This window comes from Achromobacter sp. RT286_PF (assembly GCF_059760425.1).
This window is the reverse complement of sequence record NZ_JCBAMR010000029.1, coordinates 1-56,805: the sequence shown is the minus strand read 5'-3', so window position 1 is coordinate 56,805 and position 56,805 is coordinate 1. Positions and strand designations below refer to the sequence as shown.

The window sequence follows — 56,805 nt, the reverse complement described above, 5'->3', positions numbered from 1 at the left end:
TGCGTCATGGGCCCTGGATAACATCCGCTAACAAAATACTTCCGTGGCTGGCCTGTCGCGCCTGTTGTCTCCATGTTCAAACGCACTTTACGGCAGCACGCGCTGGCCGCCGCGCTGGCCCTGACGGCCGCGGTCGCCGCGGGATGGCTCGCCTGGCATACGCTGGCATTGAAAACGGAACCCGTGCCCGCCGCCGCCCCGGGCATCTACATTCCCAACTTGGGCAACACGCTGCAAGAACAGACGCGCAACCTGTCGCGCCTGAGCCAGGCACTGCGCACCGGCGACCGGGTGGTGATCCTGGGGTCTTCCGAGCTGACCAGCAACGACCTGCGCTTTGTCCCCTACCGCTATCTGGCCGACGAGTTACAGATGCCGGTGCTGGCCTACGGCCATTCGGGCTTCCAGTCCCTGGGGATGCAGCTGGTGCTGGCTGCATTGGCCGATGACCTGTCGCCCACCTCGCGCGTGGTGGTGATGTTGTCGCCCGGATGGTTCGACGGCGATGGCGGGCTGGGCGCCGACGAATTCAAGGAACACGCCAACCCGTTGCTGCCCCGGCTGCTCAAGCAACCCGAAGGCCGCGCCGAACTGGCACGCTGGCTGCGCGACAAAGGTGATGCGGGCGTGGCTTGGTCGATGATGACCGAGCAGGCCTATGTTTTCAGGCAACGGCTGGTCGACCTGTGGACACCTGCCCATGCCGCCCCCGCCCCCGAGCGGGAACGCGAGGGCCCCGCTGCTGCTGCCCGCGTGGTGGATTGGGACGCACTGGCCGAAGAGGCGCAACGCGCCGAGCAGGACTTGATGACCGGCAACCGCTACGCGGTGCGGGACGACTTCTTCAACAAATACCTGCGGACCCTTCCCGAGGGCGGCAAAACCGCGTACCTGCCGCAACCCCTGACAGGCCGCGACGAACTGCGCGAATTGACCGCCCTGATGGCGCTGCTGCACCAGCATGGCGTGAATGCGCTGTTTGTCATGCAGCCGCTGCACCCGATGGTCTTCAAGGACCTGAACCGTTTCCAGCCCGTGCAAGAGGAAGTGGGCGCCCTGTGCCGGCGCTATGCGATGACGTGCATGGATATGTACGACGCCCCCTTTGAAGTGGGCATGCTGCGCGACGTGCAGCACCTGGGTGAACTTGGCTGGCTGCGGGTGAACCAGAAGATTGCCCAGGTGTTCCGGCCATGACCCCTGCCCGCCCCGCCCCTGGCCAGACCTTTCCCGCTGGAGGGATGCCGCAATGAAAAGAACGCTGTGGCTGTGCCTGCTTTACCTCGGCGTGTTCGCCGTGCTGCTGATCCAGGCGGACACCTCCGCCAATCTGGGCAAGCCGATGGAGATCGAGTTCCAGTATTCGAAATTCTGACGGCGCGCCCCCCAAGGGCGGGGAAAATTGGTTTTCCAACGCAACCAGGGCCAGGTCACAAATCTGCAATAATCGGCTCCTCACGCCGGAACCTCGCCCCCCGCCTCCATGTTCGACCTCTTCCACGGCCTTGATCTCTGGGTCGGCCTCAGTCTTGTGCTGGCCCTGACATTCGTCCTGGCCTTCGAATTCATCAATGGTTTCCATGACACGGCGAACGCCGTGGCCACGGTCATCTACACCAAGGCCATGCCGCCGCATCTTGCGGTCGTGCTGTCCGGTATCTTCAATTTCCTTGGCGTGTTGCTGGGCGGGGTGGGCGTTGCCTACGCCATCGTGCACCTGCTGCCGGTGGAATTGCTGATCAACGTGGACACCGGCCGCGGGCTGGCCATGGTGTTCGCCATGCTGGCCGCCGCCATCGCCTGGAACCTGGGCACCTGGTACTTCGGTATCCCCGCGTCCAGTTCGCACACGCTGATCGGCTCGATTCTTGGCGTGGGCCTGGCCAATGCACTGATCACCGACCTGCCGCTGGGCGAGGGGGTCAACTGGGGCAAGGCCGTGGACATCGGCATGTCGCTGGTGGCCTCGCCAATAGCCGGCTTCATCGTCGCGGGCGGCTTGCTGTTGCTGCTCAAGCGCTGGCTGCCCACGTCCAAGATGCACAAGACGCCCGAACAGCGCCGCGCCATCGACAACAAGAAGCACCCGCCGTTCTGGAACCGGCTGGTGCTGGTGCTGTCAGCCATGGGCGTGAGCTTTGTGCACGGGTCCAACGACGGGCAGAAGGGCATCGGCCTGATCATGCTGGTGCTGATCGGCATCGTGCCGGCCAACTTCGTGCTGGATACGACCAGCACCACCTACCAGATCGAACGCACCCGCGACGCCGCGAACCACCTGAACGTGTTCTACCAGCGCAACGAAGCCATGCTGGGCGACTTCCTGGCGCTGAAGCGGGCGCCGGCTGCGTCCGACCTGCCGCGCAACTTTCGCTGCGACCCCGAATTGACCGTGCCCACCATCGCCGCGCTGCAAACGGACCTGGCCGGTGTCGCCAACTACGCCGATCTGTCGGCCGACAAGCGCATTGACGTGCGCCGCTACCTGCTGTGCCTGGACGACACCGCCAAGAAGGTCGCGCGCATCGAAGGGCTGCCCGCCCGCGAACGCGCCGACCTGCAACGCCTGCGCGCCGACCTGACCGCCACCACCGAATACGCCCCCTTCTGGGTGATCGTGGCAGTGGCCCTGGCGCTGGGCGCCGGCACCATGGTGGGCTGGCGCCGCGTAGTGCTGACGGTGGGCGAAAAGATCGGCAAGCAGGGCATGACCTACGCGCAAGGCATGTCGGCGCAGGTGACGGCCGTGGCAGCCATCGGGCTGGCCAACGTGTTCAGCCTGCCGGTATCGACCACCCACGTGCTGTCCTCGGGCGTGGCCGGCACCATGATCGCCAACAAGAGCGGCCTGCAAGGCAATACGGTGCGCAACATCCTGCTGGCCTGGGTGTTGACGCTGCCCGCCTCGATGGCGTTGGCGGCCGCGCTGTTCTGGATCGGCGTGCAGTTCACCGGCTGACCGGCTGACCGGCTGACGTCTTTGCCGGCCGTGCGGGCAATCTGCACGGCCGATGCAACACTCTGGCGATCACGTCAGGCTTTTTCCGCCCGCAGCCCGCGTCTACCATCACGCCATGGCTACCCAAACCCCCACCCTGCATTACATCTTCGACCCGCTTTGCGGCTGGTGCTACGGCGCCGCGCCGCTGGTGGACGCCGCCCGCGATATCGCCGGCCTGCACGTGGCGCCGCACGGCGGCGGCATGATGACCGGGGGCAACCGCCAGCCCGTCACCGACGCGCTACGCCGCTATGTCATGCCGCACGACGAACGCATCGCCGGCCTGACCGGCCAGGTCTTCGGCAAGGACTATTTCGACGGCCTGCTGCGCGACAGCGGCGCGGTGTTTGACTCCGAGCCCCCCACCACCGCCATCCTCGCCGCCGAGCAGCTTGACGGGCGCGGGCTGGACCTGCTCAAGCGCTTGCAGCACGCCCACTACGTAGAGGGCCGCCGCATTGCGGACCCGGCCGTGCTGGGCGTCCTGGCGCGCGACATCGGACTGGACGGCGCAGCGTTCGACGCCGCCTATGGCGCGGCGCAAGGAGCCGACACGGCAGCGCACATCGCGGCCAGCCGGCAGCTGCTAGCCAGGGTAGGCGGCAGCGGTTTCCCCACGTTTGCGCTGGAGCTCGGTGGCGTTTACACGCTGCTGGAACCGGCTCGCTACCTGGGCCGCCCCGCCCAATGGCAGGCCGACCTGCGGCAACGGATCCAAGCGGCGGCTTAGGCGGTCAGGACTCTTCGATGTCGCCGTCGCGTTGCAGAGCCCGGTGCATGGCCGGGCGCGCGGCCAGGCGTTCGATGTAGCCGTTGAACACGTCCGATTCGGCAATCACGTTCACCTGCATCATGTATTGCAGCGAACCGCCCAGCACGATGTCCACCGCTGAAAACGCGTCGCCCAGGAAAAAGGGCCGGGCTTGCAGCACGCGGGTCAGGACCTGTTCGACTTCGTCGGCCGACCCCCACCCCGGGGCGCCGGCATGATGCGGCTGCTTGAAGGCGCGTTCGACCATGGCCGGCTCGAACACCCCGGTGGAATACGCCAACCAGGTCAGATACGGGCCACGATTGGGGTCGCCGATGCGCGGACCCAAGCCTTTCTCGGGGAACAGGTCCGTCAGGTACAGCGCGATGGCAGGGGTTTCAAAGATGGGCACACCGTCGTGTACCAGGGCCGGCACCTTGCGGTGCGGATGAATGTCGATGTAATCGGCGGGCATGTGCCCGGCGCTGTCGGTGCCCCGGATGGACACCATTTCGGTGTCGTACGGCACACCCAGTTCTTCAAGCAGCCACAGAACCCGGAACGAGCGCGAACGCGGCGCATGGTAGAGCGTAAGCATGGTCGGCCTCCTTTGGACACCGACCATTTTGCCTGGGCTTGCGCACGGGCGAAAGACGCCAGATTGCGGATTATTCCGCCGCGCCCAAGGCCCGCAATTGCGCTTTCAGCCGCCGCACTTCCTGGCTCAGGTCCAGGATCAGCGCCACGGCATCCAGGCTGGCGCCGAAATCGTGCTCAAGCTTGCGCGCATGCAGCGCGCGCTGCAAGTCCATGCTGTAGAAGCACCATTGCTCGGGTTGGCGGCCGTCGGCGTTGACGATGCCGACCTCGACCAATTGGGCTACCCATTCCACTTCCGCGTTGCAGGCGCGGGCCAGGTCATGGGCGCTGAGCGGCTGGGATTTGCCCACGACGGTGGCGCTGGTGATGACAACTTTGTTCATGGTCAAACCCCCATGTGGCGTCGCGGGTTGAACGGCGCATCCTGTTGCAGCTTGCGGTAGGCCGCCTTGGCCGCCTCGCTATCGGCGGGCGGCAACACCAGGTCCAGCACCAGATACAGGTCGCCCGGGGGATCACCGGGAATGCCGCGGCCGCGCAGGCGCAGCTTACGGCCGTTGCCTGACCCCGCCGGAACTGAGACTTCGACCGTGCCGCCGGGCGTGGGCGCGTTCACTTTCGCGCCCAGCGCGGCTTCCCAGGGCGCCACCGGCAGGGTCATGTAAAGATCACGGCCATCGGCCCGGTAGCGCGAATTCGGCTTGAAGCGCACCTCCAGATACAGGTCGCCGTTTTCGCCGCCGCCGTAGCCGGGCATGCCTTGCCCCGACAGCCGGATGTACTGGCCTTCGCGTACGCCCGGGGGGATGCGCACGCTCAGGGTGCGCGTTTTCATCTGTGGGCGTCCCTGCTCGTCCATTTCCATGGACCGCAGGCTGATGTCGCGCGTGGCGCCCTTGAGCGCGTCTTCCAGGTCCACTTCGATGGCGGCGTGATGGTCGTCCCCGCGCGCACGAAACTCCTGCTGGCGCGCGCCGCCGCGTTGCCCGCGGCCGCCGAACAACGACGAAAAAAAGTCGCTGAACTGCGCCTCGTCGCCGGGCGCCGCGCCTCGGTGGAATTCGAAACCTTCGTCCCATCCGGGCGGGGGCTGAAAGCCGCCGTCGGGCGACACGCCGGCGGCCAGGTTGTCATAGGCCAGCCGCTTTTCCTGGTCGCGCAAGACGTCATAGGCTTCGTTGACGTCGCGCATGCGGGTCTCGGCGTCGCTTTCCTTGCTGACGTCGGGATGGTATTTGCGGGCGAGTTTGCGGTATGCGCGCCGGATCTCGTCTTCCGACGCGCCGCGCTCCACCCCGAGAATGCTGTAGTAGTCCTTGAACTCCATATGCCAGCTCACCTTAAGGGTTTCGGCCGCCGCGGGCTGTGCCGTATCCGGCCTGGGATATCAAGAAGATAGGGGTTGCGGACCGATTTATCAATGCGCAATATCAGACCAAGTCGCGGATGCGGCCTGTCACCCGAGTGGCGTAGTATCTGTTTTTACCGGTGCTGTTACCGGCGTTTTACCGGTGGCCCCGCCACCGCCCTCCCCCCACGCAGGATCCACGATGAAGATGAGCAACATCCCCTTCGGCACCACGGATTGGTCCGAAGTCGAACGCACCGAACACGCCGGCGACACGGGCATGGCCTACTGGCGCACCCGCCAGTTTGGCGATGTGCGCGTGCGCATGGTCGAATACACGGCGGGCTACCTGGCCGACCACTGGTGCACCAAGGGACACATCCTCTTCTGTCTGGAAGGCGAGCTTCACACTGAACTGGAAGACGGCCGCCAGTTCGTGCTGACCCCCGGCATGAGCTACCAGGTGGCCGACCAGGCCGAGCCGCACCGTTCGTCCACCCCCACGGGCGCCAAGCTCTTCATCGTGGATTGATCCCGCCGGCGCAACGAGCGCAACGAGCGCAACGATGCAATGCCACGGGGACGCACTGACGCGGCCACGCGACACGCAAAATTGCAGTTGCGTTACGCTTTGAAAATCATGCGGCACACCGCCGCGTGTCGATGCATTGCCACCTGCCAGACCCCTCGCCTGACCGGAGACTAGATTTGGGCGCCCCGATTACGCTTTACGTTGATTCCCAGTTCCTTAGCCCCTACGCCATGTCGGTGTACGTGGCGCTGACCGAAAAGCAATTGCCTTTCGAAGTGCGCCCCATCGACCTGAACGCCGGTGAGCAACGGATGCAGCCCTACCAATGTCGGGCGCTGACTGCCCGGGTCCCCGCGCTGACGCATGACGATTTCAACCTGACGGAATCCAGCGTCATCGCCGAATACCTGGAAGAGGTTTTTCCCGCGCCCAAGCACGCCGCGCTGTATCCGTCGGGGGTGCGCGAACGCGCCCGCGCCCGCCAGTTGCAGGCGTGGCTGCGCAGCGACCTGGCCCCCTTGCGCCAGGAGCGCCCCACCGAAACCGTGTTCTACGGCACCCCGGGGCAGCCCTTGTCGGACGCCGCGCATGCTGCCTCGGCCAAGCTGACACAGGTGGCCAGCTATCTGATCGGCGTGGGCCAGACCACGCTGTTCGACGATTGGTGTATTGCTGACCTGGACCTGGCCGTGATGCTCAAGCGCCTGGCGCTGGATGATTTGCCCGACCCGTTGCGCGCCTACGTCGACGCGCAGTGGCAACGCCCGTCTGTCCAGAAATGGCTGGAGCACAACGCCGCCGCGCGCGACTAAACGCCTGTTCACGCCACGGCGCCGTGGCAGCAGCCACTGCACGACCGTCTTGCAAGCGACGCCGCCGCCCACCGGGGTCCGGCAGCGTTGTCGGACACATCTGAAAAGCAGGGACGCTTAACGCTTTTTTGCAGGCCCCCCTCCGACTTATGTTGCGGCGCAGCATTCGTTGCGGTGTAATGGGGAGGTCAACTTGGCCGGTTCCACTCGGGGCCGGCCCGGCGGCACGTCGCCGCCGGAAGCAACTTACAGGAGATCGCCATGGCCGATTCCGGCAACGATCGCGTCCCCGCCCCGCCCATGAACCCCTGGACGGCCGCCTACGAATACGCCTTGGACGCCTGGCAACGCGGCGTGCTCTACGCCGACGTGCTGCGCCAGCGCGGCAACCAGTACCACGACCACATGGCCAAGCGCGCGCCCAACGTGCTGAGCATGGAGTCCGAGTTTGTGCTGGACGGCCGCGAACTGCCCCGCCTCGTCAACTACGGGCTGCTGCGCATCAAGCCGCCCGAAGGCGTGGAAACCGACCCGATCAAGCGCCCTTTCCTGGTGGTTGACCCGCGCGCCGGCCACGGCCCGGGCATCGGCGGCTTCAAGCCCGAAAGCGAAATCGGCGTAGCTATTCGTGCCGGCCACCCCTGCTACTTCGCCACCTTCCTGCCCCAGCCCATGCCGGAGCAGACCGTCGAAGACGTGATGATGGCCGAAGCGCGCTTCCTGGAAGAAATCATCGCGCTGCATCCGGATGCGGAAGGCAAGCCCGTGGTGGTGGCCAACTGCCAGGCCGGCTGGCAGATCATGATGACCGCCGCCATACGCCCCGAACTGTTCGGCCCGATCATCGTGGCCGGCGCCCCGCTGTCGTACTGGGCGGGCTGGCGCGGGATGAATCCCATGCGCTATTCCGGCGGCTTGCTCGGGGGCAGCTGGCTGACGGCAATGACCAGCGACCTGGGTAACGGCAAGTTCGACGGCGCCTGGCTGGTGCAGAACTTCGAAAACCTGAATCCCGCCAATACGCTCTGGTCCAAGCAGTACAACCTGTATTCCAAGGTGGACACCGAGGCCCAGCGCTACCTGAGCTTTGAAAAATGGTGGGGCGGCCACGTCTTCTTGAACGGCCCCGAAATCCAGTACATCGTGGACAACCTGTTCGTGGGCAACCGCCTGGCCACGGCCGGCCTGGTCACCTCGGACGGCATCCGCATCGACCTGCGCAATATCCGTTCGCCCATCGTGGTGTTCTGCTCGAAGGGCGACAACATCACGCCCCCGCCGCAAGCACTGGGCTGGATTCCCGACCTGTACCAGAACGAAGCCGAAGTGCTGGCTCATGGCCAGACCATCGTCTATGCCGTCCACGAAAGCATCGGCCACCTGGGCATCTTCGTGTCGGGCAGCGTGGCCCGCAAGGAACACCAGGAGTTCACGTCGAACATCGACATGATTGACGTCCTGCCGCCGGGCATCTACGAGGCCGAAATCGCCGACAAGACGCCCGACACGCCCAACGCCGACCTGGCATTCGGCAACTACGTGCTGTCGTTCGAGCAGCGCACGCTGGATGATGTGCGCACCATTGTCGACCGCAAGGAAGAGGACGATCGGCGCTTTGCCGCCGTGGCCCGCATTTCGGACATCAACCTGGGCATGTACCGCAGCTTCGTGCAACCGTGGCTGCGCGCCATGGTCACGCCGCAGTCGGCGGAATGGGCGCAACGACTGCATCCGCTGCGCCTGCCCTACGAGCTGATTTCGGACCGCAACCCGGCCATCGCGCCCATTGCGAAGGTGGCGGAACAGGTTCGCGCGCACCGCCAGCCGGTGTCCGAGTCGAACCCGTTCCTGATGGCGCAGGAAATGTTCTCGAACTGGGTCGAAACCAGCCTGAACATCTGGCAGGAAATGCGCGACTCGGCGGACGAACGCACGTTCATGGGCGTGTACGGATCGCCGCTGGTGCAGGACCTGGCCGGGCTGGGCGCACGGTCCGGCCCCCCGCGCAAGCACCCGGGCGTGTCGCCCGAGCATCGCCGCTTCATGGAAGAACGCACGGCGGACCTGCGTTCGCTGCTCCAGGAAGGCGGCCTGCGCGTGGCCGCGATCCGCATGCTGCTGTACGTGTCCGGCGCGGAAGGCGGTCTGGACGAACGCAGCTTTGCACTGATCCGCAAAGTGCGCGCCGAGTCCGACAACGCCATGACGCTACAGGAGTTCAAGGACACCATACGCGACCAGGCCCTGATCCTGACGCTGGATTCCGACGCCGCCATTCAGGCCATGCCGCGCCTGCTGGACAAGTCATCGCCGGCCGCGATTCGCGACGCGCTGAACACCATGAAGCACGTGCTGGAAGCTGCCGAACCGCTGAGCCCGGCCGCGCGCGAAAGCCTGACGGAAATGGAGCGCATCTTCGAAGCCGCCGAACGCCGTGCACAGAAGCGCGAGCAGACCCACGCGCCCGCGCAGCTGACGTTGGCCCCGGCGCCGACCGCGCCTTCGTTGAGCTTGATCGACGCAGCCGCCCAGGTACCGACCAAAACCGCCAAGCCGCACCCGGCAGCCGCCAAATCGGCGGAAGACTCGGTGGCGAAGTCGGCACCGAAGTCGGCACCGAAGTCCGCTGGAAAGCCCGCCGCAAAGTCGGCCTCAAAGTCGGCCTCAAAGTCCGCTGCAAAGTCTGCCGCAAAGTCCGCAACCCAGGCCACCGCAAGGTCCGATGCCAAGCCTGCCGCGAACAGCACCGGCAAGACAGCCGGGAAGCCGGCTGACACGGCCGGGGCCAAACCCGCCGCAAAGACCGCGGCCAAGCGCGCGGCAAAGCCCGCCGCCAAGTCCGCCGGCACCGCCGGCGCCGGTCAACCCGCCAAGGCCAAGCGCGCATGACACCGCCCACCTCGACGCATTACGACACGCTGATCGCGCGCGCCCAGACGCTGGAGCCCGCTTTCTGCGCCATCGCCCACCCTTGCGACGAACCGTCTTTGTCGGCCGCCCTGGAGGCGCGTGACCTCGGCTTGCTGCACCCCATCCTGGTGGGGCCGGAACAGAAGATCCGCGATACCGCCGCGCAGTTCAAGCTGAACCTGGGCGATGCCCGTATCGTGGATGCGCCGCACAGCCACGCTGCCGCCGAAACCGCCGTGGCGCTGGTGCGCAACGGCGAGGCCACGCTGCTGATGAAGGGCAGCCTGCACACCGACGAACTCATGCATGAAGTCGTCGCGCGCACAACGGGGCTGCGCAGCGGCCGGCGCATCAGCCATGTATTCATCATGGAGGTGCCCACCTATGCCGGCCCGCTGTTCATCACGGACGCGGCCATCAACATTTTTCCGGACCTGGAAACCAAGGCCGACATCATCCGCAACGTGATCGACCTGCATCACGGGCTGGGGCTGGGCGAGCCCCGCGTGGCGATTCTGTCGGCGGTGGAACAGGTCACGCCCAATATTCCCAGCACCATCGAAGCGGCGGCCTTGTGCAAGATGGCCGATCGGGGGCAGATCGCGGGCGGCCTGCTGGACGGCCCCCTGGCGCTGGACAACGCCATCAGCCCCGAGGCGGCGCGCATCAAAGGCATTCGCTCGCCCGTGGCGGGCGTGGCGCAGGTATTGGTCGTGCCCGATCTTGAAGCGGGCAACATGCTGGCCAAGAACCTGACGTTCCTGGCCAACGCCGAAGCAGCGGGCATCGTGCTGGGCGCACGCGTGCCCATCATCCTGACCAGCCGCGCCGACAGCCCGCGTTCGCGGCTGGCCTCGTGCGCGGTGGCGGCCATCTACGCGCACCACCTGAGCCAGTTGGCGGCCCGCCCGCTGATCTGACGCGCGCCTATTGCCGCAAGTATTGCCGCCCCTATTGCTGCACGCATTGCCGCACCTCTCGCCGCTCCCCCACCACCACCGGAACCCAGAGCCATGAGTGACACCCGCGACACCATCCTCGTCATCAATGCCGGCAGTTCCAGCATCAAGTTCTACCTGTACGACGTCGACGGCAACGAGCAACTTGCGCCGCGCCTGGGCGGGCAGCTTGAGGGCATCGGCACGTCGCACCCCAAGCTGCGCGTGCGTGACGCGGCGGGCCAGACACTGGTGGAACGCGACATCGCGCCCGGCCATGCGCCCGACGTGCCCAACGCGCAGGAAGTCGTGGGCACGTGGCTTAGCGGCCATCTGGGCGGCACGCCGCTGGCGGTGGGCCATCGGGTGGTGCATGGCGGGCCTGATCTGTCCGAACCCGTGCTGATCGACGACGGTGTGCTGGCCAAGCTGGACACGTTCACGCCGCTGGCTCCGCTGCATCAGCCCAACAACCTGGCGCCCATCCGCGTCATCCGCGAGCGTCGGCCATGGATACCGCAAGTGGCGTGCTTCGATACCGCGTTTCATCGCAGCCATTCCGACGTGGCCGACCGCTACGCGCTGCCCGAATCGCTGTACCAGGAAGGCGTGCGCCGTTATGGCTTTCACGGCCTGTCCTATGAATACATCGCGCAGCGCTTGAAGCAGGCACTGCCCGAACTGGCCATGGGCAAGATCATTGCCGCGCACCTGGGTTCCGGCGTGTCCGCCTGCGCCATGCATGAAGGCAAAAGCGTGGACAGCACGATGGGCTTCACGGCGTTGGAAGGCCTGCCCATGGGCACGCGCCCGGGCCGGCTGGATGCGGGCGTGGTGCTGTGGATGATGGAACGCGGCATGGACCACGACCAGATCGAACACCTGCTGTATCACGACTGCGGCATGAAGGGCCTGTCCGGCATCAGCAACGACATGCGGGAACTGCTGGCCAGCGACGCGCCGTCGGCCCAGCTGGCGCTGAAATATTTCGCGTGGCGCGTGGCCGAAGGCATCATCGGCATGGGCTGCGCCATGAACGGCATCGACGGCATCGTCTTTACCGCCGGCGTGGGCGAGAACTCGCCCCAGATCCGGCAGATGATCGTGGACCACTGGGGCTGGCTGGGCATCAAGCTGGACCCCGAGCGCAACGCCCATCAAGGCCCGCGCATTTCCAGCGACGACAGCCGCATCGGCGTCTACGTGGTGCGCACGAACGAAGAGCTGATCATCGCGCAGCACACGCTGGCTTTGGTGCGCCAACGATGAGCAAGCCAACAATGAGCAAGCCGACGATGAACTCCCCCGCCCCCGCCCCCTCCTCTAGCGCGGCGCTGCCGCTGGCTGGCAAGCGCGGCCTGGTCACCGGCATCGCCAACGCCGATTCCATTGCCTGGGGCTGCGCCAAGGCGTTTCGCGCCATGGGCGCCGAACTGGCCGTGACCTATCTGAATGACAAGGCGCTGCCCCACGTCGAGCCGCTTGCGCGCCAGGTGGATGCGCCCTTGCTGATGCCGCTTAACCTGCTGAACGACGGCGAACTCGAAGCCGTGTTCGACCGCATCACGGCCGAATGGGGACAGCTCGATTTCGTGCTGCATTCCATTGCGTTCGCCCCGCGCGCCGACCTGCACGGCCGCGTTACCGACTGCTCGCGCGAAGGCTTCCTGCAAGCCATGGACGTGTCGTGCTGGTCTTTCATCCGCATGGCGAAACTGGCCGAACCGTTGATGAAAAAAGGCGGCGCGCTGTTCTGCATGAGCTACTACGGCTCGCAGATGGTCGTCGAGCACTACAACATGATGGGTCCGGTCAAGGCCGCGCTGGAATCCGCCACGCGCTACCTCGCCGCCGAGCTTGGGCCGCAGGGCATCCGGGTGCACGCGATTTCGCCCGGGCCATTGAAAACGCGCGCCGCATCGGGCATTGCCGAATTCGATGCCCTGCTGGACCGCGCCCAATCCAAGGCGCCCGCGCGCAGCCTGGTGTCCATCGACGACGTGGGCGAAGCCACCGCCTGGCTGGCCACCGACGCCGCGCGTCTGATGACGGGCCAGACGCTGTATATCGACGGCGGCTATCACATCATCGATTAGGCTCAGGCCAAGGTGGCCGGCGGCGCCTGGCGCCAGCGCTCGATCGCATCGACCGCCTGTTCCGGGGTGCCGAAGATCTTGTCGCGGCCGATCTTCTTTACCAGCCCCGAACGCTCCAGCGCCATGCGGAACTGGCCGTGCCCGCCCGCCAGCAACAAGGTGATGTTGCGGGCGTCCAGTTCGCGCTTCAGTTCATAAAGCGCTTCCACCGCATCGGCATCCGCCTGCGTCATGGCCTCGGCATCCAGCACGAACCACTGGGTGTCGGCCGCCGCCTGCTCGATAACGTCGCGCGCGCGGCGCCGAAACGCATCGGCGTTGAAAAACCAGATCGACGATTCAAACAACCAGATCACCGTGCCGGGCACGGGATGCGCATCTGGATTCAGGTGCAGCTTGCCCAATACGGACTCGCCGGGCAGCCGGCCCAGCAGCGCATCGCGCGGGTTGCCCGACACATACATCGCGTACAGCAAGGTCGCCCCCACCGACACCGCCACGCCCCGCAGCACGCCAAAGCCCACCACGCCCACGGCAGCCAGAATGCCAAACGCCAGTTCGATGCGGGAAATTCGCGCCAGGCGCAGGAAGGCCTTGACGTCGAACAGGCTGGCGGCGGCCAGCAACAAGATGGCCGACAGCACCGCCTGTGGCAGCCAGAACAAGGGCGCGCTCAACAGGCCCACCACGATGGCCAACGCCAAGGCGGCGCTGACGCTGACCAGCGGCGACGAGCCGCCCGCCACCAAGCCCACCGCCGTCCGCGAATCCGCGCCCGTCACCACAAAACCCTGGAACAGACCGGCCGCCACATTGGCCGCGCCGAAGCCCACCAGCTCGCGGTTGGGGTCCACGTGTTCGCCCGTACGCGCCGCAAAGCTGCGCGCGGTGACGATGCCGCTGGAAAAGCTGACCACCAGCACGCCCGCCGCGCCCAGCAGAATGCTGTCGACGCCCTCAAGCCGAACCGGCAGGCTGATGCCCGGCAAGCCGGCGGGCACCTCGCCCACCACCGCGATGCCCAGGCTGGGAAAATCGAATAGCCATGACAACAGGCAGCCGCCCACCACCAGCAAGATGGGTCCCGGCCAGGTCGGGCGCCAGCGCTTGAAGGCCACCAGCAACAGGCAGGACGCCAGCCCCAGGCACAGTGTGGGAATCTGGATCTCCTGGATACGGCGCGATAGCTCAAGGAAGGGGTGCACCAGCCCGCTGTTGCGCAGCCCCACCCCCGTCAGCCCGCTCAGTTGCGACAGCCCCAGCGTGATCGCCACGCCCGCCATGTAGCCGATCAGCACGGGGCGCGACAGCAGGTTGGCCAGAACGCCCAGCCGCAGCACGCGCGCAATCAGGCAGCCGACGCCCACGGTCAATGCAATGCCGGTGGCGGCCACCAACCGGTCTTCCGGGGAGGTCAGCGCCATGCCGGTCAAGGTGGCGGCGATAAGGGTGCAGGTGGCCGTGTCCGGCCCCACGATCAGCGTGCGCGACGAGCCGAACAAGGCATAGCCCAACATTCCCGCAATGGCGGCCCACAGCCCGGCCACGGGCGGCACGCCCATCATCGCCGCGTAGGCCAGGCCCACCGGCAGGCCGACGGCGGCCACGCTCAGGCCCGCCATGATGTCGCGTCGTGCCGATTCCCGCGTCATGCCGCGGAAATTATTCAGGCCGGGAAAAAAACGTAGGTTCATGATGCTGCAAGCGACCTGATCGAAGAGACTGCGCGACAACACGCATAGACGGTCAAGGCTACACCAAGGCCAAGCCACGGCAACGGCTTCAGATCAAGTCGCCACGAAATCAGGCGGGCTTTTTTGCCACCTTCAGAAAAACACGCCGGGCTTGGACGACCCAAAATATTCCCAAAAGGAATGAAGATCGTTGCGTTTTTATCTCTTTTATCGAAAAGCCGGATTGCGTAGAGTCCTTCGGCATAAGAAAAGCGGCGCCACGCCGCACCATCGCACACCGACACGGCCTACCGCCCTTGCCACCCGGCGCGGACCCAAGGCCGGCATTTCAGGAGACTCCATGTCCTTGCCCATTCTGCGGCGCGTCAGCCGCGCCCTGGTTCTGACCGCGCTTGCTGCCGGCATCGCCCCCGCTGTCCACGCCCAGACTTACCCCGAGCGCCCCATCAAGCTCGTGGTGCCCTGGCCCCCGGGCGGCGCCACCGATTCCCTGGCGCGCCTGCTGGCGCAACGCCTGACCGACCGCTTGGGCCAGACGGTGATCGTGGACAACAAGGCGGGCGCGGGCGGCAATATCGGCACGGCGTCGTTCGTGCGCGAAAAGGCCGACGGCTACACGTTGCTGATGGCCACCAGTTCGACCAACGCGGCAAACCCGCATCTGTATTCCCGCTTGGGCTTCGATGCGTCCAAGGACTTCGCGCCTGTGGCTTTCGTGGCCGAGATCCCCAACATTCTGGAAGTGCCCAAGCAATCGCCTTTCAAATCGGTGGCCGACCTGATCGCCGGCGCCAAGGCCGAGCCCGGCAAGTTGAACTACGGTTCGGGCGGCGTAGGGTCTTCGCAGCATCTGGCGGGCGCGATGTTCAAGCATCTGACGGGCGCCGACGTGCTGCACATTCCGTACAAGGGCAGTGGCCCCGCCGTGTCGGATCTGCTGGCCGGGCAAGTCGACATGATGCTGGACACCGGCTCGCTGGCGCAGGTTCAGGCGGGCGCGTTGCGCGCGCTGGCCGTGGCGTCGCACCAGCGTCTGCCGGCACTGCCGGACGTGCCCACCTTCGAGGAAGCGGGGGTGCCCAAGATGATCGCGTCGGCCTGGTACGGCATCGTTGCCCCCGCCGGCACGCCGCCCGCCGTGGTGCAGCGCCTGAATAAGGAAGTGAACGCCGTGGTGGCCGAGCCCGAGGTCAAGCAGCGCATGGAAAGCATGGGCGCGCTGGTACCGGCGGGGCAAACCGCCGAGCAATTCGGCGCCTTCATCCAATCGGAAATCGCGCGCTACGCGGACATCGTGAAAATTTCGGGCGCCAAGTTGGAATAACGCCGCCCTTGCACCCCGCACGGATGAAAAAAAACGCCCCGAACCAAGGGGCGTTTTTCATGGAGAACGGCGCGCGGCAAGCGCCACGACTTGGGCGCTGCCGCCCTGCCTTACTCGGCCGCGCGCGCTTCCAGCACGGCCACGGCAGGCAGGGTCTTGCCTTCCAGGAATTCCAGGAACGCGCCGCCACCGGTCGAGATGTAGCCGACCTGTTCGCCGATGCCGTACTTGGCGATGGCAGCCAGCGTGTCGCCGCCGCCGGCGATCGAAAAGCCGTCCGATTCCGCGATTGCGCGCGCCACCACTTCGGTGCCGTTGGCGAACTGGTCGAATTCAAACACGCCCACCGGACCGTTCCACACGATGGTGCCGGCCTTCTTCAGGATCTCGGCCAACTGCGCCGCGGTCTGCGGGCCGATGTCCAGAATCATGTCGTCCTCGGCCACGTCGGTGGCCGCCTTGACAGTGGCTTCGGCGTCCGCGCCGAATGCCTTGGCGCACACCACGTCCACCGGAATCGGCACGGCCGCGCCGCGCTGCTTCATCATGTCGATCACGGCGCGCGCCTGCTCAACCTGGTCGGGTTCCGCCAGCGACTTGCCGATGGGCAGGCCGGCAGCCAGCAGGAAGGTGTTGGCGATACCGCCGCCCACGACCAACTGATCAACCTTGTCGGCCAGCGATTGCAGGATCGACAGCTTGGTCGACACCTTCGAGCCGCCCACGATGGCGACCAGCGGGCGCTTGGGTTCGTGCAGCGCACGGCCCAGGGCATCAAGCTCGGCTTCCAGCAAGGGGCCGGCGCAGGCCACGGGCGCAAAGCGCGCGATGCCGTGGGTGGTGGCTTCGGCGCGGTGGGCGGTGCCGAAGGCGTCGTTGACGTACACGTCGCACAACGCGGCCATCTTCTTGGCCAGCGCTTCGTCATCTTTCTTTTCGCCGACGTTCACGCGGCAGTTTTCCAGCAGCACGACCTGGCCGTGATCGACCTGAACGCCGTCGACCCAATCGCGCACCAGCTGCACGGGCATGCCCAGCATTTCGGACAGGCGCTGGCCGACCTTGGCGAGCGAATCGGCGTCGGTCAGCACGCCTTCTTTCGGGCGGCCCAGGTGGGACGTAACCATCACGGCGGCGCCGGCGTCCAGCGCCAGGCGGATGCCAGGCACGGATGCACGGATGCGCGTGTCTTCGGAAATGCGGCCGGCGTCATCGAACGGCACGTTCAAGTCGGCGCGGATGAACACACGCTTGCCGGACAGGGCGCCGGACTTGGCCAGCGCGGACAGGGTATTGACCTTGGACATATTTGCTTTCCTACGATAGGCGAACAAAGGGGACGAACCCATTTTCCGCATTGGCGGAAAACAAATCCGTCCCCTATGGACTGACCGTGTTGCTTACTTGGCCGACATCAGCGCGACGGTGGTGTCGAGCATGCGGTTCGAGAAGCCCCACTCGTTGTCGTACCAGGACGAGACCTTGACCAGGCGGCCCGAGACCTTGGTCAGCGACGCGTCAACGGTGCTGGAGGCCGGGTTGTGGTTGTAGTCCACCGAAACCAGGGGCTCGGTGTTGTAGTCCAGGATGCCCTTGAGCTCGCCTTCCGACGCGGCCTTCAGGATGCTGTTCACTTCTTCGGCGGTCGTGTCGCGGCTGGCCACGAACGACAGGTCGACCAGCGACACGTTGATGGTCGGGACGCGGATGGCGTAGCCGTCCAGCTTGCCGTTCAGTTCCGGCAGCACCAGGCCCACGGCGGCGGCAGCGCCGGTCTTCGTGGGGATCATGCTCATCGTGGCCGAACGCGCGCGGCGCAGGTCTTCGTGGTAGACGTCGGTCAGGACCTGGTCGTTGGTGTAGGCGTGAACGGTCGTCATCAGGCCGTTTTCCAGGCCCAGCTTGTCGTTCAGCGGCTTGACCAGCGGGGCCAGGCAGTTGGTGGTGCACGATGCGTTCGAGATGACCGTGTCGGTCGACTTGAGCACGCCGTGGTTCACACCGAACACGATGGTGGCGTCCACATCCTTGCCGCCCGGGGCCGAGATGATGACTTTCTTGGCGCCGCCCTTGATGTGCGCGCCGGCCTTTTCCTTGGTCGTGAAGAAGCCCGTGCATTCCAGCACGACGTCAACCTTCAGGTCGCCCCAGGGCAGTTCAGCCGGGTTGCGGTTGGCCAGCACGCGGATCTTGTCGCCGTTGACGACCATGAAGTCGCCGTCGACTTCGACGGTGCCCGGGAACTTGCCGTGGGCGGTGTCGTAGCGCGTCAGGTGCGCGTTCGTCTTGGGATCACCCAGGTCGTTGATGGCGACGATTTCGATATCGTGCTTCTTGCCACCTTCGTAGTGGGCACGCAGGATGTTGCGGCCGATGCGACCGTAACCGTTGATGGCGACGCGAATAGTCATACTAAGCTCCTTTTTTACAAAACCTGTTTGACGGTCTCGGCCACCTTGTCGGCGGTCAGCCCGAAGAACTTGAACAATGCGCCGGCCGGGGCGGATTCACCGTAGCGGTCGATGCCGACCACGGCGCCTTCCAGGCCCACGTACTTGTGCCAGAACGCGGTCACGCCGGCTTCGACAGCCACGCGCGGCAGGCCCTTGGGCAGCACGGATTGCTTCCAGGCGGCGTCCTGCTTGTCGAACACGTCGGTGCTGGGCATGGAAACCACGCGCACGGCGATGCCTTCCTTGGCCAGCTGCGCCTGCGCGTCCAGCGCAATGGCCACTTCGGAGCCGGTGGCGATGATGACGGCGCGGGCGCCTTCGGCATCGCGCAACACGTAGCCGCCGCGGGCGATAGCGTCCACGGTGGCGGCATCACGAGGCACGAACGGCAGGTTCTGGCGCGACAGCAGCAGCGCGGTCGGGCCGCCGTCGTGCACGTCCATGCCGATGCTGGTCGGGCGCGTCACGGCGGCGTTCCAGGCCACAGCGGTTTCAGCCGTATCGCAAGGGCGCCACAACGACAGGTTGGGGATCAGGCGCAGGCTGGCAGCGTGTTCGATGGATTGGTGGGTCGGGCCGTCTTCGCCCAGGCCGATCGAATCGTGCGTGAACACGTGCACCACGCGCTGCTTCATCAGCGCGGCCATGCGGATGGCGTTGCGCGAGTAGTCCGAGAACGTCAGGAACGTGCCGCCGAAGGGCAGGTAGCCGCCGTGCAGCGCCACGCCGTTCATGATGGCGGCCATGCCGAATTCACGCACGCCGTAGTTGATGTGACGGCCGAACTGAATGCCCTTGTCGCCGGCGCGAACGGCGCCCACGCCCTTCCAGTCGGTGAAGTTGGAACCGGTCAGGTCGGCGGAACCGCCCAGCATTTCGGGCAGCAACGGCGCCAGCGCGGCGATCGCGAATTGCGAAGCCTTGCGGGTGGCGACGGTTTCGGCCTTTTCCAGCGTTAAGGCCAGGAAAGCCTTGAACTGGTCGGCGTAACCCTCAGGCATTTCGCCCTTCATGCGGCGCGTGAACTCAGCGGCTTCGGCGGGGAACGCGGCGCTGTAGGCGTCAAACGCGGTCTGCCATTCGGCTTGGGCCGCGGCGCCCGACTTGCGGCCATCCCAGCCGTCATACACGTCTTGCGGAATCTGGAACGGTTCCGACGACCAGCCCAGCGCGGCGCGCGTGGCGGCGATTTCGTCCTTGCCCAGCGGCGCGCCGTGCACGTTGTGCGTGCCGGCCATGTTGGGCGAACCCTTGCCGATGACGGTGCGGCAGATCACCAGCGTGGGCTTTTCCGACTGCGAACGCGCGGCCTTGATGGCGGCGTCCACGGCGGCGACGTCGTGGCCGTCAACGCCCCGGATCACGTTCCAGCCGTAGCCTTCGAAGCGCTTGGCGGTGTCGTCGGCAAACCAGTGTTCAACGTGGCCGTCGATCGAGATGCCGTTATCGTCATACAGCACGACCAGCTTGGACAGCTTGAGCGTGCCAGCCAGCGAGCACACCTCGTGCGAGATGCCTTCCATCAGGCAGCCGTCGCCGGTGAAGGCGTAGGTGTGGTGGTCGACGATGGTGTGGCCGGGCTTGTTGAATTCAGCGGCCAGCAGCGCTTCGGCCAGCGCCATGCCCACGGCATTGCCCAGGCCCTGGCCCAACGGGCCCGTGGTCGTTTCCACGCCCGGGGTGATGCCCACTTCGGGGTGACCCGGCGTCTTGGAATGCAGCTGGCGGAAATTCTTGAGCTCGTCGATCGACAGGTCGTAACCCGTCAGATGCAACAGCGCGTAGATCAGCATCGAGCCGTGGCCGTTGGACAGCACAAAGCGGTCGCGGTTGGCCCAGGCGGGATCCTTCGGGTTGTGGCGCAGGTTGCCCGTCCATAAGGCCTGGGCGATTTCCGCCATGCCCATGGGAGCACCCGGATGCCCGGAGTTCGCTTGTTGCACTGCATCCATCGCTAGGGCGCGGATGGCATCCGCCAAGGCAAGTTTAGGGGCGGTCGGATTGCTCATTCGGAAGGCTCTTTGAAGCTGGCGCGCCTACGGGAAATATAGGGGCCAGTTGAGTGGGTTGCGAAGCAGACGATTTTAGCATCAGGGGATTTCCCTCACGCCATCGCCCTTAAGCCCGATGTAAACAAGCGTGTCCTCGGGAATCAAAGTGGTAGGCTACGCGCTCGAATAATCCGATTGCCCGCGCCCTCGTAGCCGCCCTCTTCGCCCGAACCTCATGTCCGCCCCCCGCTTCTTCTGCGACATCGCCCTTTCCGCCGGTACCCGTATCGCCTTGCCCGACGCCCTGGCGCACCACGCGCTGCGCGTGCTGCGCTTGAAAGCGGGCGAAACCGTTGTGCTGTTCAATGGCCAGGGCGGCGAATACCCGGCCGTGCTTGAAGTGGACGGCAAGGCGGGCTACGCCACGCTGGGCGACTTCAACCCGCGCGAAGCCGAGCTTGCCGGGCGCATCACGCTTGTGCAGGGTCTGCCGTCCGGCGACAAGATGGATTGGGTGGTGGAAAAAGCGGTTGAGCTGGGCGCCGCCCGCGTCAGCCCCATTGCCGCGCAACGCAGCGTGTTGCAGTTATCGGGCCCTCGGCTGGACAAGCGCGTGGCGCATTGGCAGCGCATTGCGCAATCGGCCGGCGAACAATGCGGCCGCAACCGCTTGATGGCGGTGGATGCGCCGCAAACGCTTGCCGATTGGCTGGCCCAGCCGGCGGACGGCCTGCGGCTGCTGTGTCACCCGGAAGCCGGCGACGATCTGGCCGGCAAGCTGCGCGCCACGCCGGACTTGCAGGCGTTGACCTTGCTGGTCGGCCCCGAAGGCGGCTGGTCAGACAAAGAACTGGAACTGGCCCGCCAGGCCGGCGTCCAGGCGGTTCGCTTCGGCCCGCGCGTGCTGCGCACCGAAACGGCCGGGCTGGCGCTGCTGGCGGCAGTCGGCGCGTTGATGGGCTGGTAGCGGAAGGATGCGCGGTTAATCATCCGCGCCCGCAGAGAATCGTTTTCGCCCGCGGTTAATCGTTTTCGCCCGCAGTTAATCGTTTTCGCCATAGGGCGCTGCGGCGATGCCGGGTTCCGGGTCCGGGTGGCGGCCCGCGTGTTCGATCACAAATGCAAAGATGCGGCCGTTTTCACGCGCAAAGTCGGCAGCGTCCGAACACACGGTTTCAATTTTTGCGGCGTCTTCTTCCAGCACCGGGTCGCCGGAATGCAGGCGGTACAGCCACAACACCACGCCCGTCTTGTGGTCCAGGACCGTGTCGCACAGGCAGTCGTACAGCGCATCCAGGTTGCCGCCGAAGTACTCGGGGAAATCCACCGCCTTGACGATGGCGCGAAGCACCGCTGAACGACTGCGGGCGGGGTCACAGTTGGCAACGAACAAGGACAGGCCAAGCTCGTGCGAGGCGTCCACGACGGCCTTCTTGTCCAGCCCCTCATGAGGCAGCGCTCCCCCGCGCAGAAGCTGCTTCTGCAACGTAGATTGGCCATTGCGCGTCATGCCTGAGCCTCCTTGAAAAAGGCGATCACTTCTTCGTTACGCTGCATCGTATCGGCATAACCCAGTTCGATCAATCGCTTGGTGTAGCTGGATTCGAATAGCAGATACGACATCAGCGCACCGCCGCCAGGACGGCCTGGGTCGGACGATACACCGAGTACGCGGAAAAGAGCACGGGCTTGCGCGGGCATGTCCTGCAAGTGCTCAAGCGCCATCGTGTCCAGCGACTGGCTGGGGGTGATGGTCAGCACCTGGATGCGGCGCACGTTGATCTGCGCGCCCTCCGGCGTCGCGTGGTCCATCAGGTAGTTGATGCGTTCCAGGCGCTCGACGTCCACCGACAGGCCGTCCAGGAAAATGCTGGACAGCGCATGCCCGCCCACCTGGGCCAGCGACGGATAAGGCGGAGAATCTTCCCGGTTCTCGGGATGGGTGTCATCCCGAAACCCCGTGCCGATCACCAGCACGCGATGGGCGCCCAGGTGTATGGCGGGGCTGATCGGCGCCAGTTGCCGCATGGACCCGTCGCCACACCATTCGCCCTTGCCGTGCACCGGCACCTGGCGCGCGGGAAACACGAACGGGATGGACGACGAGGCCATCAGATGGTCGATGCCGATAGGCGTGGGTATGGCCAGCCGCAAGTAGCGATGCCAGGGCTCAATGGGCGTATGCGCCTGGTAGAACGTAAGGTGCTCGCCGCTGGTATAGCCCGACGCCGTGATCGCCAGCGCCGACAGCGACCCGCGCTCGAGGTTGCCGCGCAGGTGGTCGAAGTTCAGCACGCGGCCCAGCAGCGCCTCCATGGGGCTGTTGTCCAGCAGCGACTGCGGCCGCTTGCGCGTCAGGCCTGAATACATCCAGCCCAGCGCCAGCAACCCCAGCCAACGCACGCCCGTGCGAATCAGGCCGGGCGCGTCGGCGCGGTAAATCATGTCGGTGTTCAGTGACGACCACAAGCGGCGGATACGGCGCACACCCAGGTGCGGGCGGTCGGCGCGGCACGCCAGCGCGGCGGCGTTGATGGCCCCCGCCGAGGTGCCGCAGATGATGTCGAAGGGATTCTGAAAGCGCGAATGCCAGTCGGGGTCCAGCAAGTCCATGATGGCGCTTAGCACGCCCACCTGGTACGCGGCCCGCGCGCCCCCACCCGTCAGGACCAGACCGGTCGGCGTGCGTGGGCACGCCGGACCGGCGGGACTGACTTCAACGTGGCGTGTTGACATCGACCACAGTCATCGCGGTCATGTTCACAATGCGGCGCACGGTCGAGCTTGAGGTCAGGATGTGCACCGGCGCGTTGCAGCCCAGCAGGAACGGGCCAACCGCCACGTTGCCGCCCGCGGCCGTCTTGAGCAGGTTGTAGGCGATGTTGCCGGAATCCACGTTCGGGCACACCAGCAGGTTGGCCTCGCCTTTGAGCGTGGACGACGGCAGGATGCGCATGCGCAGCGCTTCGTCCAGCGCGCAATCGCCGTGCATTTCGCCGTCGATTTCAAGCTCGGGCTCTTTTTCGCGCACGATTTCAAGCGCGCGACGCATCTTGGCGCCCGACGCGGAACTGCCCGATCCGAAATTCGATCGCGACAGCAGCGCCACCTTGGGCGCCAGGTACATACGGCGCATTTCGTTGGCGGCCGCGATAGTGAATTCGGCGATCTGCTCGGCGGTAGGTTCGTCGTTGACGTGCGTGTCCACCAACACCACCGTGCGCTCGTTGAGCAGCAGGATGTTCATCGCGGCATACACGTTATGGCCCGGGCGCCGGCCGATCACTTCGTCCACGAACCGCAGGTGATCGTGGTAGGCGCCCACCGAGCCGCAGACCATGCCGTCGGCATCGCCCAGGTGCACCATCATCGCGCCGATCAAGGTCATGCGGCGGCGCATTTCCACTCGCGCCATTTCCTTGGTGATGCCGCGCCGGCACATGCGTTCCCAGTACGTCGTCCAGTATTGATGGAAGCGTTCGTCGTATTCCGGGTTGGTCACTTCAACGTCTTCACCCAGGCGCAGGCGCAGGCCCAGCTTTTCGATACGGGTCAGCAGTACCGATGGGCGGCCCACCAGGATGGGGCGCGCCAGGCCTTCGTCAACCACGACCTGCACCGCGCGCAGCACGCGTTCGTCTTCGCCTTCCGCGAACACGATGCGCGCCGGGCCGCCTTCGCGCACGATGCGCTTGGCGGCCGAGAACAACGGCTTCATGAACGCGCCCGAGTGGTACACGAACTGCTGCAACTGTTCTTCGTAGGCTTCCAGGTCGGCCAGCGGGCGCGTGGCCACACCGCCTTCCATGGCGGCCTTGGCCACGGCCGGCGCGATGCGCACGATCAACCGCGGGTCGAACGGCTTGGGGATCAGGTATTCCGGGCCGAACGAGATGTCGAACGTGCCGTAGGCCGCGGCCACGACTTCGTTCTGTTCTTCCTGGGCCAGCTGGGCAATGGCGTAGACCGCCGCCTTTTCCATTTCACGCGTGATGGTGGTGGCGCCCACGTCCAGCGCGCCCCGGAAAATGTACGGGAAGCACAGAACGTTGTTGACCTGGTTCGGGTAGTCGGAACGGCCCGTGGCCATGACCACGTCGTCACGCACGCCATGCGCCACTTCCGGCAGGATTTCCGGCGTGGGATTGGCCAGCGCCAGGATCAGCGGGCGCGTGCCCATGGCCGCAACCATTTCGGGCTTGAGCACGCCGCCGGCGGACAGGCCCAGGAACACGTCGGCGTCCTGAATCACTTCAGCCAGCTTGCGGGCATCGGTCTTTTGCGCGAAACGCGCCTTGTCCGGGTCCATGAGTTCGACACGGCCTTCGTAGACCACGCCTTCAATGTCGGTGACCCAGATGTTCTCCAGCGGCAGGCCCAGGTCCACCATCAAATCCAGGCACGCCAGGGCAGCAGCGCCCGCGCCCGAGGTCACGACCTTGACCTTCTTGATGTCCTTGCCCACGACCTTCAAGCCGTTGATGAACGCGGCCGATACCGTAATGGCGGTGCCGTGCTGGTCGTCGTGGAACACGGGAATCTTCATGCGCTCGCGCAGCTTGCGCTCGACGGTGAAGCATTCCGGCGCCTTGATGTCTTCCAGGTTGATGCCGCCGAAGGTGGCCTCCAGCCCGGCAATGATCTCGACCAGCTTGTCCGGATCGGTTTCATTGATTTCGATGTCGAACACATCCAGGCCGGCAAACTTCTTGAACAGCACCGCCTTGCCTTCCATGACGGGCTTGGAGGCCAGCGCGCCGATGTTGCCCAGGCCCAGCACGGCCGTGCCGTTCGTGATCACGCCCACCAGGTTGCCGCGTGCGGTGTAGCGAAACACATTGGCCGGATCCGCCACGATTTCTTCACAGGCCGCCGCCACGCCGGGCGAATACGCCAACGCCAGATCGCGTTGGTTGGTCAGCTGCTTGGTCGGGGTGACCGAGATTTTTCCGGGGCGACCGTGCTCGTGATATTCAAGGGCGGCTTTGCGAAGGTTGGCATCCATAGGGGCGGCTACTGGCTATAAGTGAAACAGAGGGAGGAATTCTATTCCCATGGCGCGCGCCGCGATACGTCTGCGAAAGCGCTGGTGAAAGCTCGCCCACCGGACAGGGCAGGCGCCGAAATCTTACAGCAACCTGAACGTATTTCAGGTTTCATTGGGCAGGAATAAGGGAAATCGACCCGCGGGATCGAACAGCGTCTTGACGCGGGCGTCCAGCCGAAACGTCGCCAAGCCGGGGGTCGCCGGGGACGGCACATGGGCGCCCGGCTGCGGCTCGGGCTGGGGCTCGGGCTGGGGCTTGCTAGAGGGCGGCACATCAATCAGCGTGACGCCTTGCACCCAGGCCAGCGTACCGCCATGCCCCAACAGCAAATGCGCCAGGTTCACCGTGGCCGGCGCCTGCGGCTTCAGGGCGTCCAGCCGATAGCGGCCCAGCCAGTGATAGCCGTCGTTCGTTGCGAACGCGTCGCCGCCCGAGGCCAGCTGGAACAGCGCCGGCACCAGGGCCTGCACGGTGGCTGATCGCAGGGGCTGCACGTCGGCCTCGCCAAACGGCCCCAAGGTTTCCTCAACGCCGTCGGCCAGCATCACGTCCACCCCGAGCACGCCCGAGGCCGCGCAGCAACCCGCGGGCCACGGCGCCGGTGCGGCCAGCCATTCGGCCAAGGTCATGGCGTCAGGAAAACCGGCGAACTGCCGCAGCCCGGCCTGGGCCAGCGCGGCCATCGGCACGCCGGGCTGCGCGCGCCAGCGCGGGGTGTCGCCGGCCAGGCGCGCCAAGCCCGCCAACCGCGACGGGTCGATACGCAAACGCGGTGCGCTGCTCGCCGCGTAAGGCCCCGTTGCGCCCTCCAGCGCCATCACGACGCGATATTCGGCGCACAGCGCGCGGGCGTGCGCCACGTCGCCGTCACGCGCGGGCGTCAGAATGGCTTGCGCGCCACCCGGGCCGTTCTCGCCCAGATCAACAACCTGGCCTTGGCAAAGCAGCGTCAGCCGCTGCATGAAAGCGGCCCATGGCGTTTGCGCGGGCCGCCTGCCAAGCAGGAAAGCGCGCCGGGATGGCTGCATGACTACAATTCCTTTTTGCTTCAAAGACGCTTTTCGAGAATCCAATGCCCCGCCTTGCCGCTCGCACTCAAGACTTTCTGACATTCCAGGTAGTGGAACTATTCAAGCAGGCGCAGGCGCTACAGGCGGCGGGCCACGACATTATCAGCCTGGGCATCGGCGAACCGGACTTTACCGCGCCGCCCCAGGTGGTGGAAGCGCTGGAACGCGCCGCCCGCGCCGGGCTTAGCGGCTACGGCCCACCCGCCGGGCTGATGCCGCTACGCGAGGCCATTGCGCAGTTCTACCACGACAAGTTCGGCGCCAAGATCAATCCGGCGCGCGTTATTGTCACGGCCGGCGCATCCGGTGCACTGACGCTGGCGTGCGCGGCGCTGGTCAACCACGGCGGCGAAGTCCTGATGCCTGACCCGTCCTACCCGGCCAACAGCAACTTCGTGCTGGCGGCGGGCGGCGTGCCGCGCTTGATTCCCAGTTCCGCCGCCAAACGCTTCCAGCTGTCGGCCGACGACGTGGCCCGGCATTGGACGCCCGCGACGCAGGGCGTGCTGGTGGCGTCACCCAGCAACCCCACCGGCACATCCATCGCACACGCAGAACTGGCGCAACTGCTGGCGCAGGTTCGTGCGCGCGACGGCTTTGCCATCGTCGATGAAATCTACCTGGGATTGTCGTATGAAAACGCGCCGCGATCCGCGCTGACGCTGGACGATGACATCATCGTCATCAACAGTTTCTCGAAATTCTTCCACATGACCGGCTGGCGCCTGGGCTGGATGATCGTGCCGGAAGACATGGTGGCGCCCGTGGAAAAAATCGCCGCCAGCCTGGCGATCTGCGCGCCCACGCTGGCCCAGCACGCCGCGCTGGCATGCTTTACCGAACAGGCGATGAAAACCTTCGAGCACCGGCGTGAAGCGTTCAAGCAGCGGCGCGACTACCTGTTGCCCGAATTCGAACGCCTGGGCATCCACGTACCCGTCAAGCCAGACGGCGCGTTCTATATCTATGCCGACATCAGCAACCTGGGCATGGACAGCGCCACGTTTTCGCAGCAGCTGCTGCTGCAAGCCGGCGTGGCTGCCGTGCCGGGACTGGATTTCGGGCCGGCCCACGGCAAGCACACCATGCGCTTTTCCTACGCGACGGGGCTGGACCGCCTGGAGGAAGCCGTGGCCCGCATCGGCAAGCTGCTGCAACGCTGATCCGCCACTTGCCGCCGCAGCCGGCGGTCGTTGCGATACCGTCCCAATGAAAAAGCGCGCTCTGTAAAGAGCGCGCTTTGTCGTCCGGCAGGCTGGCCGGTATCGGGCGTACCGGGTGTCCGGTATCAGTCCCGCGCCAGGGCAATGCCCGATGCCAGGGCCAGGCGCCGGCGTTCCGCCTGGACCTTGGCGCCGTAGCCGTTGTCATCCGGCCCCGTGGAACCCACGTAGCAGGCCAGCCCGGCGTCGACCGAACCGCGGCGGTTGATACAGTCGCGCAGAATCGTCGCCCCGACGCCGATGTTGGCGGCCGGGTCCAGGGCGGTCTTGCCCACGGCGTCGAATTTGTCCTGGTGCACGCTGGTCATCACCTGCATCAGGCCTTGCGCGCCCACATGGCTTTCGGCCAGCGGGTTATAGCGCGACTCGATGGCGATGACCGCCAGCACCAGCAAGGGGTCCAGCTGCTTTTCGCGGCTGACCTTGTAGACGGTGTTCAACAGCGGGCCGGTAGCGTCATACGCCACCTTGTATTTGCGCGAGATATAGTTGCGCAACGCTTCCGCCTGCGGGCCGGTCGCCGACAAGGCGGGCTTCTTGGGCACTGGTGGCGCGACGCGCGCCGGCCCCAGCATGCCGGTGGCATTGCTGGCAGGAGCGGTTGGTACGGCCATGGCAATTGCCGACGCCGTGTCGGAACCCAGCTCGGAGCCGGTGTCGGGTTCGACGCCGGTTTGCATGGATGAAGGCGCTAGGGCGGTCAACAAGGCTTTGTGCACTTGCAATGCCTGGTCGCGCAAACCTGGCAGGGCAAATCCCATGCTTACCGTCACAATCACTGCAATGCCCAGATAGACTGAGCAAATACGCAAGGACTCGGCAAGATATTCGTGCACTCCTTGGGCCATATTCCTGAACAGGCTGGCCACTGACGCATCGGGCATGAAAACCTCCTGCGTGGAAAAAGAGGGAGTCAATGTTAACCTCTCTTTCGACCTCAAATGTAACCAAATCGCTGGGATCTGTAGTGAAATACCGCGACCTTAGAGACTTCCTCGCCCAACTTGAACGCATGGGCGACCTCAAACGCATTGCCGCGCCGGTGTCCACCCGGCTGGAAATGACCGAGATTTCCGACCGCGTGCTGCGCGCCGAAGGCCCGGCCCTGCTGTTTGAAAAAGCGCTGCACGACGGCCAACCGGCGCAGATGCCGGTGCTGACCAATCTGTTCGGCACGCCGTCCCGGGTGGCGCGCGGCATGGGCGCCGACAACGTCAGCGCACTGCGCGATATCGGCGAACTGCTGGCGTCGCTGCGCGAGCCCGAAGCCCCCAAGGGCCTGCGCGATGCGCTGGCCAAGGTGTCGATGCTGAAAGCGGCGCTGTGGGACATGAGCCCGAAAAACGTCAAGAGCCCGGCCTGCCAGGAAATTGTCTGGGAAGGCAAGGATGTGGACCTGACCCGCTTGCCGATCCAGACCTGCTGGCCCGGCGATGTGGCGCCCCTTCTGACCTGGGGCCTGGTCATCACGCGCGGCCCGAACGCCAAGCGGCAGAACCTGGGCATCTATCGCCAGCAGCTGCTGGGCCCGAACAAGCTCATCATGCGCTGGCTGTCGCATCGCGGCGGCGCGCTGGATTTCCGCGATCACGCGCTGGCCAACCCTGGCACGCCGTTCCCCATCGCCGTCGCACTGGGCGCCGACCCGGCCACCACGCTGGGCGCGGTCACCCCGGTGCCCGACAGCCTGTCCGAATACCAATTTGCCGGCCTGCTGCGCGGTTCGCGCACCGAAGTTGCCCAGGCGCTGGGCAGCAACCTGTCGGTGCCGGCGTGGGCCGAGATCGTGCTGGAAGGCCATCTGCTGCCCTCTTCCGACCCGCGCGCCGTCAAGCCCGTGGTGCCGGACGGCGTCAACCCGCCGCCCAACAGCGACTACGAGATGGCGCTGGAAGGGCCGTACGGCGACCACACCGGTTACTACAACGAGCAGGACTGGTTTCCGGTGTTCACCGTCGAACGCATCACGATGCGGCGCAACCCCATTTACCATTCCACCTACACCGGCAAGCCGCCCGACGAGCCCGCCGTGCTGGGCGTGGCGCTTAACGAAGTGTTCGTGCCGCTGCTGCGCCGCCAGTTGCCGGAAATCGTCGACTTCTATCTTCCGCCGGAAGGGTGCAGCTATCGGCTGGCGGTGGTGTCGATCCGCAAGCAATACGCGGGGCACGCCAAGCGCGTCATGTTCGGGCTGTGGAGCATTCTGCGCCAGTTCATGTACACCAAGTTCATCGTGGTGGTGGACGAAGACATCAACCCGCGCGACTGGAAGGAAGTAGTCTGGGCGATGACGACGCGCATGGACCCCGTGCGCGATACGCTGCTGGTCGAAAACACCCCCATCGACTATCTGGACTTCGCCTCGCCGGTCTCGGGGCTGGGCGGCAAGATGGGCTTGGACGCCACCAACAAATGGCCCGGCGAAACCCAACGCGAATGGGGCACGCCCATCACGATGGATGCCGACGTCAAGAAACGTGTGGACGATATCTGGAGTCAGCTGGGCCTGTAGTTGTGGCTGTGGCGTGCAGCCCGTGGCCGCACGGTCAGGCTTTGGTACTGACCAAAAAAAACCCCGCAATGCAGAGGCATCGCGGGGTTTTTTGTGGCGCTTTTTTATGGCGCAAGCCGCAGCAAGGTTGAACGCGTTATTCGTCGTCCTGGCGCGAGCTTTGCCACATCTTGAACAGCTGCCAGCCGACCAATGCGCCGCCCGCGATCTTGAGCAGCTTGAAGCGCTTGCCGCCGCGCATCAGCAAGGTCGACACGGACGAGGTGACGACCGGATAACGACGCGCCAGCGTGATGGCCTGCAAGGCCCAGCGCGACGCCCCGCCCGCAGCCAGCCGGGGCAAAAGCCCCCGGATGATCGCGGCGGGTTCCAGCCGATGGCCGGTCGTCACGATGTCATGCACCAGCGATTCGCGTTCGATGGCGGCGCGGGCGCGCAGCAATTCGATGCGCACGGCGCGGTCCACGGTGGGAGACCTTTTCGACATGGTTCAGTCCTCCTCGCGTCGGCGCGCCGGGGGCTCGTCGTCTTGCGCGTCGCGGACCCGTTCAAGCAGTTCCGCGTCGCGGCTCAGCTCGTCAAGGGTGGCCGCAAAGGGCACCGCGCCATAGACCAGGCCATGGCGCACGACCAGCAACAACGCAATGCCCACAATGCCGTAGAACGCCGCCAGCAGGCCCAAGGCCATGTAGCGGTCTTCGGTGGGCCAGAACAGCACCGCCACCGTTACCGTGAACACCAGCACCGCAAGCGTCAAAAAGAGCAACGCCGCGAAGGCCATGCCCAGCAGCTTGAGCAGGCGCGCCTTTTCGTCGGCGGCTTCCAGCGCAAGCAGCTCCAGGCGGGTGCGCAACAGCCCGACCAGGCTGGACGCGACGCCGAAAACAGATTTTCGTAGACCCATGTTGTCAGGAACGGCGGCCGGGCAGCGCCGGCATGCCGACGTTGCCCGCCCGATCGTTCAAACCAATCAGCGGCGGCTGATCAGCAAGCCGAGCAGCAGGCCGGTCACGCCTGCGATGCCGATGGCTTGCCAGGGGTTGTCATGCACGTAGTCGTCGGTGGCGCGAGCGGCTTTGCGGCCACGTTCGAGCACGGCGTCTTGCGCTTCATAAAGGGCTTCGCGGGTGCGCTTGAGCGAGGTCATGGCGCGGTCGCGCAATTCGTTGGCCTTTTCGCCCGTGGTGCCGGCCGCTTCGCGCAGCAGGTTTTCGGCGTCATTCAGGCTGGTCTTGACACTGTCGATCAGTTTTTCTTTTGCGACTTCTTCGGATTTTCTCGTGGCCATTTTTTTGAGCTCCTGTTGTGTGTCTATGACAAAAATATAATACCAGCCGCCCTGCCCGCAGCAAGACGTGCTTGATACCGTGTGCTACTTGATCTGCGTAATTTCAACCGCTGATTTCACGCCTGATTGATCTATGTCTTGCTTCATCACCAGGTTCACCGCCGGGCAATACCAATCGGTGACCGTCGTGTTCATGCCGGGTATCGGAATGGTCAGGCCCTGGAACGTGGCCATGGTGGGGTCGGAGTTGCGCGTGTAAGTGACCGGGTGGCAGGACTGGTTGCCCAACGCCGTGTTCAACGACGTTTTCTGGCCCACGCTTTTCTCGCCGATGCGCACCGTGGTGCTGGGCTGGCCCCCGACCGGCGCTTCTTTGCCGATCTTCAAGCGGAACGACGAGCCGGGCAGCTTTTGCCCGGCGTTCAGTTTGCCGTCGTAGGCGAACAAGCCCAGCATGCGCAGGTCGAACTGGCCCTCGGAAGGCTTGGGGGCTTCGCCCGCCGAGGCATAGCGCAGGAAGGTGGCCTGCCCGCCCTTGACCGTCATCAGGTAATCCAGCTTGGACTTGCCCGGCGGCAGGCCCGCGTAGCCAAACGTGGCCACGCCTTGCACGCGCGCCCGGCAGTTATCGCCATTGCTTTTGGTAACTTCGGTGAAGGTCAGGTCCGCGCCCAGGGACAGGTTGCCCGAGCCGGTCAACTGCACCGCGCCACCGTCATGCATGAACTGGGCGTCGCAAACGCCCGCCTGCACCGACGCCGAGGCGCCCACCGCGCCCATGCACAACACCAAGGATGCGATTTTTTGCATCGTCAATTACCACTCCAGAATTCGGGACTTGCCACCCACGGCTGGCGGCGGCTGGCTTGATACTACACCGGTTGCCGTGCCCGACATATGTCCACTCGTGTCGGCTAATCGCTGCCCGCCAAATAAATTCTGGATATATGAATTCAAGAAATCAAAAGTTGTGGGGATGAAGGCCCGTCCCTATGATCGGGGGATATTTTGCCGGGTACGCCCGAGGCGGGCACACGATGAAGCTTTTCCCGATTTTTGCTGACCTGAAGGGTCGGCGGGTGCTGGTGGTGGGTGGCGGCGCGGTAGCCGAACGCAAAACGCTGGCACTGCTGGAAGCCTCCGCCCAAGTGGTGGTGGGCGCGCCGGAACTGACGCAGGCATTGACCGAACTGGTGGCCCAGGGCCGCGTTGAGCATTTGCCGGGCCGCTTTGACGCCGCCTGGCTGGAGGACATCTGGCTGGTAGTGGCCGCCACTGACGACCGCGCCGCCAACGCCGCCGTGTCCGAGGCGGCCGGCGCGCGCCGCATCTTTACGAATGTGGTGGACGACCCGGAGCTGTCCTCGTTCCAGGTGCCGTCCATCGTTGACCGCTCGCCCGTCATCGTCGCCATTTCGTCGTCTGGCGTCGCGCCCGTGCTGGCGCGCCGCGTGCGCGAGCGCATTGAATCCCTGTTTGACCACACGTTGGGCCAGCTGGCCGCGTTGGCCGCAACCTATCGCAAGCGTATCCGCGCCAGCCATCCCGACCTGGGCGCGCGCCGCCGCTTCTATGACTGGCTGCTGGACGGCCCCGTGGCCGGCCTGCTGCGCCAGCAACAACCGGCCCAGGCCGAAGCCGCGCTAAGCCAGGCGCTGGACAAACCGCTTGCGCCCGCTGAAGGCAGCGTCGTGCTGGTGGGTGCCGGCCCCGGCGACCCCGGGCTGCTGACATTGAAAGCGCTACGCGCGCTGAACGAAGCCGACGTCATCCTCTACGACCGCTTGGTCAGCAACGACGTCATGTCGCTGGCCCGCCGCGACGCCGACCGCATTTGCGTGGGCAAGCTGCCCGGCGAAAACCATCACGCTACCCAGGCTCGCATTCACGCCCTGCTGGTCGAGCACGCGCAAGCAGGCAAGCGCGTGGTGCGGCTGAAAGGGGGCGACGCCTTTATTTTTGGCCGGGGCGGCGAAGAACTGGAACATCTGCGCGCGCATGGCGTGCGCTTTGAAGTGGTGCCCGGCATTACGGCGGCGCTGGCCTGTGCGGCCTATGCCGGCATTCCGCTGACGCATCGTGAGCACGCGCAATCGGTGCGGCTGATCACGGCGCATTGCCGCGAAGACGAAGACAACCTGGACTGGCCCGCGCTGGCGCGTGAAAAGCAGACCTTGGCTTTCTATATGGGCGTGGGGCAGCTGGAACTCTTGACCCGGCGCCTGCTGGGCCATGGCCGCGCAGCCGACACGCCGTTCGCGTTGATCGAAAACGGCAGCCGGCCGGAACAGCGGGTGCTGTCGGGCAAGCTGCAAGCGCTGCCCGAACTCGCGGCCGAACATGGCATCCGGTCCCCCGCCCTGTTGATCGTGGGCGAGGTGGCCGGGCTGGCACCAAAGCTGCGGTGGTTCGGCCAACACATCGACGGGGAAGCGGTCCGCGCACCTGGCGCGTGAGCTGCGTCGCGCAGGCCCCGGCTGCCGGATCGGCAGCCGTCCGAGGCGCTAGCTAGCCGGATCACTAGCTAGCCGGTTCACTAGCTAGCCGGTTCACTAGCTAGCCGGATCCCCAGACGGCCCGGCCGACAGACAGTCGCCCGCCGGGCTCCCCCCGTCAGACCGTCTTCTGGGTCGTACCGAAGATGCGGTCGCCCGCGTCACCCAGGCCGGGCATGATGTAGCCGTGTTCGTTCAGGCCGTCATCGATGGACGCCGTATAGATATGCACGTCGGGGTGCTTGGACAGCACGGCGTCGATGCCCACGGGCGCGGCCACCAGCACCAAGGCGCGGATTTCCTTGCAGCCGGCGCGCTTGAGCAAATCAATAGCGGCGACCATCGAACCGCCAGTTGCCAGCATCGGGTCGACAATCAGCGCCAGGCGCTGGTCCAGCTCGCCGACCAGGCGTTCCAGGTAGGTATGGGCTTCCAACGTCTCTTCGTTACGGGCCACGCCCACCACGCTGACCTTGGCGCCGGGAATCAGGCTGAGCACGCCGTCCAGCATGCCGATGCCGGCGCGCAGGATCGGCACCACGGTGACCTTCTTGCCGGCGATCTTCTCAACCTGGACCTGTCCACACCAGCCCTCGACGGTGGCGGGCGCCAGCGGCAGGTCCTTGGACGCTTCGTACGTCAGCAGCGCGCCCACTTCCTGCGACAACTCTCGAAAGCTCTTGGTGCTGAGGTCGGCGCGACGCATGATCCCGAGCTTATGGCGGATCAGCGGGTGGCGGATTTCGTGCACGGGCATGTGCGTAATTCTCCAGAATATTGAAATACAGGGTTTGTCGCCTCAGGCGGCCGTTCGCATGCCGCAACTGAGGATCGTAATCGGTTTAAAGCCCTTGGGGGGCAGCAAGCGCACATCGTGCGCGCCGCGTGGGGGCCACCTTCATTGATCGGCCAGCCATGCGATCAGGGCGTCGTCGAAAGCCCGGACGGCACCCGCCTGTTCGTGGTTCACGATGCTGACAACCACGTAGCGCTTGCCACTGGCTCCCAGCACGTAGCCGGCAATGGACCGCACGTCGCGCAGCGAGCCGGTCTTCAGGTGCGCCATGCCCTGCGTGCCATCGCCCTTCAGGCGGCGGCGCACCGTGCCATCCACCCCGGCAATGGCAAAGGACGAAATGTACTCGGGCATGACCGGCGAATTCCACGCCACGGTCAACATCGAGGCCAGGCTGTCGGCCGACACCCGGGCCTCGCGCGACAGGCCCGCACCGTTGTCGATGACCAGTTCGGGCATGTCCAGGCCCTGCTTGACCAGGGCGCCCTTGGCCGCCGCCTCGCTGCTGGTCACCGTGGCCGGCCGCCGGCCGCGCTCGGCGCCCAGCGTCAGCAGCAGCGTGCGCGCCATGACGTTGTTGCTGCGCTTGTTGATCTGGCGGATGACCTCGGACAAGGTCGGAGATTCATGCGAGGCCAGCACCACGGCGTCCGCCGGCACCATGCCCGATTTGACCTGCCCCTTGAACGTGCCGCCCAGCTCTTTCCACAACATGCGGAAGATTTCGGTGGCGTAATCCGGCTGCGACAGCGCCAGCCGATACAGGCTGAATTCGCCGCAAGACCCGGCCACCTTGCCGCCCACGCGGATCGTCACGCCCTGCTGGGTAATGAGGGGTTCCGTCGTCACGACCGGGGGGCCGGGACAGCGGATGTCGCTCCATTGCACGCTGCCTTCAATCTTCAGACCGGGCAAGGGCGGGTCGATCAGCGGCACCCATTTCTGAGCCACGGGGTCGGGCGTGAACAACAGGCGCAGCGCGCCAAAACCCACCATCAGCGCATCGGGGCTGGCGTTGTAGGCGCGGTCCGGGGCGCCGTCGAAAGCGCCCGGGTCCGTGGCGACCTGGCCGAAAATGCTGCGGTCGATGACCAGGTCATTGATCTGCTTGACGCCGCGCAGACGCAGTTCGCGCAGCAGCGCCCACAGGTCCTGCATCAGAAACTGAGGGTCGCCGCCGGCCCGCAGGTACAGGGGGCCGGCCAGGACGCCGCGGGCGTCGGGCCGGGCGCCGGGCGCCGTCATGAATTCGGTGCGCCAGACGTAATTCGGGCCCAGCTCGGACAACGCGGCCCACGTCGTGACCAGTTTCATCACCGACGCCGGGTTGCGCGGTTCTTTCGCGTTCAGCGCGATCAGCCGCTGCCCGCCCAGCTCTTGCACCACCAGCGACAGCGAACTGTCGGGCAACTTGCTGGCCTTCCAGGCATTCACGACGTTGGGCGGCAGGCCCTGGACCTGCGCGCAGGCGCTGCCGGCCGACAGGGCCACCAGCGCGCCGGCCAGCCACCGCTTCAGCCCGCCCCACCGCTTCATCGCTTGTCCCGTCATGCCTTGTCCACCGGTTGCTATTGCTCTCAAGACCGAGAGCATACAAAACCTGGGACGGTTGCGGGCGGCGGGCAGATCCGACCCTGATAACCTTCGCCTTTACAATAGCCGGTTGCCCCGAGCTTGCCCGGCCGCCGCTATCAGCGTTTACCGGGCCGCCCCTCCTGACAGACAGATACCCGCAGATACCCGCGTGACCCAGTCCCTGACCGTTTCCGACTTCAATTACGAGCTGCCGCCAGAACTTATCGCGCAGACGCCCGCCGCCCAGCGCACGGGCAGCCGCCTGCTGCATCTGGACGCAGCCAGCCAGCTGCACGACCGTCAGTTCGCCGACCTGGTCAACCTGTTGCGGCCGAACGACCTGCTGGTGTTCAACGACACTCGCGTCATCAAGGCGCGGCTGGCTGGCCACAAGATCACCGGCGGCAAGATCGAAGTGCTGGTCGAACGCATCACCGAGTCCGACCGCGTGCTGGCCCATGTGCGCGCCAGCAAATCGCCGGGGCCGGGCATGGTGCTGCGCCTGGCCGATGCCTTCGACGCCACCGTGCTGGGCCGCGAAGGCGAGCTTTTCGACATCCGCTTTCCCGGCCCGGTCCTGGACCTGCTGGACGCGCACGGCGCCACGCCGCTGCCGCCCTACATCACGCACGCGGCCGACGCGGGCGACGACGATCGCTACCAGACCGTCTACGCCCGCGAGCCCGGCGCGGTGGCCGCCCCCACGGCCGGCCTGCACTTTGACCAGCCCACGCTGGACCGACTGGCCGACCTGGGCATCGCGCGCGCTTTTGTCACGCTGCACGTGGGCGCGGGCACCTTCCAGCCGGTGCGGGTCGACAACCTGGCCGACCACATCATGCACGCCGAATGGTTCACGGTGCCGCAAGCCACGGTGGACGCCATCGCCGCCACCCGCGCCAAGGGCGGCCGCGTGATCGCCGTGGGCACCACCAGCGTGCGCGCGCTGGAATCGGCGGCAGCGCAAACCGAAGGGCGCACGGCCCCCGGCCTGCCGCTGGCCGCCGCCCAGGGCGACACCCGCCTTTTCATCACCCCCGGCTACCGGTACCGCGTCGTGGACGCCCTGGTCACCAACTTTCACCTTCCCCAGTCGACCCTGCTGATGCTGGTGTCGGCGCTGGCCGGCGTCGAGCCGATCCGCCGCGCCTACGCCCATGCGGTGGCCCAGCGCTACCGCTTCTTCAGCTATGGCGACGCCATGTTTATCGAGTCCCCCGCCCCATGACCGGTCTGAACTTTGAACTGCTAGCCACCGACGGCGGCGCCCGCCGCGGCCGGATCACGCTGAACCATGGCGTGGTCGAGACGCCCATCTTCATGCCCGTGGGCACCTATGGCAGCGTCAAGGCCATGATGCCGCACGAGCTTAAAGAGATCGGCTCGCAGATCGTGCTGGGCAACACGTTTCACCTGTGGCTGCGTCCGGGCACGGACATCATGGAAAAGCACGGCGGCCTGCACGGCTTCATGCAATGGGACAAGCCCATCCTGACCGACTCGGGCGGCTTCCAGGTGTTCAGCCTGCAAGGCATGCGCAAGATCACCGAGGAAGGCGTGAAGTTTGCGTCGCCCATCGACGGCGCGCGGCTGTTCCTGACGCCCGAAGAATCGATGCGTATCCAGCGTTCGCTCAATTCCGACATCGTGATGGTGTTCGACGAATGCACGCCGTACGAAATCGACGGCCGCCCCGCCACGGTCGAGGAAGCCGCCCGGTCCATGCGCATGTCGCTGCGCTGGGCGCGCCGCTCGCGTGACGAATTCGACCGCCTGGGCAACCCCAACGCGCTGTTCGGCATCGTGCAGGGCGGCATGTACGAATCGCTGCGCGACGAATCGCTGGCCGGCCTGCAAGACATCGGTTTTCACGGTTACGCCATCGGCGGCCTGTCGGTGGGCGAGCCCAAAGAAGACATGATGCGCATCCTGGCGCACGTCACCCCCAAGCTGCCGGCCCAGGCGCCGCGCTACCTGATGGGCGTGGGCACGCCGGAAGACCTGGTCGAAGGCGTCAGCCGCGGCGTGGACATGTTCGATTGCGTCATGCCCACCCGCAACGCGCGCAACGGCTGGCTGTTCACGCGCTTTGGCGACGTCAAGATCCGCAACGCCAAGTACCGCGACGACACCCGCCCGCTGGACCCCAGCTGCGGCTGCCACACCTGCGGCAACTTCTCGCGCGCCTACCTGCACCACCTGCAACGGGCCAACGAGATCACCGGCGCGCGCCTGAACACGCTGCACAACCTGCATTTCTACCTGACGATCATGCAGGAAATGCGCGAAGCCATCGGGCAAGGACGCTTTGACGCCTGGCGCGCGCAGTTCGCCGCCGACCGGGCGCGCGGCATCGAATAACCGGGCCTTTTTCCAGGGGGGGTCTTTTTTATCGGGATTCCGTCCCCATAGATTGGGATCCATCCCTAGTGAAAGGCCGGCAATAACATAGATACAATAGTCGGCTTGCCCTATCCATGGCTCGCGCGGGGATGGGCGCATAACAACACAGCTAAGGGGTTTGGCAATGACCCACGGTTACATAGAGAACCCGGGCATGGCTGGCCGTAGCAACAAACAACCCACACAGACTTAAACGCAGGAGAATTCAATGTCCGTTATCGATACCGCAAGCCTCGTCGTGGCACAAGCCGCCGCCCCTGAAGGTAATGCGTTGATGGGCATGTTGCCCATCGTCCTGATGTTCGTGATCCTCTACTTCCTGATGATCCGCCCGCAGATGAAGCGTCAGAAGGAACACCGCAACCTGATCGCCGCCCTGGCCAAGGGCGACGAAGTGGTCACGGCCGGCGGCATGCTGGGCAAGGTCACCAAGGTCAACGACAGCTACGTGACCGTTGAAGTGTCCGAACTGGCCGACAAGCCCGTTGAAGTCATCATGCAGAAGTCGTCGGTTTCGACGGTGCTTCCTAAAGGAACCATCAAGGCCCTTTAAGCGTCTAATAGGAGCCCCGTCGGGCTCTTATTACGTTTGACGGGACCCACCGCCGCCCGCCGCGTTCATCGCCCGGGCGGCCCTTTTATCACCCTGACATGAAGTAGCCGGCAATGAACCGCTATCCCCTCTGGAAGTACATTACGGTCCTGATCGCGGTCATCATTGGCCTCTTGTACACGCTTCCGAATTTCTACGGCGAGTCGCCCGCGGTCCAGGTTTCCAGCGCCAAGGCCACCATCAAGGTGGACGCGGCGATGTTGAACCGGGTCGATCAAATCCTGACCGACGCCAAGATTCCGAACGAAGGCGTCTTCTACGAACAAAACGGCACGCTCGGCACCGTGCGCGCCCGTTTCCCCTCGACCGACCTGCAATTGCAGGCGCGCGACCTGCTCGACAAAACCCTGAACACCGTTGCCGGCGACCCGCACTACACCGTGGCGCTGAACCTGCTGCCCGCCTCGCCCGCCTGGATGCGCGCGATGGGCTGGTTCGCCCCCAAGCCCATGTACCTGGGCCTGGACTTGCGCGGTGGCGTGCACTTCCTGCTGCAAGTGGACATGCAAGGCGCGCTGACCGCCCGCTACGACTCCCTGGCCGCCGATGTGCGTTCCGTGCTGCGTGACCAAAAGGTCAACGTGGCCGGCGTCGAGCGCTCGGGCATGGGCGTTGCCGCCACGTTCGCCAACACCGACGACCGTGACCGCGCCATCGCCACCCTGCGCACCCGCCTGCCCGACCTGGAATTCACGGAACGCGAAGAAGGCGGCAAGCAAGTGCTGCTGGGCGCCCTGAACCCGGCCGCCGTCCAGCGCGTGCAGGATTCCGCGCTAAAGCAGAACATCAACACCCTGCACAACCGCATCAACGAACTGGGCGTGGCCGAACCGGTCATCCAGCAACAAGGCGCGGACCGCATCGTGGTGCAACTGCCTGGCGTGCAGGACGTGGCCAAGGCCAAGGAACTGCTGGGCCGCACCGCCACGCTGGAAATCCGCATGGTCGACGACACCCCCACCGCGCAAGCCGCGCTGCTGGGTGGCACCGTTCCCTTTGGCCTGGAACGCTACAACGACCGCGACGGCCGTCCGATCCTGGTTCGCCGCCAGGTCGTGCTGACGGGTGAAAACCTGCAAGACGCGCAGCCGGGCCGTGATTCGCAAACCCAGCAAGCCGCCGTCCACCTGACGCTGGATTCCAAGGGCGCGCGCATCTTCCGCGACGTCACGCGCGACAACATCGGCAAGCGCATGGCCATCCTGCTGTTTGAAAACGGCAAGGGCGAAGTGGTCACGGCGCCGGTCATCCGCAGCGAAATCGCGGGCGGCCAGGTGCAGATCTCGGGCAGCATGAGCTCCGAAGAAGCCGCCGACACCGCCCTGCTGCTGCGCGCCGGCGCGCTGGCCGCACCGATGTCGATCATCGAAGAACGCACCATCGGCCCGAGCCTGGGCGCCGACAACATCTCGAAGGGCTTCCATTCGACGCTGTACGGTTTCCTGGCCATCGCCGTCTTCATCATCCTGTACTACCACCTGTTCGGTGTGTTCTCCACGGTGGGCCTGACGCTGAACGTGCTGCTGCTTCTGGCGCTGCTGTCCATGCTGCAAGCCACGCTGACCTTGCCGGGTATTGCCGCTATTGCGCTGACGCTGGGCATGGCCATTGACTCGAACGTGCTGATCAACGAGCGGATACGGGAAGAACTGCGCGCCGGGGCAACCCCGCAGCAGGCCATCCACCAAGGTTTCGAACGCGCCTGGGGCACGATTCTTGACTCGAACCTCACGACGCTCATCGTCGGCCTGGCGCTGCTGGCCTTCGGTTCGGGCCCGATCCGGGGCTTCGCGGTGGTGCACTGCCTGGGCATCCTGACGTCGATGTTCTCGTCGGTGGTGGGCGTGCGCGCCCTGGCCAATCTGTACTACGGCCGCAAGAAGAAGCTCTCTTCGATCTCCATCGGCGAGATCTGGAAACCGAAGGCAAACTGACAATAAGGCGGACGGCCCACAGCCGTCCGCCATAAAAAGAACCGAAGGCGAAAAATGGAATTTTTCCGTATTCACCGCACCATCCCGTTCATGCGCCATGCATTGGTGCTGAACATCATCAGCCTCGTCACGTTCGCGCTGGCGATCTTCTTCATCGTCACGCGCGGCTTTCACCTGTCGATCGAGTTCACCGGCGGCACGGTCATGGAAGTCAACTACGCCCAGACGGCGCAGTTGGAAAACGTGCGCGGCGTGGTGTCCAAGCTGGGCTATTCCGACTTCCAGGTGCAGAACTTCGGCACCTCGCGCGACGTCATGATCCGCCTGCCGCTGCAGGAAGGCCAAACGTCGGCCACGCAAAGCGGAAGCGTGCTGGCCGCGCTGAAGACGGCCGATTCCAGCGTTGAACTGCGCCGCGTGGAATTCGTCGGGCCGCAGGTGGGCCAGGAACTGCTGCACAACGGCTTGATGGCCCTGCTTGTCGTGGTCATCGGCATCATGGTGTACCTGGGCTTTCGCTTCGAATGGAAATTCGCCGTCGCCGGCGTGATCGCCAACCTGCACGACGTGGTGATCATCCTGGGCTTCTTCGCGTTCTTCCAATGGGAGTTCTCGCTGGCGGTGCTGGCGGGGGTGCTGGCCGTGCTGGGTTACTCCGTGAACGAATCGGTCGTCATCATGGACCGTATCCGCGAGAACTTCCGCAAGTACCGCAAGGCAGACGTCACCGAAGTCATCAACAGCGCCATCACCCAGACCATTTCGCGAACCATCATCACCCACGGTTCGACGCAGATGATGGTGCTGGCCATGCTGTTCTTCGGCGGCCCCAGCCTGCACTACTTCGCCATGGCGCTGACCATCGGCATCTGGTTCGGCATCTATTCGTCGGTGTTCGTCGCCGCCGCGCTGGCCATGTGGATGGGCGTCAAGCGCGAAGACCTGATCAAGCCGGTCAAGAAGGAAGGCGAAGAAGGCGAAGTCGCCTGATTCCTGCCCGCTGACCCCCCATCCCGATCCCGGTCCCGATCCCGGTCGGGCTGCAAACAAAAACCCGTCGCATGCGCGACGGGTTTTTGCTTTTGGGGCGGCGTGCAAGGCACGTCGACCATCCGCGGTCGCTACGACTAGCCGCGTTGGCCCCAAGTGCTTGCCTTCGCCGTTCTCGCCGCGGGGCGTATTGACGGTTATATCCGAACAGATATATTCATGCGGGTACGAATCCGCCGGCATTCGCTACCATAGGTCCCCATGAAACTCACCATTGATCATCTCGTCATCGCCGCGGCGGACCTTGCCAGCGGTACGGAATATGTCGCCGGGCTGCTGGGCAGCGCGCCACAAGGCGGCGGCGCGCATCCGCGCATGGGCACCCACAACCGCGTGCTGGGCATGGCGGGCGGCATGTATCTGGAGGTCATCGCCATTGACCCGGACGCGCCCGCACCCGAGCGGCCGCGCTGGTTCGGGCTGGACCAGGGCGACATGCGCGCGCGCTTGCAACAGGGCCCTTTCCTGGCGCATTGGGCCGCGCGCGTTCAAGCGCCGCTGGACCTGACGCGCATGCAGGCCGAACACCCCGAACGTATCGCCCCCGTCATCCCCATGACGCGCGGCGATCTGCGCTGGCGCTTGACGGTGCCGGACGACGGCAGCCTGCCGGCGTGGCGCGAAGCGGGGCACGCGGCCGGCGACGGCTTGCTGCCTACGCTGATCCAATGGGATGTGGACGCCTACCCTGGCGTCAGCCTGCCGCCGCAGCCGTTGACGCTGGTGCGCCTGACGGGATGCCACCCGCAGGCCGGCCTGCTGCGCCAGGGGCTGACCTGGATGGGTGCGGACACCCTGATCGACCTGGAACAAACCGACGGGCAGCCGCGCCTGACCGCGCTGATCGACACGCCGCAAGGGCAGAAGACCCTGGCTTAACCGCCCGCACATCGCATTCAAACCGGAGACCCCGCATGACAGCCACAGCCACAGCCACAGCCACAGCCACAGCCACAGCCACAGCCACAGCCACCCGCAAACGTTTCGACGACGAACCCTATCTGGACCAATGCCAGGCCACCATCACAGCCGTCAGCCCCGAAGGCGTCGAGCTGGACGAGACCGTTTGCTATGCGCGTAGCGGCGGGCAGGCGGGGGACAGCGGCACGCTGACGCTGACGGACGGACGCGTGCTGACGTTGGCGGACACGGTCTACGCGGACGACCGCCAGCGCATCCTGCACGTGCTAAGCCTGGCCGACGGCGACACGCCCCCGCAAGTGGGCGACCGCGTCACCGTGGCCATCGACTGGCCGCGCCGCCATCGCCTGATGCGGCTGCACACCTGTCTGCACCTGCTGGGCGCGCTGGTGCCCGCCCCCGTGACCGGATGCAGCATCTCGGCCGACTCCGCCCGCATCGATTTCGACCTGCCCGAATCCACCCTGGAAAAGGCCGAGCTGACCGAGCGCCTGAATGCGCTGATCAACCGTGGCCTGGACGTCACCGTCACCGGCATCACCCCGGAAGAACTGGCCGCGCAGCCCGACCTGGTGCGCACGGTGGGCGCGGCGCCCCCGACGGGCACGGCCAAGATCCGCATTGTGGATATCCCCGGGGTGGATCGCCAGCCCTGTGGCGGCACCCACGTGCGCAACACCGGCGAGATCGGCGCGGTGGCCATCGCCAAGATCGAAAAGAAAAGCCGCACGAATCGACGCGTGGTCGTCAACTTTGCATAAGCAACGCGCGATAAAAAAAGGGCCGCGATGTTATCGCGGCCCTTGTTTGACGAACGCCAGGGTTCAAGCTTTCTTCCACCAACGCCAAGGCGCGCGCAGCGGCCATTGATACTGGCTGCCCAACACGCGGGGCGCCAGCAGATGTCCTACCAGCACCGCGATGCCGGCCGCAGTCATCACGTCGGAAAGGTAGTGGTCCAGGTTGACCAGCCGGCTCATCGCCACCAACGCGGCCAGCAGCAGAAACACCACGCGCCAGCGCGGCGCCAGGATGCTCAGCACCACGGCCACGGCAAAAGCCGCATAGGTGTGGCTGGACGGAAACGAATTGAACTGCTGCGCGCGTGAAAACGATTCGCCCAGCCCGTAGATGCCCTTTTCGAAGAACAACTCGGGACGCGCGCGCGCCACCGACCGCTTGAGCAACAACACGACCACCCCGCCCACGGCCATGGTCGACAGCATCAGCAAGCTGCCGCGCGCCATGCTGGAATAGCTCATGCGCAGCGGGTTGCGCCAGCCACGCGCCAGGCCGATCAAGCCGACCACGTAGAAAGCCAGCGCCACGCCGATATACGGGCCGCTTTCGCCCAATTCGCCCACCCATTCAAAAGATTCGTTCACGCCGGCGGACACCGACTGCTTGATCCAGATGGCCAGGGGCAGGTCCACCCAGCGCGCACTCGCGCCGGCCAGCAACGCCAGGGCCGCGGCCAGCAACAGCCAGGTCGTCCAGGAAAATGGGTTGCGGATCTGGTTTTGCACGGAGGGGCCGGGCGCGGCAGGGGGCACGGAGGCGGCGGCCTGGGGCGTCAGGGGGTTCGGTGTCATCGGTGCCGCTTACGGGAAAAGAGGAACGCTTAAGGGGAAACGGGAATATTACTTGCGGCGGGAATCGAGCCGGCTCGCTATCGTAACGGCGACGTACCCGCGGGGCCAAGAAACAATTTTCCGGCAAAGGTTAAAATTCCGCCTTTCCACCCCTTTCAGCCCCCGGGATCTACACCCGTCACGGCGACACTCATGCAAGCTACCTCCCTCAAGCGCGCCAACGCGCCCAGCGCCGGCGATTCCGCCGCCGCCGCCCTTCCGGACACTGCCGCCGCCGACGCGGGCACCGGTTCCCCCCGCAAGCTGTACATCCGCACCTTTGGCTGCCAGATGAACGAGTACGACTCGGACAAGATGGCCGACGTGCTGCGCGGCGACCAGGGCCTGGAACTGACCGACAACCCGGAAGAAGCCGACGTCATCCTGTTCAACACCTGTTCGGTGCGCGAAAAGGCGCAGGAAAAAGTGTTCTCGGACCTGGGCCGGGTGCAGCACCTGAAAAAGACCAATCCCAACCTGGTGATCGGCGTGGGCGGTTGCGTGGCCAGCCAGGAAGGCGCGGCCATCGTCAAGCGCGCGCCCTATGTCGACGTGGTGTTCGGCCCGCAGACGCTGCACCGCCTGCCCGACCTGATCGCGCGCCGCCGCGCCGAGGGCCGGTCGCAGGTGGACATCAGCTTTCCGGAAATCGAAAAGTTCGACAACATGCCGCCCCCGCGCGTGGACGGCGCCACGGCGTTCGTGTCCATCATGGAAGGCTGTAGCAAATACTGTAGCTTCTGCGTCGTGCCGTACACGCGCGGCGAGGAAGTGTCGCGCCCCTTCGAGGACGTGCTGATCGAAGTGGCCGACCTGGCCGATCAGGGCGTGAAGGAAGTGACCCTGCTGGGCCAGAACGTGAACGCGTACCGCGGCAAGATGGAAGGCTCGGACGAGATCGCCGACTTTGCCATGCTGCTGGAATACGTGCACGAAATCCCGGGCATCGAACGCATCCGCTACACCACGTCGCACCCCAAGGAAATGACCCAGCGCATGGTGGACGCCTACGCCCGCCTGCCCAAGCTGGTGTCGTTCCTGCACCTGCCCGTGCAAGCCGGCAGCGACCGCGTGCTGGCCGGCATGAAGCGCGGCTACACCACGCTGGAATTCAAGTCGGTGGTGCGGCGCCTGCGCGCGGCCCGCCCCGACCTGACGCTGTCGTCCGACTTCATCGTGGGCTTTCCCGGCGAAACGGAAGAAGACTTCGAAAAAACCATGAAGCTGATCGAAGACGTCGGCTTCGACACCTCGTTCTCGTTCGTGTATTCGCGCCGGCCGGGCACGCCCGCCGCCGACCTCACGGACGACACGCCGCAAGACGTCAAGCTGCGCCGCTTGCAGCGCCTGCAAGCGCTGATCAACGAGCAGGCGGCCACCATCGCCCGCAACATGGTCGGCACCCGCCAGCGGCTGCTGGTGGAAGGCCCCTCGCGCCGCGACCCCAACGAACTGATGGGCCGCACCGAGAACAACCGCATTGTGAACTTCGCCGCGCCCGCGCGGCTCATCGGACAAATGGTCGACGTCATCATCACCGAAGCGCACACCAATTCGTTGCGCGCCCGGGTGGCCGATGTAGACCGCGTTCCCCAAGAGGCCGAATGACCACTCCCCGTTCCCGCGCCCGTCGCAGCATGCCCGCCGTCGTCAACCTGGACGGCGACAACACCCACCTGGCCAATCTGTGCGGCCCCCTGGACGAGAACCTGCGCCAGCTGGCCGACGGCATGGGCGTGAACCTGTCGCGTCGCGGCAGCCGCGTCACCATCGAAGGCGAACGCGCCGAATTGGCCGGTCGGGTCTTGCGACGCTTTCACGAACAAGCCGTGCACCGCGCCCTGTCGATCGATGACATCCAGCTGGGCCTGGTGGAAATCGGCGTTGGCCGCCAGGAAGACAAGCCGCAGGAAGCCCAGGTGCGCGAGGCCGATGCCTTGCCGGCCCTGGACGACGACAGCGACAGCATCGCGCTGCGCACCAAGCGCAGTGACCTGCGCCCGCGCACGCCGCGCCAGCGCGACTACCTGAACAACATCCTGAAGCACGACATCACGTTCGGCGTCGGGCCCGCCGGCACGGGCAAGACCTGGCTGGCGGTGGCTTGCGCCATCGACGCCATGGAACGCGATACGGTGCAGCGGCTGGTGCTGACGCGCCCGGCCGTCGAAGCCGGCGAGCGCCTGGGCTTTCTGCCCGGTGATCTGGCCCAGAAAGTAGACCCGTATCTGCGCCCGCTGTACGACGCGCTGTACGACCTGATGGGCTTTGAAAAAGTGCAGCGCCTGTTCGAAAAGCAGACCATCGAAATCGCGCCGCTGGCCTATATGCGCGGCCGCACGTTGAACCACGCGTTCGTCATCCTGGACGAAGCGCAGAACACCACGCCGGAACAGATGAAGATGTTCCTGACGCGGATCGGTTTCGGCAGCAAGGCCGTCATCACCGGCGACCCGTCGCAGGTGGACCTGCCGCGCGGTCAGGACAGCGGCCTGGCCCATGCGGTCAAAGTGCTGGAAGACGTCCAGGGCATCGCCACCACCCGCTTCACCAGCCGCGATGTCGTGCGCCACCCGCTGGTGGCCCGCATCGTCGACGCCTACGATCGCGCCTCTGAAAATGAAGCCTGATCTGTCCCTGTCCGTGCAGTACGGGGTCGAGGAAGCCCGCCTGCCCCGCTGGCGCCTGCGCCGGTGGGCCGAGCGTGCGCTGGCGGCGGCGGCCGAAGACGGGCTGGTGGATTTTTCGGCTGCGGAACTCAGCCTGCGCCTGGTCGGCGCGGCCGAGGGCCGGCGCCTGAACCGCGATTTCCGCGAACGCGACTACGCCACCAACGTGCTCACCTTCGAGTACGGCGTGGACCCGTTGGGTGTGGCGCGCGGCGATATCGTGATGTGTGTGCCGGTGCTGGTGCGCGAGGCGCGCGAACAGCGCAAACCGCTGCTGGAGCACGCCGCGCACCTGACGATTCACGGCGTGCTGCATGCGCTGGGCTACGACCACATCAAGGCGCGCGACGCCAAACGCATGGAAGCCCTGGAAACGGCCACGCTGGCGCAGATGGGCATTGCCGACCCGTACGTGGCGGCCGACTAGGCAGGCCCGGCAGGCCGTGACCACCCGTGTGTCCAACGCCGCCGTGCGTTCGGGCATGCCGCTTGCGGCCACTCGGGTCAACCCCTAGCTTCTGGCGAAAAATGGCGTCAAGCAACGCGCAGATGTCGTCGTTTGCCCGCATTTTCAGGGCCGTCGTTACAAAACCCACGCCAGTTTCGGTTATGCTGGCCCCTCCATAACTTGTCCTCCCGGACGATGTCTGACCCTTACCCTGCTCCTGAAGCGACCTCTGCTCGCTCATCCAAACCCGCCACCAAATCCCTTCTAGACCGCCTGCTTTCCCTTGTGCGCCGAGAGCCCGAGGACCGCGAAGGCATCAAGGCCATTCTGGAAGCTGCCCACGACCGCAACCTGCTGGATGCGGAGTCCTACAAGATGATCAAGGGCGCGCTGGCCGTGTCCGAAGGCACCGTCGGCGACATCATGGTTCCACGCTCGCGCATGGACCTGCTGGACGTCACGCAGCCCATCCCGTACCTGGTGGCCTCCGTCATTGAAACCGCGCATTCGCGGTTCCCGGTGTACGAGGGTGATCGCGACAACATCATCGGCATCCTGCTGGCCAAGGACTTGCTGCGCTGCATGCTGGAACCCGGCATCGAACTGCGCACCCTGGTCCGCCCCGCCGTGTTCATCCCCGAGTCCAAGCGCTTGAATGTGCTGCTGCACGAATTTCGCGCCAGCCGGAACCACCAGGCCATCGTCATTGACGAGCATGGCGGCATTTCCGGGCTGGTCACGATGGAAGACGTGCTGGAACAGATCGTCGGCGACATCGAAGACGAATTCGACGAAACCGAAGAAGACGAAATCTTCCCCGAAGGCGAAAACCAGTGGCGCGTCATGGCGGCCACCGACATCTCGCACTTCAACGAGGTCTTCGGCTGCCAGTTGCCTGACGACGAATACGACAGCGTGGGCGGCTGGATGGGGGGCCAGCTGGGCCGCATTCCGCGCCGTGGCGACGTAGCCGAATTCGACGGCCTGCGCCTGGAAGTGGCTCGCGGTGACGCCCGCCGCGCCATCTGGTTGCGCGTCAAGCGCAACGTGCCTGCCCAATCCTCCCGCCCCAACGACGACGCATGAGCCGTACCCCGCGCAGCATCCTCCTGCGCGGCGCCGCCGGCTTGACGCTGGCGGGCGCCGTGCACGCCCTGACCTTTGCGCCCGGCCCGCTGCCGGATTGGGCGCTGGCCATCACGCAGATACTGATGCTGGCCATCGCGGCGCGCGTCACGCTGACCGCGCCGTCGGCCACGCAAGCCTGGCTGCGCGCTTGGCTATTCGGCTTTGCCACCTACGCGGTGGGCCTGTATTGGCTGTTCATCAGCATGCATCGCTACGGCGATCTGGCCGCGCCGCTGGCGGTGGCCGGCGTGCTGGCCCTGTCCGCCTTCCTGGCGCTGTTCCCCGCCACCGCCAGTGCGCTGACGCGCCGCTACGTTCCGCTGACGGCGGGCGCCACGCCGCTGGGCAGGCTGTCATCCACGCTGGCCTGGGCCGCCCTGTGGGCCGCCTTCGAATGGCTGCGCGCGGTTTTGCTGACCGGGTTCCCGTGGCTGAACATCGGCTACGCGCAGGTGGACAGCCCGATTGCGGGATGGGCCCCCATTCTTGGCGTGCACGGCATGGCCTTTGTGGCTGCGTTCGCCGCCGCCGCCATCGCCAGCCTGTGGCAGCCGTCCCGCAAAAAGGCCATGGACTCGCGCCAGGCCCTGGCGGCGGGCGTCGCGGTGGCACTAGCCGCCGTGGGTTGGCCGCTGTCGCGCATCGATTGGTCTTCGCCCACCGGCGACCCGCTTAACGTCAGGCTGATCCAGGGCAACATCGAGCAATCGCAAAAGTTCGACCCCGCGCTGCTGGAACAAAGCCTGGTGCGCCATCTGGAAATGACCGCGCTGCCGCCCGCGCCCGGCGTGCCGGCGCCGCAGCTTGTGATTCTTCCTGAAACCGTGATGCCGGTTTTCCAGGACCAGCTGGATCCGCGCATCTGGGACGCCTGGCGTGGCGTGGCCGCGCGCGGCAACATGACGATTGCGATGGGCGTGCCGCTGCATGACCGCGTCAATGGTCGCGACCGCTACACCAACAGCGTGGTGGGATTCGACGGCAACACGCCGATCCAGCAACTGCTGACCGGCAGCACGGCCATGCGTTACGACAAGCGCCATCTGGTGCCATGGGGCGAATACGTGCCGCCCGGCTTCCACTGGTTTGTCGACATGCTGAACATCCCGCTGGGCGATTTCGATCGCGGCGCGCCGCGTCAGACGCCGTTCGCGGTAGGCGGCCAGCACATCGCGTTCAACATCTGCTACGAAGACCTGTTCGGCCCCGACCTCTTGCCCGCGCTACAGCCGGGCGCCAATGGCGAGCCGGGCGCAACCATCCTGGTCAACGTCAGCAACCTGGGCTGGTTCGGCAATTCGTGGGCGTTGCGCCAGCACTTGCAGATCGGCCGCTTGCGCACGATGGAAACCGCTCGGCCCATGCTGACGGCCACCAATACCGGCATTACCGCCGCGATCGACGCCAAGGGCCACGTGGCGGCGCAGCTTGCGCCGTTGCAGCCCGGCGTGCTGCCGGTATCGGTGCAAGGCATGACGGGGCTGACCCCGTATGCGCGCTTTGGCGACAAACTGGCTTTGGCCTTGATGGGCCTGATTCTTATCGCGGCCATTGGCGGCCACCGCAAGGCGCGGCCCGCCAACTGACCGCTGGTTTTCCTAGGCGAACAGGTTTTCTGGCAACCTGCCGCTGTCTTGCGGCGGGCGCACGGGCCCCTCGCCCGCCCCCGTCAGCTCAATGGCCTCGGCGATGGCGTCCAAGTCGTCGCTATCCAATTCCAGTTCGGCCGCGCCCAGCAGACCATTGACCTGCGCGGCACTGCGCGCGCCGACGATGGCGCCGGTAACGCCCGGCCATGCCAACGTCCACGCCGCGGCGACCGCGGCCACCGTCGTGCCGTGGTGTTCCGCGATGGGTTTCATCGCATCCGCCAGTGCCAGGTTGCGGGAAAGGTTCGGCGGCGCGAATTCGGCATTGCGCGCGCGCCAATCGTCCGGCGGCAACGCCCGGGCACGTTCGGCGGTAAACGCGCCCGTCAGCAGCCCGGACTGCATGGGGCTGTAGACGATCACGCCCACGTCATGCTGCGCGCACCAGGGAATAAGGTCGGCCGCCGCGCCACGCTGGATCGCCGAAAAAGGCGGTTGCAGGCAATCCACATGGCCCAGCGCCTGGGCATCCTGCAACTGCGCCAGATTGTGGTTCGACAGGCCAATGGCGCCAACCTTGCCTTCCTGCTTGAGGTTCAGCAGTTCCTGCCAATAGGTTTCGAGCGGCGTGCCGTCGCCGGCCGGCCAGTGCATTTGATAAAGGTCGATGCGCTCGACGCCAAGCCGGCGCAGCGACCCTTCGATTTCGCGGCGAATGCTGGCCGGTGCGCCGGTACGGCGCGGCATCGCTTGCGGATTATCGGTCGACCACGTCAGCCCGCATTTGGTGAACACATAGGGCCGATCGCCGGGCGCCATCTGCGCCAGCGCGCGACGCACGACGTCTTCGGAGTGACCCAGCCCGTACACCGCCGCCGTATCGATCCAGTTGATGCCCCGGTCCACGGCCAGGCGAATCGCGGCGATGGAATCGGCGTCGTCTTGCGGCCCCCACCCCACCGCCCAGCCGTTGCCGCCGATAGCCCAGGCGCCCAATCCGATACGCGTGATGTGCATGCCGCTGCGGCCCAGGGGCCGGGTGGGAAACGAAGTCTTTGTGCTCATGCCGGAATTCTCAGGTTGTCGCGCGGCTTTTTTTACGCGCAAGCCACAGGATGTCGAAAATTTTTTATCGCCCACGATAGCATCCGCACAAGCCTTTGATTTTTCTGGAATCCACGCGCTGGCACCCGGTCTTGGATGGTCTGATTTCGCTCACAAAATAAGCAGAAAAAGGCATCCCACCCCTATTTTTTTTGTCGTTTTATGGTTTTTGCCCGCGATCGACTTGCACACCCGATTTTGTTCGTGCATAATCTCGTTTCTTCGCCAACGGCACTAAACAAAACCGGCAACGAACTACGAAAAAGCGCACAATAAAACGTGTGTTTCTACCGTAAAACGTAGCAGGAATTGATTAGAGAAACGGGGGTATAGCTCAGCTGGGAGAGCGCTTGCATGGCATGCAAGAGGTCAGCGGTTCGATCCCGCTTACCTCCACCAGTCAACAGCGAAGAATGTAGTTGCAGTACCAGTTATGCAGTACAGCAAGTCCAAGTCCCCTTCGTCTAGAGGCCTAGGACATCACCCTTTCACGGTGAGTACAGGGGTTCGAATCCCCTAGGGGACGCCAGTTCACTGGCAGCAGTAAAGAAGTAGATAAGTGCAGTTGAAGTGACAAAGTAGTTGAGTAAGCCGCTGCGGAGCGGTAGTTCAGTTGGTTAGAATACCGGCCTGTCACGCCGGGGGTCGCGGGTTCGAGCCCCGTCCGCTCCGCCAAAAGCTCTCGCTCTGAGTCTTTCAAGAGCTCCGTCTTCGGGGCTTTTTGCTTTTATAGAGTGTGAGACCTTGTTGTTTGAAGTTCGGAACATCAGGGCGCCCTGGGGGGTATAGCTCAGCTGGGAGAGCGCTTGCATGGCATGCAAGAGGTCAGCGGTTCGATCCCGCTTACCTCCACCAGCACGCAGTACCGCAGTACCGTAGTAAAGTTGTTTGCAGTTCTGTTAGTTCAGGTCCCCTTCGTCTAGAGGCCTAGGACATCACCCTTTCACGGTGAGTACAGGGGTTCGAATCCCCTAGGGGACGCCAGATTTCTGGCACGTAGTACAAGCTGCCTTGACACCGCAGTGTAGTGATGAAGTTTGAAGTTGTTGAGTAAGCCGCTGCGGAGCGGTAGTTCAGTTGGTTAGAATACCGGCCTGTCACGCCGGGGGTCGCGGGTTCGAGCCCCGTCCGCTCCGCCAAGCACTTTGGTGTTTGCCAGCATGCAGCTTGAAAGATCGCACGAGCGATCCTCGCAATACCCACTATCGCAATACCCACTATCGCAATACGCATCGTCGCAGTACACATTGAAGCTCCGGATTCCGGGGCTTTTTGCATTTCAGCGCCCGCATTGTCCGCGCGTTATTTTGTGCGTTCTCCCCTCCTTTTACCCCGCCGCTAAGACTCGTCCGTTTTGCTGTCTGGACAGCTTTGCCGCGCCCCTGCATCCTGTGGGCTCACGCCACGCGAACCGAAGAGGCCTACGTGACCGCAAACGCCGCCGCGCCACACGCGCATCGCCAACACCTGCAAGCCATCATCGCGGGTTTGAATGAAGGCATCATCCTGCTTGAACCCGACGGCTCAATTGCATGGGCCAATAACAGCGCACTTGAATTACACGGCGTCGACAATCTTGAAGCGTTGGGCGGCACGCCCGCCGGCTACCGCAAGCGCTACACGCTGACCTACCGCAACCATCACCGCGTGCCCGCGCGCCAATATCCGCTGGACCGCCTGGCCGCTGAAGAAACGTTTGACGATCTGCTGCTGGACCTGAGCCGCAAGGATGACGAAGAGTTCCTGCGCAACGTGCGCGCACGCGGCTTGAACCTGGAAGGCGACAAAGGCGCTGACTATCGCGTGCTGATCCTGCACGACCAGACCGAGCAGATCAACGCCGAAGAACGCTTCGAACGCACCTTCGGCGCGAATCCGGCGCCCGCCCTCATTTGCCGGCTTTCCGACCTGCGCTACGTCAAGGTCAACCAGGGCTTTCTGGAAATGACGGGCTACACGCGTGAGACCGTGCTGGGCAAGTCCGCGTACGAGCTGGATGTGCTGGACGGCGGCGACGACAAAGAACAGGCCGTGGCCAATCTGAACGAAGGCAAGACCATTACACAGCGCGAAGGCGTCGTGAAGCTGGCGGACGGCGGCGCCAAATTCGTGATGGTCGCCGGCCAACCGATCGACATGCAGGACGAACCCTGCATGCTGTTCACCTTCATCGACCTGGAAGCGCGCAAACGCACCGAGATGGCGCTGCGCGAAAGCGAAGAGCGCTTTTCCAAGGCGTTCAAGCTGGCGCCCGTGCCGATGGCCGTATGCGAAGGCGATACGCTGCGCGTGCTGGATATCAACGACGCCTTTGCAGCGGTAACCGGCGCGTCGCCCGAAGACAGCGTGGGCGCGGCCTTGACCGACGTAGGCCTGCAACCCTACGAAGGCATGGCCGCCAGCCTGAAGCGTGGCGAAAGCGCGCGCAACCGCGAAGCCACGTTGGCCACGCAGGATGGCGGCGCGCTTGATTGCCTGGTGTCGGCCGAGCCCGTGATGATCGGTGGGCAGCGCCGACTGCTGATCGTGATGCAGGACATCACCGAACGCAAACGCTCCGAGATCGAGCTGCTGGCCGCGATCGAAGCGGTGATGCAGGACACGTCGTGGTTCAGCCGGGGCATCATCGAAAAGCTGGCGCAGTTGCGCCAGCCCGCGCCGGCCTCGCGCGATGTGGCGGAACTGGCGCAACTGACCACGCGCGAACGCGAAGTGCTGGGCCTGCTCTGCCAGGGCCACGACGACGACGGCATCGCCAAGGCGTTGAAGCTGTCGCGCAATACGGTGCGCAATCATGTGGCCACGATCTACAGCAAGATCGGCGTGCACCGGCGTAGCGCGGCGATTGTCTGGGCGCGCGATCGAGGGATCACGGGCCACGAGTCCGCGCGGGTGCGTGACAAGCCGGCTAAGGAGTGATCGCGACGGGGTGATCGCGCGACGGGACGATCGCAACGGGACGATCGCAACGGGTTGATCGCAACGGGGTGATCGCAACGGGGTGATCCGACAAAGTGACCGCCGTGCAATGGTGCCGTCCCGGCGCCGCCGGCTACGCTCGGAATTTACAATTAGAATCAAAATATTGAGGGGGTCGGCGTCAACGAAGATGCCATCGCGTTAGACCGCGCCGCACGGTTAAATCTTCTATTCGCGGCGAACATGCATCGAAGTGGCCCGCATTTTCGTGCAGTGGGCCTGCATTGCGCAAACCCTGCGCAGGTTCTTACGATCCGCCGATCCCGCCCTTGCCTCGCCAGGCAAGCGGCGTGGTTTTCGATAGATCGATTGGAGCCCGCCCTTGCAGACCGCCTACATCCCCGTCCCGCAGACGACCCGCAACCGAGCCGCCCCGGCCTGGACCCCCGACGACATCCTGGCGCTGTACGCGATGCCGTTCATGGACTTGATGCACCGCGCCCAGCAGGTCCATCGCGCGCACTTCGACCCGAATGCCGTGCAGCTGTCCAGCCTGCTGTCGATCAAAACCGGTGGCTGTCCGGAGGATTGCGCGTACTGCCCGCAGTCGTCGCACTACGACACCGGGCTGGATGCCGACAAGCTGATGCCGCTGGATGAAGTGGTGGCCGCCGCGAAGGCCGCGCAGGCAGGCGGGGCGCAACGCTTTTGCATGGGCGCGGCTTGGCGCAGCCCGAAGCCGCACCATCTGGAAGCCGTGGCGCAGATGGTCAGCGCGGTGAAGTCCTTGGGGCTGGAAACCTGCGTCACGCTGGGCATGCTGCGCGACGGCCAGGCCGAGCAGCTCAAGGACGCCGGCCTGGACTACTACAACCACAACCTGGACACGTCGCCGGAGTTCTACGGCAAGATCATTTCCACCCGTACCTACCAGGACCGCCTGGATACGCTGGCGCGCGTGCGCGAGGCCGGCATCAGCGTGTGCTGCGGCGGCATTGTGGGCATGGGGGAATCGCGGCGGGAACGCGCCGGTTTGATCGCGCAACTGGCCAACATGGAGCCCTATCCGGAGTCGGTGCCAATCAACAACCTGGTCCAGGTGGAAGGCACGCCGCTGGCCAAGGCCGAGCCGCTGGACCCGTTCGAGTTCGTGCGCACGATCGCCGTGGCGCGCATCACGATGCCGCGCGCGGCCGTACGCTTGTCGGCCGGACGCGAAACCATGGACGACGCCATGCAGGCGCTGTGCTTCATGGCGGGCGCCAATTCGATGTTCTATGGCGACGCGCTGCTGACCACCGCCAACCCGCAGATGCAGGCTGACCAGCGCCTGCTGCAACGGCTGGGCATGCACGTGGAGCCGGCGCCGCACCATGCCGCGCCGGAGTTCTCGGGCGCGGGGCATTCCGCCCAACCTCAAGCCGGTTCCGGCCAACCCTGCGCAGAAGGCGGCACGACATGCCGTTGACCCCTGGCGTTCTTTACCTGTTGGCAAGCGTGACGTGCAGCGTCACAGTAGCCGTGTTGCTCAAATTGGCGCGCCGCTACGACGTGGACGTGCGGCAGGCGATTGCCATGAACTACGCCGTGGCCGCCCTGCTTTGCTGGGCCGTGCTGAAACCGGACCCTGCCGCGCTGTTCACGCCGAGCACGCCGTGGGCCGTTCTGGCCGCGCTTGGGGTGCTGTTGCCCAGCGTGTTCCTGGCAATGGCGGCGGCGGTGCGCCACGCCGGCATCGTGCGCAGCGACGCGGCGCAGCGCCTGTCGCTGTTCATCCCGCTGCTGGCCGCGTTCCTGTTGTTTGGCGAACCCGTCAATGGCCGCAAGCTGGCGGCGGTCCTGCTGGCGTTTGCCGCGCTGGCATGCTTGCTTCTGCGGCCGGCGCGCTGGGCGTCGGCAGGCGGTGCTGCGCGCACCGCCGGGACCGCCGGGACTGCTG

50 protein-coding genes and 6 tRNA genes are annotated in these 56,805 nt (G+C 65.3%); 36 read left to right on the top strand and 20 right to left on the bottom strand.

Going from position 1 to position 56,805, the window contains the following annotated elements:
* The first annotated feature begins 72 nt into the window (after nt 1-72).
* The 4 genes from AC6LJY_RS20385 to AC6LJY_RS20370 all read left to right on the top strand — a co-directional run bounded on the left by AC6LJY_RS20385 (nt 73) and on the right by AC6LJY_RS20370 (nt 3,731).
* On the top strand, nt 73-1,197 hold the full coding sequence (locus AC6LJY_RS20385; protein ID WP_052945998.1) for a D-alanyl-lipoteichoic acid biosynthesis protein DltD: 1,125 nt from the start codon (nt 73-75) through the stop codon (nt 1,195-1,197).
* A 52-nt stretch (nt 1,198-1,249) separates the two neighbouring features.
* Entirely contained in the window at nt 1,250-1,375 is a 126-nt protein-coding gene (locus AC6LJY_RS20380; protein WP_255221300.1) for a hypothetical protein, read from the top strand.
* Between the two features lie 108 nt (nt 1,376-1,483).
* On the top strand, nt 1,484-2,959 hold the full coding sequence (locus AC6LJY_RS20375; RefSeq protein WP_104144595.1) for an inorganic phosphate transporter: 1,476 nt from the start codon (nt 1,484-1,486) through the stop codon (nt 2,957-2,959).
* Nucleotides 2,960-3,074: 115 nt separating this feature from the next.
* Nucleotides 3,075-3,731: a DsbA family protein gene (locus tag AC6LJY_RS20370; protein ID WP_498136636.1), complete on the top strand. Its 657-nt coding sequence runs from the start codon at nt 3,075-3,077 to the stop codon at nt 3,729-3,731.
* Nucleotides 3,732-3,735: 4 nt separating this feature from the next.
* Here AC6LJY_RS20370 and AC6LJY_RS20365 read toward each other — a convergent pair whose 3' ends face one another.
* From AC6LJY_RS20365 to AC6LJY_RS20355, 3 genes are all read right to left on the bottom strand, one after another.
* On the bottom strand, nt 3,736-4,350 hold the full coding sequence (locus tag AC6LJY_RS20365; protein ID WP_046804378.1) for a glutathione S-transferase family protein: 615 nt from the start codon (nt 4,348-4,350) through the stop codon (nt 3,736-3,738).
* A 70-nt stretch (nt 4,351-4,420) separates the two neighbouring features.
* Entirely contained in the window at nt 4,421-4,735 is a 315-nt protein-coding gene (locus tag AC6LJY_RS20360; RefSeq protein ID WP_046804377.1) for a chaperone modulator CbpM, read from the bottom strand.
* 2 nt (nt 4,736-4,737) lie between these two features.
* Nucleotides 4,738-5,679: a DnaJ C-terminal domain-containing protein gene (locus AC6LJY_RS20355; RefSeq protein WP_498136647.1), complete on the bottom strand. Its 942-nt coding sequence runs from the start codon at nt 5,677-5,679 to the stop codon at nt 4,738-4,740.
* Between the two features lie 223 nt (nt 5,680-5,902).
* Here AC6LJY_RS20355 and AC6LJY_RS20350 point away from each other — a divergent pair, with 223 nt between their 5' ends.
* From AC6LJY_RS20350 to fabI, 6 genes are all read left to right on the top strand, one after another.
* Nucleotides 5,903-6,232, top strand: a complete 330-nt coding sequence (locus AC6LJY_RS20350; RefSeq protein ID WP_314359815.1) for a DHCW motif cupin fold protein — start codon at nt 5,903-5,905, stop codon at nt 6,230-6,232.
* 176 nt (nt 6,233-6,408) lie between these two features.
* Nucleotides 6,409-7,044 carry a glutathione transferase gene (gene yfcF / locus AC6LJY_RS20345; protein WP_082134442.1) on the top strand — a complete coding sequence of 212 codons (636 nt, stop codon included), beginning with the start codon at nt 6,409-6,411 and terminating at the stop codon, nt 7,042-7,044.
* Nucleotides 7,045-7,305: 261 nt separating this feature from the next.
* Nucleotides 7,306-9,933 (top strand): DUF3141 domain-containing protein, encoded by a 2,628-nt coding sequence (locus AC6LJY_RS20340; protein ID WP_498136635.1) that lies wholly within the window; start codon nt 7,306-7,308, stop codon nt 9,931-9,933.
* Nucleotides 9,930-10,874, top strand: coding sequence for a phosphate acetyltransferase (locus tag AC6LJY_RS20335; RefSeq protein ID WP_498136634.1), 945 nt, complete (start codon nt 9,930-9,932; stop codon nt 10,872-10,874). Before AC6LJY_RS20340 ends, AC6LJY_RS20335 begins: the two co-directional genes overlap by 4 nt.
* A 93-nt stretch (nt 10,875-10,967) precedes the next feature.
* On the top strand, nt 10,968-12,161 hold the full coding sequence (locus tag AC6LJY_RS20330; protein ID WP_104144600.1) for an acetate/propionate family kinase: 1,194 nt from the start codon (nt 10,968-10,970) through the stop codon (nt 12,159-12,161).
* Nucleotides 12,162-12,187: 26 nt separating this feature from the next.
* Nucleotides 12,188-12,988: an enoyl-ACP reductase FabI gene (fabI, locus tag AC6LJY_RS20325; RefSeq protein ID WP_046804489.1), complete on the top strand. Its 801-nt coding sequence runs from the start codon at nt 12,188-12,190 to the stop codon at nt 12,986-12,988.
* A 2-nt stretch (nt 12,989-12,990) separates the two neighbouring features.
* On the opposite strand, the gene AC6LJY_RS20320 is transcribed toward fabI, so the two are convergent.
* Complete coding sequence (locus tag AC6LJY_RS20320) at nt 12,991-14,682, bottom strand: SulP family inorganic anion transporter (RefSeq protein WP_185975369.1); 1,692 nt, start codon at nt 14,680-14,682, stop codon at nt 12,991-12,993.
* A gap of 340 nt (nt 14,683-15,022) precedes the next feature.
* Between AC6LJY_RS20320 and AC6LJY_RS20315 the strand changes: the two genes are divergently transcribed.
* The gene (locus tag AC6LJY_RS20315) at nt 15,023-16,006 is read left to right on the top strand and encodes a Bug family tripartite tricarboxylate transporter substrate binding protein (protein ID WP_104144601.1); all 984 of its coding nucleotides are present in this window, start codon (nt 15,023-15,025) and stop codon (nt 16,004-16,006) included.
* A 110-nt stretch (nt 16,007-16,116) separates the two neighbouring features.
* On the opposite strand, the gene AC6LJY_RS20310 is transcribed toward AC6LJY_RS20315, so the two are convergent.
* From AC6LJY_RS20310 to tkt, 3 genes are all read right to left on the bottom strand, one after another.
* Nucleotides 16,117-17,313 (bottom strand): phosphoglycerate kinase, encoded by a 1,197-nt coding sequence (locus AC6LJY_RS20310; protein ID WP_498136633.1) that lies wholly within the window; start codon nt 17,311-17,313, stop codon nt 16,117-16,119.
* Between the two features lie 93 nt (nt 17,314-17,406).
* Complete coding sequence (gene gap, locus AC6LJY_RS20305) at nt 17,407-18,417, bottom strand: type I glyceraldehyde-3-phosphate dehydrogenase (protein ID WP_046804368.1); 1,011 nt, start codon at nt 18,415-18,417, stop codon at nt 17,407-17,409.
* Between the two features lie 14 nt (nt 18,418-18,431).
* Nucleotides 18,432-20,468, bottom strand: coding sequence for a transketolase (gene tkt, locus AC6LJY_RS20300; protein ID WP_314359802.1), 2,037 nt, complete (start codon nt 20,466-20,468; stop codon nt 18,432-18,434).
* A 217-nt stretch (nt 20,469-20,685) separates the two neighbouring features.
* On the opposite strand from tkt, the gene AC6LJY_RS20295 reads away from it, so the two are divergent.
* Nucleotides 20,686-21,417 carry a 16S rRNA (uracil(1498)-N(3))-methyltransferase gene (locus AC6LJY_RS20295; RefSeq protein WP_485857975.1) on the top strand — a complete coding sequence of 244 codons (732 nt, stop codon included), beginning with the start codon at nt 20,686-20,688 and terminating at the stop codon, nt 21,415-21,417.
* A 75-nt stretch (nt 21,418-21,492) separates the two neighbouring features.
* On the opposite strand, the gene AC6LJY_RS20290 is transcribed toward AC6LJY_RS20295, so the two are convergent.
* From AC6LJY_RS20290 to AC6LJY_RS20275, 4 genes are all read right to left on the bottom strand, one after another.
* Nucleotides 21,493-21,960: a barstar family protein gene (locus AC6LJY_RS20290; RefSeq protein WP_046804365.1), complete on the bottom strand. Its 468-nt coding sequence runs from the start codon at nt 21,958-21,960 to the stop codon at nt 21,493-21,495.
* A complete protein-coding gene (locus AC6LJY_RS20285; RefSeq protein WP_498136632.1) occupies nt 21,957-23,186 on the bottom strand; it encodes a patatin-like phospholipase family protein in 1,230 nt (409 codons plus the stop codon). Before AC6LJY_RS20285 ends, AC6LJY_RS20290 begins: the two co-directional genes overlap by 4 nt.
* Nucleotides 23,167-25,455 carry an NADP-dependent malic enzyme gene (locus AC6LJY_RS20280; RefSeq protein WP_498136631.1) on the bottom strand — a complete coding sequence of 763 codons (2,289 nt, stop codon included), beginning with the start codon at nt 25,453-25,455 and terminating at the stop codon, nt 23,167-23,169. Before AC6LJY_RS20280 ends, AC6LJY_RS20285 begins: the two co-directional genes overlap by 20 nt.
* Before the next feature lie 144 nt (nt 25,456-25,599).
* Entirely contained in the window at nt 25,600-26,526 is a 927-nt protein-coding gene (locus AC6LJY_RS20275) for an FAD-binding protein (protein WP_498136630.1), read from the bottom strand.
* A 44-nt stretch (nt 26,527-26,570) separates the two neighbouring features.
* Here AC6LJY_RS20275 and AC6LJY_RS20270 point away from each other — a divergent pair, with 44 nt between their 5' ends.
* On the top strand, nt 26,571-27,731 hold the full coding sequence (locus tag AC6LJY_RS20270) for a pyridoxal phosphate-dependent aminotransferase (RefSeq protein WP_314359794.1): 1,161 nt from the start codon (nt 26,571-26,573) through the stop codon (nt 27,729-27,731).
* Nucleotides 27,732-27,856: 125 nt separating this feature from the next.
* On the opposite strand, the gene AC6LJY_RS20265 is transcribed toward AC6LJY_RS20270, so the two are convergent.
* Nucleotides 27,857-28,675, bottom strand: coding sequence for a lytic transglycosylase domain-containing protein (locus AC6LJY_RS20265; RefSeq protein WP_046804361.1), 819 nt, complete (start codon nt 28,673-28,675; stop codon nt 27,857-27,859).
* A gap of 83 nt (nt 28,676-28,758) precedes the next feature.
* Here AC6LJY_RS20265 and AC6LJY_RS20260 point away from each other — a divergent pair, with 83 nt between their 5' ends.
* Complete coding sequence (locus AC6LJY_RS20260; protein WP_104145552.1) at nt 28,759-30,303, top strand: UbiD family decarboxylase; 1,545 nt, start codon at nt 28,759-28,761, stop codon at nt 30,301-30,303.
* Between the two features lie 136 nt (nt 30,304-30,439).
* Here the strand turns inward: AC6LJY_RS20260 and AC6LJY_RS20255 are convergent, their stop codons facing one another.
* From AC6LJY_RS20255 to AC6LJY_RS20240, 4 genes are all read right to left on the bottom strand, one after another.
* Nucleotides 30,440-30,790: a hypothetical protein gene (locus AC6LJY_RS20255; protein WP_046804359.1), complete on the bottom strand. Its 351-nt coding sequence runs from the start codon at nt 30,788-30,790 to the stop codon at nt 30,440-30,442.
* A 3-nt stretch (nt 30,791-30,793) separates the two neighbouring features.
* On the bottom strand, nt 30,794-31,207 hold the full coding sequence (locus AC6LJY_RS20250) for a phage holin family protein (protein WP_046804358.1): 414 nt from the start codon (nt 31,205-31,207) through the stop codon (nt 30,794-30,796).
* Between the two features lie 66 nt (nt 31,208-31,273).
* Complete coding sequence (locus tag AC6LJY_RS20245) at nt 31,274-31,591, bottom strand: ElaB/YgaM/YqjD family protein (RefSeq protein ID WP_006221213.1); 318 nt, start codon at nt 31,589-31,591, stop codon at nt 31,274-31,276.
* Nucleotides 31,592-31,675: 84 nt separating this feature from the next.
* Nucleotides 31,676-32,401, bottom strand: a complete 726-nt coding sequence (locus tag AC6LJY_RS20240) for a hypothetical protein (RefSeq protein WP_082134441.1) — start codon at nt 32,399-32,401, stop codon at nt 31,676-31,678.
* Nucleotides 32,402-32,628: 227 nt separating this feature from the next.
* On the opposite strand from AC6LJY_RS20240, the gene cysG reads away from it, so the two are divergent.
* On the top strand, nt 32,629-34,047 hold the full coding sequence (cysG, locus tag AC6LJY_RS20235) for a siroheme synthase CysG (RefSeq protein WP_498136629.1): 1,419 nt from the start codon (nt 32,629-32,631) through the stop codon (nt 34,045-34,047).
* A 157-nt stretch (nt 34,048-34,204) separates the two neighbouring features.
* Here the strand turns inward: cysG and upp are convergent, their stop codons facing one another.
* Nucleotides 34,205-34,843 (bottom strand): uracil phosphoribosyltransferase, encoded by a 639-nt coding sequence (gene upp / locus AC6LJY_RS20230; protein ID WP_046804355.1) that lies wholly within the window; start codon nt 34,841-34,843, stop codon nt 34,205-34,207.
* A 141-nt stretch (nt 34,844-34,984) separates the two neighbouring features.
* Complete coding sequence (gene dacB, locus AC6LJY_RS20225; protein ID WP_411266442.1) at nt 34,985-36,433, bottom strand: D-alanyl-D-alanine carboxypeptidase/D-alanyl-D-alanine endopeptidase; 1,449 nt, start codon at nt 36,431-36,433, stop codon at nt 34,985-34,987.
* Nucleotides 36,434-36,626: 193 nt separating this feature from the next.
* Here dacB and queA point away from each other — a divergent pair, with 193 nt between their 5' ends.
* The 7 genes from queA (at nt 36,627) to AC6LJY_RS20190 (ending at nt 44,139) form a co-directional block, all read left to right on the top strand.
* Nucleotides 36,627-37,685 (top strand): tRNA preQ1(34) S-adenosylmethionine ribosyltransferase-isomerase QueA, encoded by a 1,059-nt coding sequence (gene queA / locus AC6LJY_RS20220; RefSeq protein ID WP_498136628.1) that lies wholly within the window; start codon nt 36,627-36,629, stop codon nt 37,683-37,685.
* Entirely contained in the window at nt 37,682-38,818 is a 1,137-nt protein-coding gene (gene tgt / locus AC6LJY_RS20215; RefSeq protein ID WP_046804352.1) for a tRNA guanosine(34) transglycosylase Tgt, read from the top strand. Before queA ends, tgt begins: the two co-directional genes overlap by 4 nt.
* A gap of 250 nt (nt 38,819-39,068) precedes the next feature.
* Complete coding sequence (gene yajC / locus AC6LJY_RS20210; RefSeq protein WP_006221220.1) at nt 39,069-39,413, top strand: preprotein translocase subunit YajC; 345 nt, start codon at nt 39,069-39,071, stop codon at nt 39,411-39,413.
* Nucleotides 39,414-39,526: 113 nt separating this feature from the next.
* Nucleotides 39,527-41,407 (top strand): protein translocase subunit SecD, encoded by a 1,881-nt coding sequence (gene secD, locus AC6LJY_RS20205; protein ID WP_046804351.1) that lies wholly within the window; start codon nt 39,527-39,529, stop codon nt 41,405-41,407.
* A 54-nt stretch (nt 41,408-41,461) separates the two neighbouring features.
* A complete protein-coding gene (gene secF, locus AC6LJY_RS20200) occupies nt 41,462-42,397 on the top strand; it encodes a protein translocase subunit SecF (RefSeq protein WP_498136627.1) in 936 nt (311 codons plus the stop codon).
* Nucleotides 42,398-42,658: 261 nt separating this feature from the next.
* The gene (locus AC6LJY_RS20195; protein ID WP_498136626.1) at nt 42,659-43,336 is read left to right on the top strand and encodes a VOC family protein; all 678 of its coding nucleotides are present in this window, start codon (nt 42,659-42,661) and stop codon (nt 43,334-43,336) included.
* Between the two features lie 35 nt (nt 43,337-43,371).
* The gene (locus tag AC6LJY_RS20190; RefSeq protein ID WP_498136625.1) at nt 43,372-44,139 is read left to right on the top strand and encodes an alanyl-tRNA editing protein; all 768 of its coding nucleotides are present in this window, start codon (nt 43,372-43,374) and stop codon (nt 44,137-44,139) included.
* A 63-nt stretch (nt 44,140-44,202) separates the two neighbouring features.
* On the opposite strand, the gene AC6LJY_RS20185 is transcribed toward AC6LJY_RS20190, so the two are convergent.
* Entirely contained in the window at nt 44,203-44,970 is a 768-nt protein-coding gene (locus AC6LJY_RS20185) for a phosphatase PAP2 family protein (protein WP_104145558.1), read from the bottom strand.
* A gap of 192 nt (nt 44,971-45,162) precedes the next feature.
* Between AC6LJY_RS20185 and miaB the strand changes: the two genes are divergently transcribed.
* The 5 genes from miaB to lnt all read left to right on the top strand — a co-directional run bounded on the left by miaB (nt 45,163) and on the right by lnt (nt 50,840).
* Nucleotides 45,163-46,617 (top strand): tRNA (N6-isopentenyl adenosine(37)-C2)-methylthiotransferase MiaB, encoded by a 1,455-nt coding sequence (miaB, locus tag AC6LJY_RS20180; protein WP_046805238.1) that lies wholly within the window; start codon nt 45,163-45,165, stop codon nt 46,615-46,617.
* The gene (locus AC6LJY_RS20175; RefSeq protein WP_120156750.1) at nt 46,614-47,639 is read left to right on the top strand and encodes a PhoH family protein; all 1,026 of its coding nucleotides are present in this window, start codon (nt 46,614-46,616) and stop codon (nt 47,637-47,639) included. The genes miaB and AC6LJY_RS20175 overlap by 4 nt, the downstream gene beginning before the upstream one ends.
* On the top strand, nt 47,629-48,105 hold the full coding sequence (gene ybeY / locus AC6LJY_RS20170) for an rRNA maturation RNase YbeY (protein WP_046805236.1): 477 nt from the start codon (nt 47,629-47,631) through the stop codon (nt 48,103-48,105). The genes AC6LJY_RS20175 and ybeY overlap by 11 nt, the downstream gene beginning before the upstream one ends.
* A gap of 216 nt (nt 48,106-48,321) precedes the next feature.
* Nucleotides 48,322-49,212, top strand: a complete 891-nt coding sequence (locus tag AC6LJY_RS20165; RefSeq protein WP_046805235.1) for a CorC family transporter — start codon at nt 48,322-48,324, stop codon at nt 49,210-49,212.
* Nucleotides 49,209-50,840, top strand: a complete 1,632-nt coding sequence (gene lnt, locus AC6LJY_RS20160; RefSeq protein ID WP_498136624.1) for an apolipoprotein N-acyltransferase — start codon at nt 49,209-49,211, stop codon at nt 50,838-50,840. Before AC6LJY_RS20165 ends, lnt begins: the two co-directional genes overlap by 4 nt.
* A 12-nt stretch (nt 50,841-50,852) precedes the next feature.
* Here lnt and AC6LJY_RS20155 read toward each other — a convergent pair whose 3' ends face one another.
* Entirely contained in the window at nt 50,853-51,908 is a 1,056-nt protein-coding gene (locus tag AC6LJY_RS20155) for an aldo/keto reductase (RefSeq protein ID WP_485857967.1), read from the bottom strand.
* A gap of 362 nt (nt 51,909-52,270) precedes the next feature.
* Between AC6LJY_RS20155 and AC6LJY_RS20150 the strand changes: the two genes are divergently transcribed.
* The 9 genes from AC6LJY_RS20150 to AC6LJY_RS20110 form a co-directional block, all read left to right on the top strand.
* Nucleotides 52,271-52,346 (top strand) — tRNA-Ala (locus AC6LJY_RS20150).
* 54 nt (nt 52,347-52,400) lie between these two features.
* Nucleotides 52,401-52,476, top strand: a tRNA-Glu gene (locus AC6LJY_RS20145).
* A gap of 69 nt (nt 52,477-52,545) precedes the next feature.
* Nucleotides 52,546-52,622: transfer RNA gene (locus AC6LJY_RS20140), tRNA-Asp, on the top strand.
* Nucleotides 52,623-52,726: 104 nt separating this feature from the next.
* Nucleotides 52,727-52,802, top strand: a tRNA-Ala gene (locus AC6LJY_RS20135).
* 53 nt (nt 52,803-52,855) lie between these two features.
* A tRNA-Glu gene (locus AC6LJY_RS20130) sits at nt 52,856-52,931 on the top strand.
* A gap of 78 nt (nt 52,932-53,009) precedes the next feature.
* Nucleotides 53,010-53,086: transfer RNA gene (locus tag AC6LJY_RS20125), tRNA-Asp, on the top strand.
* 286 nt (nt 53,087-53,372) lie between these two features.
* Nucleotides 53,373-54,866 (top strand): helix-turn-helix transcriptional regulator, encoded by a 1,494-nt coding sequence (locus tag AC6LJY_RS20120; protein ID WP_120157598.1) that lies wholly within the window; start codon nt 53,373-53,375, stop codon nt 54,864-54,866.
* 382 nt (nt 54,867-55,248) lie between these two features.
* Entirely contained in the window at nt 55,249-56,334 is a 1,086-nt protein-coding gene (gene bioB, locus AC6LJY_RS20115; RefSeq protein WP_498136623.1) for a biotin synthase BioB, read from the top strand.
* Nucleotides 56,331-56,805 (top strand): EamA family transporter (locus AC6LJY_RS20110; protein WP_498136646.1); only part of this gene is annotated, 475 nt, incomplete at its 3' end. The genes bioB and AC6LJY_RS20110, both read left to right, overlap by 4 nt.

Bases quoted from the DNA above. Each gene is read 5' to 3' on its own strand.
- AC6LJY_RS20320 (WP_185975369.1), bottom strand. From the start codon at position 14,682: ATGAACCTACGTTTTTTTCCCGGCCTGAATAATTTCCGCGGCATGACG.
- AC6LJY_RS20185 (WP_104145558.1), bottom strand. From the start codon at position 44,970: ATGACACCGAACCCCCTGACGCCCCAGGCCGCCGCCTCCGTGCCCCCT.
- AC6LJY_RS20265 (WP_046804361.1), bottom strand. From the start codon at position 28,675: ATGCCCGATGCGTCAGTGGCCAGCCTGTTCAGGAATATGGCCCAAGGA.
- AC6LJY_RS20250 (WP_046804358.1), bottom strand. From the start codon at position 31,207: ATGGGTCTACGAAAATCTGTTTTCGGCGTCGCGTCCAGCCTGGTCGGG.
- AC6LJY_RS20280 (WP_498136631.1), bottom strand. From the start codon at position 25,455: ATGGATGCCAACCTTCGCAAAGCCGCCCTTGAATATCACGAGCACGGT.
- cysG (WP_498136629.1), top strand. From the start codon at position 32,629: ATGAAGCTTTTCCCGATTTTTGCTGACCTGAAGGGTCGGCGGGTGCTG.
- AC6LJY_RS20350 (WP_314359815.1), top strand. From the start codon at position 5,903: ATGAAGATGAGCAACATCCCCTTCGGCACCACGGATTGGTCCGAAGTC.
- AC6LJY_RS20190 (WP_498136625.1), top strand. From the start codon at position 43,372: ATGACAGCCACAGCCACAGCCACAGCCACAGCCACAGCCACAGCCACA.
- AC6LJY_RS20155 (WP_485857967.1), bottom strand. From the start codon at position 51,908: ATGAGCACAAAGACTTCGTTTCCCACCCGGCCCCTGGGCCGCAGCGGC.
- AC6LJY_RS20290 (WP_046804365.1), bottom strand. From the start codon at position 21,960: ATGACGCGCAATGGCCAATCTACGTTGCAGAAGCAGCTTCTGCGCGGG.
- tgt (WP_046804352.1), top strand. From the start codon at position 37,682: ATGACCGGTCTGAACTTTGAACTGCTAGCCACCGACGGCGGCGCCCGC.
- AC6LJY_RS20270 (WP_314359794.1), top strand. From the start codon at position 26,571: ATGCCCCGCCTTGCCGCTCGCACTCAAGACTTTCTGACATTCCAGGTA.
- secF (WP_498136627.1), top strand. From the start codon at position 41,462: ATGGAATTTTTCCGTATTCACCGCACCATCCCGTTCATGCGCCATGCA.
- AC6LJY_RS20335 (WP_498136634.1), top strand. From the start codon at position 9,930: ATGACACCGCCCACCTCGACGCATTACGACACGCTGATCGCGCGCGCC.
- AC6LJY_RS20380 (WP_255221300.1), top strand. From the start codon at position 1,250: ATGAAAAGAACGCTGTGGCTGTGCCTGCTTTACCTCGGCGTGTTCGCC.
- AC6LJY_RS20285 (WP_498136632.1), bottom strand. From the start codon at position 23,186: ATGTCAACACGCCACGTTGAAGTCAGTCCCGCCGGTCCGGCGTGCCCA.
- AC6LJY_RS20295 (WP_485857975.1), top strand. From the start codon at position 20,686: ATGTCCGCCCCCCGCTTCTTCTGCGACATCGCCCTTTCCGCCGGTACC.
- AC6LJY_RS20255 (WP_046804359.1), bottom strand. From the start codon at position 30,790: ATGTCGAAAAGGTCTCCCACCGTGGACCGCGCCGTGCGCATCGAATTG.
- miaB (WP_046805238.1), top strand. From the start codon at position 45,163: ATGCAAGCTACCTCCCTCAAGCGCGCCAACGCGCCCAGCGCCGGCGAT.
- AC6LJY_RS20330 (WP_104144600.1), top strand. From the start codon at position 10,968: ATGAGTGACACCCGCGACACCATCCTCGTCATCAATGCCGGCAGTTCC.
- AC6LJY_RS20375 (WP_104144595.1), top strand. From the start codon at position 1,484: ATGTTCGACCTCTTCCACGGCCTTGATCTCTGGGTCGGCCTCAGTCTT.
- upp (WP_046804355.1), bottom strand. From the start codon at position 34,843: ATGCCCGTGCACGAAATCCGCCACCCGCTGATCCGCCATAAGCTCGGG.
- fabI (WP_046804489.1), top strand. From the start codon at position 12,188: ATGAACTCCCCCGCCCCCGCCCCCTCCTCTAGCGCGGCGCTGCCGCTG.
- AC6LJY_RS20240 (WP_082134441.1), bottom strand. From the start codon at position 32,401: ATGCAAAAAATCGCATCCTTGGTGTTGTGCATGGGCGCGGTGGGCGCC.
- tkt (WP_314359802.1), bottom strand. From the start codon at position 20,468: ATGAGCAATCCGACCGCCCCTAAACTTGCCTTGGCGGATGCCATCCGC.
- AC6LJY_RS20315 (WP_104144601.1), top strand. From the start codon at position 15,023: ATGTCCTTGCCCATTCTGCGGCGCGTCAGCCGCGCCCTGGTTCTGACC.
- AC6LJY_RS20370 (WP_498136636.1), top strand. From the start codon at position 3,075: ATGGCTACCCAAACCCCCACCCTGCATTACATCTTCGACCCGCTTTGC.
- AC6LJY_RS20385 (WP_052945998.1), top strand. From the start codon at position 73: ATGTTCAAACGCACTTTACGGCAGCACGCGCTGGCCGCCGCGCTGGCC.
- lnt (WP_498136624.1), top strand. From the start codon at position 49,209: ATGAGCCGTACCCCGCGCAGCATCCTCCTGCGCGGCGCCGCCGGCTTG.
- AC6LJY_RS20365 (WP_046804378.1), bottom strand. From the start codon at position 4,350: ATGCTTACGCTCTACCATGCGCCGCGTTCGCGCTCGTTCCGGGTTCTG.
- AC6LJY_RS20245 (WP_006221213.1), bottom strand. From the start codon at position 31,591: ATGGCCACGAGAAAATCCGAAGAAGTCGCAAAAGAAAAACTGATCGAC.
- dacB (WP_411266442.1), bottom strand. From the start codon at position 36,433: ATGACGGGACAAGCGATGAAGCGGTGGGGCGGGCTGAAGCGGTGGCTG.
- AC6LJY_RS20340 (WP_498136635.1), top strand. From the start codon at position 7,306: ATGGCCGATTCCGGCAACGATCGCGTCCCCGCCCCGCCCATGAACCCC.
- ybeY (WP_046805236.1), top strand. From the start codon at position 47,629: ATGAAGCCTGATCTGTCCCTGTCCGTGCAGTACGGGGTCGAGGAAGCC.
- gap (WP_046804368.1), bottom strand. From the start codon at position 18,417: ATGACTATTCGCGTCGCCATCAACGGTTACGGTCGCATCGGCCGCAAC.
- AC6LJY_RS20360 (WP_046804377.1), bottom strand. From the start codon at position 4,735: ATGAACAAAGTTGTCATCACCAGCGCCACCGTCGTGGGCAAATCCCAG.
- AC6LJY_RS20195 (WP_498136626.1), top strand. From the start codon at position 42,659: ATGAAACTCACCATTGATCATCTCGTCATCGCCGCGGCGGACCTTGCC.
- AC6LJY_RS20355 (WP_498136647.1), bottom strand. From the start codon at position 5,679: ATGGAGTTCAAGGACTACTACAGCATTCTCGGGGTGGAGCGCGGCGCG.
- AC6LJY_RS20165 (WP_046805235.1), top strand. From the start codon at position 48,322: ATGTCTGACCCTTACCCTGCTCCTGAAGCGACCTCTGCTCGCTCATCC.
- yajC (WP_006221220.1), top strand. From the start codon at position 39,069: ATGTCCGTTATCGATACCGCAAGCCTCGTCGTGGCACAAGCCGCCGCC.
- AC6LJY_RS20310 (WP_498136633.1), bottom strand. From the start codon at position 17,313: ATGTCCAAGGTCAATACCCTGTCCGCGCTGGCCAAGTCCGGCGCCCTG.
- AC6LJY_RS20175 (WP_120156750.1), top strand. From the start codon at position 46,614: ATGACCACTCCCCGTTCCCGCGCCCGTCGCAGCATGCCCGCCGTCGTC.
- AC6LJY_RS20275 (WP_498136630.1), bottom strand. From the start codon at position 26,526: ATGCAGCCATCCCGGCGCGCTTTCCTGCTTGGCAGGCGGCCCGCGCAA.
- secD (WP_046804351.1), top strand. From the start codon at position 39,527: ATGAACCGCTATCCCCTCTGGAAGTACATTACGGTCCTGATCGCGGTC.